At 63.1% G+C, this 54360-nt stretch carries 58 protein-coding genes, 3 tRNA genes and 1 pseudogene (1 of these 62 only partly in view); 34 read left to right on the top strand and 28 right to left on the bottom strand.

Features of this window, described 5'->3' with window-relative positions; translation table 11 throughout:
- Positions 1-1053 carry the 5' portion of a cytochrome P450 gene (locus AU465_RS14160; RefSeq protein ID WP_192248279.1) on the bottom strand. Its footprint begins 186 nt before the window's first position, so the window shows 1053 of its 1239 coding nt (coding positions 1-1053); the start codon lies at positions 1051-1053; its stop codon lies off the left edge, out of view.
- Positions 1054-1172: 119 nt separating this feature from the next.
- Positions 1173-1892, bottom strand: a complete 720-nt coding sequence (locus AU465_RS14155; RefSeq protein WP_192248276.1) for a hypothetical protein — start codon at positions 1890-1892, stop codon at positions 1173-1175.
- Between the two features lie 118 nt (positions 1893-2010).
- On the opposite strand from AU465_RS14155, the gene AU465_RS14150 reads away from it, so the two are divergent.
- Both AU465_RS14150 and AU465_RS14145 read left to right on the top strand, forming a co-directional pair.
- Positions 2011-2346, top strand: coding sequence for a DUF6949 family protein (locus tag AU465_RS14150; RefSeq protein ID WP_376774854.1), 336 nt, complete (start codon positions 2011-2013; stop codon positions 2344-2346).
- Positions 2347-2364: 18 nt separating this feature from the next.
- Positions 2365-2892: a gamma carbonic anhydrase family protein gene (locus AU465_RS14145; RefSeq protein ID WP_192248269.1), complete on the top strand. Its 528-nt coding sequence runs from the start codon at positions 2365-2367 to the stop codon at positions 2890-2892.
- 42 nt (positions 2893-2934) lie between these two features.
- Here AU465_RS14145 and AU465_RS14140 read toward each other — a convergent pair whose 3' ends face one another.
- The 4 genes from AU465_RS14140 to AU465_RS14125 all read right to left on the bottom strand — a co-directional run bounded on the left by AU465_RS14140 (position 2935) and on the right by AU465_RS14125 (position 6040).
- Positions 2935-3510 (bottom strand): ankyrin repeat domain-containing protein, encoded by a 576-nt coding sequence (locus AU465_RS14140; protein WP_246506093.1) that lies wholly within the window; start codon positions 3508-3510, stop codon positions 2935-2937.
- Between the two features lie 230 nt (positions 3511-3740).
- A complete protein-coding gene (locus AU465_RS14135; protein ID WP_192248266.1) occupies positions 3741-4346 on the bottom strand; it encodes a transglutaminase-like cysteine peptidase in 606 nt (201 codons plus the stop codon).
- Between the two features lie 264 nt (positions 4347-4610).
- Complete coding sequence (locus AU465_RS14130; protein WP_192248263.1) at positions 4611-5225, bottom strand: PilZ domain-containing protein; 615 nt, start codon at positions 5223-5225, stop codon at positions 4611-4613.
- A 176-nt stretch (positions 5226-5401) separates the two neighbouring features.
- A complete protein-coding gene (locus AU465_RS14125; RefSeq protein WP_192248260.1) occupies positions 5402-6040 on the bottom strand; it encodes a PAS domain-containing protein in 639 nt (212 codons plus the stop codon).
- 430 nt (positions 6041-6470) lie between these two features.
- Between AU465_RS14125 and AU465_RS14120 the strand changes: the two genes are divergently transcribed.
- Positions 6471-7208: a rhomboid family intramembrane serine protease gene (locus tag AU465_RS14120; RefSeq protein WP_192248257.1), complete on the top strand. Its 738-nt coding sequence runs from the start codon at positions 6471-6473 to the stop codon at positions 7206-7208.
- A gap of 212 nt (positions 7209-7420) precedes the next feature.
- Entirely contained in the window at positions 7421-7852 is a 432-nt protein-coding gene (locus AU465_RS14115) for a CBS domain-containing protein (RefSeq protein ID WP_192248254.1), read from the top strand.
- A gap of 51 nt (positions 7853-7903) precedes the next feature.
- Here AU465_RS14115 and AU465_RS14110 read toward each other — a convergent pair whose 3' ends face one another.
- Positions 7904-8176, bottom strand: coding sequence for a YjhX family toxin (locus tag AU465_RS14110; RefSeq protein ID WP_192248251.1), 273 nt, complete (start codon positions 8174-8176; stop codon positions 7904-7906).
- 372 nt (positions 8177-8548) lie between these two features.
- Between AU465_RS14110 and gatB the strand changes: the two genes are divergently transcribed.
- Together gatB and AU465_RS14100 are read left to right on the top strand one after the other, a co-directional pair.
- Positions 8549-10051, top strand: a complete 1503-nt coding sequence (gatB, locus tag AU465_RS14105; RefSeq protein WP_192248248.1) for an Asp-tRNA(Asn)/Glu-tRNA(Gln) amidotransferase subunit GatB — start codon at positions 8549-8551, stop codon at positions 10049-10051.
- Positions 10052-10053: 2 nt separating this feature from the next.
- A complete protein-coding gene (locus AU465_RS14100) occupies positions 10054-10542 on the top strand; it encodes a GNAT family N-acetyltransferase (RefSeq protein ID WP_192248245.1) in 489 nt (162 codons plus the stop codon).
- Between the two features lie 58 nt (positions 10543-10600).
- Here the strand turns inward: AU465_RS14100 and panC are convergent, their stop codons facing one another.
- Both panC and panB read right to left on the bottom strand, forming a co-directional pair.
- The gene (panC, locus tag AU465_RS14095) at positions 10601-11452 is read right to left on the bottom strand and encodes a pantoate--beta-alanine ligase (protein WP_192248242.1); all 852 of its coding nucleotides are present in this window, start codon (positions 11450-11452) and stop codon (positions 10601-10603) included.
- Entirely contained in the window at positions 11449-12288 is an 840-nt protein-coding gene (gene panB, locus AU465_RS14090) for a 3-methyl-2-oxobutanoate hydroxymethyltransferase (protein WP_192248239.1), read from the bottom strand. The genes panC and panB overlap by 4 nt, the downstream gene beginning before the upstream one ends.
- Before the next feature lie 223 nt (positions 12289-12511).
- On the opposite strand from panB, the gene AU465_RS14085 reads away from it, so the two are divergent.
- The 3 genes from AU465_RS14085 to AU465_RS14075 all read left to right on the top strand — a co-directional run bounded on the left by AU465_RS14085 (position 12512) and on the right by AU465_RS14075 (position 14045).
- Positions 12512-12910 carry an NADH:ubiquinone oxidoreductase subunit NDUFA12 gene (locus AU465_RS14085; protein ID WP_192248236.1) on the top strand — a complete coding sequence of 133 codons (399 nt, stop codon included), beginning with the start codon at positions 12512-12514 and terminating at the stop codon, positions 12908-12910.
- Between the two features lie 118 nt (positions 12911-13028).
- Positions 13029-13601 carry a DUF2155 domain-containing protein gene (locus AU465_RS14080; RefSeq protein ID WP_192248233.1) on the top strand — a complete coding sequence of 191 codons (573 nt, stop codon included), beginning with the start codon at positions 13029-13031 and terminating at the stop codon, positions 13599-13601.
- A gap of 57 nt (positions 13602-13658) precedes the next feature.
- Positions 13659-14045: a hypothetical protein gene (locus AU465_RS14075; protein WP_192248230.1), complete on the top strand. Its 387-nt coding sequence runs from the start codon at positions 13659-13661 to the stop codon at positions 14043-14045.
- Positions 14046-14057: 12 nt separating this feature from the next.
- Here the strand turns inward: AU465_RS14075 and aat are convergent, their stop codons facing one another.
- The 6 genes from aat to AU465_RS14045 form a co-directional block, all read right to left on the bottom strand.
- The gene (gene aat, locus AU465_RS14070; RefSeq protein ID WP_192248227.1) at positions 14058-14675 is read right to left on the bottom strand and encodes a leucyl/phenylalanyl-tRNA--protein transferase; all 618 of its coding nucleotides are present in this window, start codon (positions 14673-14675) and stop codon (positions 14058-14060) included.
- Between the two features lie 180 nt (positions 14676-14855).
- Entirely contained in the window at positions 14856-16199 is a 1344-nt protein-coding gene (gene accC, locus AU465_RS14065) for an acetyl-CoA carboxylase biotin carboxylase subunit (protein WP_192248224.1), read from the bottom strand.
- A gap of 19 nt (positions 16200-16218) precedes the next feature.
- The gene (accB, locus tag AU465_RS14060) at positions 16219-16674 is read right to left on the bottom strand and encodes an acetyl-CoA carboxylase biotin carboxyl carrier protein (RefSeq protein ID WP_192248221.1); all 456 of its coding nucleotides are present in this window, start codon (positions 16672-16674) and stop codon (positions 16219-16221) included.
- 26 nt (positions 16675-16700) lie between these two features.
- Positions 16701-17135 (bottom strand): type II 3-dehydroquinate dehydratase, encoded by a 435-nt coding sequence (gene aroQ / locus AU465_RS14055; protein ID WP_127300631.1) that lies wholly within the window; start codon positions 17133-17135, stop codon positions 16701-16703.
- Positions 17136-17279: 144 nt separating this feature from the next.
- Complete coding sequence (locus AU465_RS14050) at positions 17280-18083, bottom strand: DsbA family protein (protein WP_192248218.1); 804 nt, start codon at positions 18081-18083, stop codon at positions 17280-17282.
- Positions 18084-18140: 57 nt separating this feature from the next.
- Complete coding sequence (locus AU465_RS14045) at positions 18141-19553, bottom strand: M48 family metalloprotease (protein WP_192248215.1); 1413 nt, start codon at positions 19551-19553, stop codon at positions 18141-18143.
- 192 nt (positions 19554-19745) lie between these two features.
- On the opposite strand from AU465_RS14045, the gene AU465_RS14040 reads away from it, so the two are divergent.
- Complete coding sequence (locus AU465_RS14040) at positions 19746-20894, top strand: pyridoxal phosphate-dependent aminotransferase (protein ID WP_192248212.1); 1149 nt, start codon at positions 19746-19748, stop codon at positions 20892-20894.
- Positions 20895-20900: 6 nt separating this feature from the next.
- Positions 20901-21830 carry a glutaminase gene (locus AU465_RS14035; RefSeq protein WP_192248209.1) on the top strand — a complete coding sequence of 310 codons (930 nt, stop codon included), beginning with the start codon at positions 20901-20903 and terminating at the stop codon, positions 21828-21830.
- 103 nt (positions 21831-21933) lie between these two features.
- Here the strand turns inward: AU465_RS14035 and AU465_RS14030 are convergent, their stop codons facing one another.
- Positions 21934-24888, bottom strand: coding sequence for an Rne/Rng family ribonuclease (locus AU465_RS14030; protein ID WP_192248206.1), 2955 nt, complete (start codon positions 24886-24888; stop codon positions 21934-21936).
- Positions 24889-24980: 92 nt separating this feature from the next.
- Here AU465_RS14030 and AU465_RS14025 point away from each other — a divergent pair, with 92 nt between their 5' ends.
- From AU465_RS14025 to AU465_RS13985, 9 genes are all read left to right on the top strand, one after another.
- Complete coding sequence (locus tag AU465_RS14025) at positions 24981-25235, top strand: hypothetical protein (RefSeq protein WP_192248203.1); 255 nt, start codon at positions 24981-24983, stop codon at positions 25233-25235.
- Between the two features lie 308 nt (positions 25236-25543).
- Positions 25544-26800, top strand: coding sequence for an N-acetylmuramoyl-L-alanine amidase (locus AU465_RS14020; protein ID WP_192248200.1), 1257 nt, complete (start codon positions 25544-25546; stop codon positions 26798-26800).
- A 233-nt stretch (positions 26801-27033) separates the two neighbouring features.
- Positions 27034-29490 (top strand): penicillin-binding protein 1A, encoded by a 2457-nt coding sequence (locus AU465_RS14015; protein ID WP_192248197.1) that lies wholly within the window; start codon positions 27034-27036, stop codon positions 29488-29490.
- Positions 29491-29618: 128 nt separating this feature from the next.
- Positions 29619-30750, top strand: a protein-coding gene (gene prfB / locus AU465_RS14010) for a peptide chain release factor 2 (protein ID WP_192248194.1) whose coding sequence is annotated in 2 segments (ribosomal slippage) — positions 29619-29684 and positions 29686-30750 — 1131 coding nt in all. Because the reading frame shifts where the segments join, the coding sequence is not laid out codon by codon here.
- A gap of 54 nt (positions 30751-30804) precedes the next feature.
- Entirely contained in the window at positions 30805-31230 is a 426-nt protein-coding gene (locus tag AU465_RS14005) for a GFA family protein (RefSeq protein WP_192248192.1), read from the top strand.
- Positions 31231-31531: 301 nt separating this feature from the next.
- Entirely contained in the window at positions 31532-31909 is a 378-nt protein-coding gene (locus AU465_RS14000) for a hypothetical protein (protein WP_192248189.1), read from the top strand.
- A gap of 230 nt (positions 31910-32139) precedes the next feature.
- Positions 32140-32508, top strand: coding sequence for a GFA family protein (locus tag AU465_RS13995; RefSeq protein ID WP_192248186.1), 369 nt, complete (start codon positions 32140-32142; stop codon positions 32506-32508).
- Between the two features lie 102 nt (positions 32509-32610).
- Positions 32611-33261: a YiaD family glycine zipper/OmpA-like lipoprotein gene (locus AU465_RS13990; RefSeq protein ID WP_192248183.1), complete on the top strand. Its 651-nt coding sequence runs from the start codon at positions 32611-32613 to the stop codon at positions 33259-33261.
- A gap of 340 nt (positions 33262-33601) precedes the next feature.
- Positions 33602-34210 (top strand): hypothetical protein, encoded by a 609-nt coding sequence (locus AU465_RS13985; protein WP_192248180.1) that lies wholly within the window; start codon positions 33602-33604, stop codon positions 34208-34210.
- A gap of 93 nt (positions 34211-34303) precedes the next feature.
- Here AU465_RS13985 and AU465_RS13980 read toward each other — a convergent pair whose 3' ends face one another.
- From AU465_RS13980 to AU465_RS13950, 7 genes are all read right to left on the bottom strand, one after another.
- Positions 34304-35866 (bottom strand): DEAD/DEAH box helicase, encoded by a 1563-nt coding sequence (locus tag AU465_RS13980; RefSeq protein WP_192248177.1) that lies wholly within the window; start codon positions 35864-35866, stop codon positions 34304-34306.
- 191 nt (positions 35867-36057) lie between these two features.
- Positions 36058-36831 (bottom strand): NAD kinase, encoded by a 774-nt coding sequence (locus AU465_RS13975; protein ID WP_192248175.1) that lies wholly within the window; start codon positions 36829-36831, stop codon positions 36058-36060.
- Between the two features lie 434 nt (positions 36832-37265).
- Positions 37266-38027, bottom strand: a complete 762-nt coding sequence (locus AU465_RS13970) for an MBL fold metallo-hydrolase (RefSeq protein ID WP_192248172.1) — start codon at positions 38025-38027, stop codon at positions 37266-37268.
- A gap of 3 nt (positions 38028-38030) precedes the next feature.
- The gene (locus tag AU465_RS13965; protein WP_192248169.1) at positions 38031-39095 is read right to left on the bottom strand and encodes an ABC transporter ATP-binding protein; all 1065 of its coding nucleotides are present in this window, start codon (positions 39093-39095) and stop codon (positions 38031-38033) included.
- The gene (locus AU465_RS13960) at positions 39092-39874 is read right to left on the bottom strand and encodes an ABC transporter permease (RefSeq protein WP_192248166.1); all 783 of its coding nucleotides are present in this window, start codon (positions 39872-39874) and stop codon (positions 39092-39094) included. The genes AU465_RS13965 and AU465_RS13960 overlap by 4 nt, the downstream gene beginning before the upstream one ends.
- 2 nt (positions 39875-39876) lie before the next feature.
- On the bottom strand, positions 39877-40722 hold the full coding sequence (locus tag AU465_RS13955) for an ABC transporter permease (protein ID WP_192248163.1): 846 nt from the start codon (positions 40720-40722) through the stop codon (positions 39877-39879).
- 8 nt (positions 40723-40730) lie between these two features.
- Complete coding sequence (locus AU465_RS13950) at positions 40731-41813, bottom strand: polyamine ABC transporter substrate-binding protein (protein ID WP_192248160.1); 1083 nt, start codon at positions 41811-41813, stop codon at positions 40731-40733.
- 92 nt (positions 41814-41905) lie between these two features.
- On the opposite strand from AU465_RS13950, the gene AU465_RS13945 reads away from it, so the two are divergent.
- The gene (locus AU465_RS13945; RefSeq protein WP_192248157.1) at positions 41906-42520 is read left to right on the top strand and encodes a TetR/AcrR family transcriptional regulator; all 615 of its coding nucleotides are present in this window, start codon (positions 41906-41908) and stop codon (positions 42518-42520) included.
- Positions 42521-42569: 49 nt separating this feature from the next.
- On the opposite strand, the gene AU465_RS13940 is transcribed toward AU465_RS13945, so the two are convergent.
- Complete coding sequence (locus tag AU465_RS13940; protein WP_192248154.1) at positions 42570-42770, bottom strand: DUF2905 domain-containing protein; 201 nt, start codon at positions 42768-42770, stop codon at positions 42570-42572.
- Between the two features lie 143 nt (positions 42771-42913).
- Between AU465_RS13940 and AU465_RS13935 the strand changes: the two genes are divergently transcribed.
- From AU465_RS13935 to AU465_RS13915, 5 genes are all read left to right on the top strand, one after another.
- Complete coding sequence (locus AU465_RS13935; protein ID WP_192248151.1) at positions 42914-43477, top strand: DUF2569 family protein; 564 nt, start codon at positions 42914-42916, stop codon at positions 43475-43477.
- A gap of 201 nt (positions 43478-43678) precedes the next feature.
- Positions 43679-43990 (top strand): DUF3303 domain-containing protein, encoded by a 312-nt coding sequence (locus AU465_RS13930; RefSeq protein WP_192248148.1) that lies wholly within the window; start codon positions 43679-43681, stop codon positions 43988-43990.
- A 204-nt stretch (positions 43991-44194) separates the two neighbouring features.
- Positions 44195-44270, top strand: a tRNA-Thr gene (locus AU465_RS13925).
- 76 nt (positions 44271-44346) lie between these two features.
- Positions 44347-44514: a hypothetical protein gene (locus AU465_RS13920; RefSeq protein ID WP_192248145.1), complete on the top strand. Its 168-nt coding sequence runs from the start codon at positions 44347-44349 to the stop codon at positions 44512-44514.
- A 292-nt stretch (positions 44515-44806) separates the two neighbouring features.
- Positions 44807-45124, top strand: coding sequence for a BA14K family protein (locus AU465_RS13915; RefSeq protein WP_192248142.1), 318 nt, complete (start codon positions 44807-44809; stop codon positions 45122-45124).
- Between the two features lie 159 nt (positions 45125-45283).
- On the opposite strand, the gene AU465_RS13910 is transcribed toward AU465_RS13915, so the two are convergent.
- On the bottom strand, positions 45284-45652 hold the full coding sequence (locus AU465_RS13910) for a hypothetical protein (protein ID WP_246506089.1): 369 nt from the start codon (positions 45650-45652) through the stop codon (positions 45284-45286).
- A gap of 172 nt (positions 45653-45824) precedes the next feature.
- Here AU465_RS13910 and AU465_RS13905 point away from each other — a divergent pair, with 172 nt between their 5' ends.
- On the top strand, positions 45825-46181 hold the full coding sequence (locus tag AU465_RS13905; RefSeq protein WP_192248136.1) for a hypothetical protein: 357 nt from the start codon (positions 45825-45827) through the stop codon (positions 46179-46181).
- A 71-nt stretch (positions 46182-46252) separates the two neighbouring features.
- On the opposite strand, the gene bhcR is transcribed toward AU465_RS13905, so the two are convergent.
- The gene (gene bhcR, locus AU465_RS13900) at positions 46253-47074 is read right to left on the bottom strand and encodes an HTH-type transcriptional regulator BhcR (RefSeq protein ID WP_192248133.1); all 822 of its coding nucleotides are present in this window, start codon (positions 47072-47074) and stop codon (positions 46253-46255) included.
- Positions 47075-47277: 203 nt separating this feature from the next.
- On the opposite strand from bhcR, the gene gcl reads away from it, so the two are divergent.
- From gcl to AU465_RS13885, 3 genes are all read left to right on the top strand, one after another.
- Entirely contained in the window at positions 47278-49059 is a 1782-nt protein-coding gene (gene gcl, locus AU465_RS13895; RefSeq protein ID WP_192248130.1) for a glyoxylate carboligase, read from the top strand.
- 26 nt (positions 49060-49085) lie between these two features.
- Entirely contained in the window at positions 49086-49883 is a 798-nt protein-coding gene (gene otnI, locus AU465_RS13890; RefSeq protein ID WP_192248126.1) for a 2-oxo-tetronate isomerase, read from the top strand.
- A gap of 108 nt (positions 49884-49991) precedes the next feature.
- The gene (locus AU465_RS13885) at positions 49992-50879 is read left to right on the top strand and encodes a 2-hydroxy-3-oxopropionate reductase (RefSeq protein ID WP_192248123.1); all 888 of its coding nucleotides are present in this window, start codon (positions 49992-49994) and stop codon (positions 50877-50879) included.
- A 58-nt stretch (positions 50880-50937) separates the two neighbouring features.
- On the opposite strand, the gene AU465_RS13880 is transcribed toward AU465_RS13885, so the two are convergent.
- Positions 50938-51795, bottom strand: a complete 858-nt coding sequence (locus tag AU465_RS13880) for a TrmH family RNA methyltransferase (protein ID WP_192248120.1) — start codon at positions 51793-51795, stop codon at positions 50938-50940.
- A gap of 199 nt (positions 51796-51994) precedes the next feature.
- On the opposite strand from AU465_RS13880, the gene AU465_RS13875 reads away from it, so the two are divergent.
- The 3 genes and pseudogenes from AU465_RS13875 to AU465_RS13865 all read left to right on the top strand — a co-directional run.
- A tRNA-Tyr gene (locus tag AU465_RS13875) sits at positions 51995-52079 on the top strand.
- An 88-nt stretch (positions 52080-52167) separates the two neighbouring features.
- Positions 52168-52241 (top strand) — tRNA-Gly (locus AU465_RS13870).
- A gap of 166 nt (positions 52242-52407) precedes the next feature.
- A pseudogene (locus tag AU465_RS13865) lies at positions 52408-52542 on the top strand (GlsB/YeaQ/YmgE family stress response membrane protein); the annotation flags it as partial.
- Positions 52543-52663: 121 nt separating this feature from the next.
- Here the strand turns inward: AU465_RS13865 and AU465_RS13860 are convergent.
- Positions 52664-53551 carry a DMT family transporter gene (locus AU465_RS13860; RefSeq protein WP_192248117.1) on the bottom strand — a complete coding sequence of 296 codons (888 nt, stop codon included), beginning with the start codon at positions 53549-53551 and terminating at the stop codon, positions 52664-52666.
- Between the two features lie 287 nt (positions 53552-53838).
- On the opposite strand from AU465_RS13860, the gene AU465_RS13855 reads away from it, so the two are divergent.
- Positions 53839-54360 (top strand): GTP-binding protein (locus AU465_RS13855; RefSeq protein ID WP_192248114.1); only part of this gene is annotated, 522 nt, incomplete at its 3' end.

The following is a 54360-nucleotide window of genomic DNA, read 5'->3' as shown; positions in this document are numbered from 1 at the left end:
GTCCGTGCGCGCCGGGTTCAAAGCGTCAGGTCCGGCGAACGCCAGCGGGTCGTGATTGGCCATGCCGAGCAGCAGCGCGACCATCTCGCCGGGTTTGACCGAAATGCCCGGCGCTGTTTCGATCTCTTCGTAAGCATAGCGCAGGAACATATGCAGCGGCGCGTCGAAGCGCAGGCATTCTTCGACCGTTGCCGCGTTTGCCTCCGTCGTGGCGAAGAAGCGGCGCGGATCACCGCCTTGCGCCAGGATCGAACGCACCGCATTGCCGGTCTGGTGCACGGTTGCCTCGTGGCCGGCGTTGAGCAAAAGGATCGCCGAGGAAACCAGCTCGTCCTCGGAAAGCTTTTGGCCGTTGTCCTGGGCCTCGATCAGCAGCGAAAGCAGGTCGTCGCCCGGCTTCTTGCGCCGCTCGGCGACATAGCCGCGCAGGAAAGCCGCAAAATCGCGTGCGGCGCGGTTGGCCGTCTCCTCTGTCTCGCGCGTGCGGCCGTGCATGTACATGGCGACCATCTGATGAGACCAGTCGAGCAGTTGCGGCCCCATCTCGACCGGAACGCCGAGCATCTCGGTGATGATGGTGATCGGCAAGGGCGAGGCGTAGGCGGGCAGAAGGTCTACGCCACCGGGCTCGAAACGGTCGATCAACTCGTTGGCCAGGGCCTCGATGCGCGGTCTCAACCGCTCGACCTGGCGCGAGACGAAGGCGCGATTGACCAGCGTCCGCAGCCTGGTGTGCACCGGCGGCTCGAGTTCCAGCATGGAATTCGCCTCGATCGCGTCGAAGGCGGTGAGGTGTGAGCGGTCGTCGCCGACGCCGCGGCTGTCGGGAATGCCGGCCGGGTTCTGACGGCCGAAGCGGCGGTCGCGCAGCAGGCGGTTGACATCGTCGAAGCCGCCAAAGCACCAGAAGCCGTAGTCTTCCCAGAAGAAGGCATTCGATGCGCCGTGCAGGAAGGCATAGGCCTCATAAGGGTTCTGGACGAAGGCGGGCTCGTGCGGATCGAGCCGCAGGCGGCGGCTGGCGGGGTCGAAGGCGAGATAGTCTGGCATCATGTTCGACCAATAGCGCGCCTTGTCAGCCCGATGCCAGACCGTATCTTGGCGCCCGTCGAGCCGATGCGTTGAGCCAGGCAGGGGCAAAGGGCGGTGTGCAAGGGCTTCAGCGCCGCGCTCTAATGTCCCGTCTTCAATATGCCGGCCACCTTGGCGGCGATCGCGGCATCGAGCGCCTGCCAATTTCCGAGGAGCTCGCGCGGGAAACGGTAGGTGAGGCTGAGATCGTCGCCGACCTGGATGTCGCGTTCGCAGGGCGCCAGCGATTCCTCGGCGCTCGGGCCGCTCAGGCAGCGGGCGACGAACGGGTCTTTCCCCGGCCGCTCGACAACCGCCAGCACCTCGTTGAGATAGCCTGACTTCTCGGTGAAGCCGTAGAGCGTCGTTCCGCCCGGGCCGGCCGTGCCCGGCTTAACGATCAGGGCGCTGTAGATCGGCGCGAAGCGGCCGCTCATGTCGCGCGACATCATCCGCGGCTCGAACGACAGGAAGATGATCTTCCTGGTCGTGGCGTGGTTGAAGTCGTCGCGCGCGGCGGCGCTATAGCCATCCATCTCGGGATAGCGCAGGTAGAGGTCGAGGCGCGAGGCTATACCGTCGCGCCTGGCCTGGTCGAAGCGGATGAAGTTGGCCGGCACGCCGATCACGTTGTTGCCGATGACGACCTGCCGGACCGCCGTGGCGTCGGTGTAGCCGGCCATGGCGATCGACCGGCCAAGCCATTTGCCGCCGACGCTGATGGCCACCGAGAGCAGGGCGAGCGCCGCGAAGGCATAGAACACCCGCTTCATGAAGGTCGAGTCGACGACCTCGAACTCCTCGGCGGCGGCCTCTCTCATTGCGATCTCCGGATCCGCTCACCTGTCCTCAGGTGGCACAGCGCGCGCGGCATGGCTCTTGCAACGCGTCGGCATGACTGTGGGGTCTCATGGTAAATGGTTGGTAAAGATGGATCCGATGTTGCTCCCTCTCTACGCTTTTGCGGTCGGCCTGACGGCTTGCGGCCTCGCTGGTTCGGCCATGGAAATCCTCTCCGGCCGCCGGCTGGCCTTCGCCGAGCCCTATGTGTCGCCTGCCCACATTGTGCGCTCGCTTGTGGCGACCGCCTGCGCCGGCCCGTTCATGCTCATCAATGATGCGCTGGCTGCCCGACGCGAGGGGCGCATCAGCACGCCGGCGCTGCTTTCCTGTGGCTGCACGGCCGTGGCCTGGGCGTTGGCGCTCGGCGTCGTGCTGATCACCATTGCCTCCTGGGCGGCCGGTCTCCTAGGCTCCGCCGAATTCTCGGCTTGAGACGAATCGGAGACAAGGATGCCGATCTATGCGATCGATGGGAAAGCGCCTCAGTTCGAGGATGCCGAAAGCAACTGGGTGGCGCCCGACGCCACGCTGATCGGTGATATCAGGATAGGCCGCAATGCCGGCTTCTGGTTCGGCGTCGTCATCCGCGGCGACGGTGAGCCGATCACGATCGGTGCCGACACCAATGTGCAGGAGCATACGGTCATGCACACCGATCCGGGCTTTCCGCTGACGATCGGCGAAGGCTGCACGATCGGTCACCGCGCGTTGCTGCACGGCTGCACGGTCGGTGACAACAGCCTGATCGGCATGGGCGCCATCGTGCTCAACGGGGCCAAGATCGGCAAGAATTCCCTGGTCGGCGCCGGCGCCCTGGTGACGGAAAACAAGGTCTTCCCGGACAATTCCCTGATCGTCGGCTCGCCTGCCAAGGTGATCCGAGCGCTGGACGATGCGGCGATCGAGAGGCTGCGCGTCTCGGCCGCGCACTATGTTGACAACGGTAAGCGCTTCAAGGCAGGATTGAAGGAGGCTTGAGAGCGAGGCGGGCGACGTTTCGCGCTACCAATTGCCGCCGGCTTAGCCGCGTCGGGACATCGCCTCGCGCAGCAGCGACGCCCCCGCTTCGAAACTGGCCTGATCCGCGCCTTCCAAGGCCGTTTCAAAATCATCGATGCGCGTCCTGAGCGTCGGATCCGCACACGATGCCAGCAGCAGGCGGATCGCCTCGGTGTCGCGCTGCGCCACGGCATAATGCAGAGGCGTCCAGTCGTTCACGCCGCGCATGTTCGGGTCAGCGCCGTGCTCAAGCAGGATCCCGATGATCTTCAGCCTGTCCGGCCGCTCTGTCGACAGCGCGGCGATGATCGAAGGAAAGCCGGCATGATCCTCGTAATTCGGGTTCGAGCCGGCATCGAGCAGAGTGGCGATGAAGGCGGCCGGGCTCCAGTAGATTGCGTATTCCAGCGGATGGCCGAGGCCGAGCTCGAACGGCATACTCTCGTCGAACCAGCGCTCCGAGCCGGCGAGCGCCTTGCAAAGGGCTTCGAAGTCGCCCGCCTTGAAGGCGTTGTCGATGGCCTTGAAAAGCTTGGCGCGCTCACAGCGGTCGTCAGGGATTTCCAGCATCGCCTTCCATCCGAAATGAACGGCCATATTGCTCCTATCCGCGGCTACCAGAAAGGCCTGTCGGGGCGAAGGCAAAAATGGCGGAGCCGGCCCGGGGACAGGGCCGGCTCCTAAAACCCGGTCGTTGGGGACGGGGAGGGTGGGGACTCGACCGGGCTTTTCCTAAGCACGCCGCATGAATGCGACGTGCCTAATCTCTTTGTGCATGTCGTTGCCCCAAAATCGCTGCGCGCTTTTGGGCGACATGCATTGGCGTCCTAGCGGACGCTGGCGACCGCGTCCTCGCGGCCGTCGTTGATCGTAACCCAAACGCCCGAATTCTCGGTCGATTGACGTTTGAGGTAGGTGTAGACCGTGTCGTTCCAGGCGAGCACTTTCGGCTCGAGGTTGTCGAGGATGAACTCGCCGAGGCTGGTGCGCACCGTCAGCACTGCGTGGCCGTCGCCGTTCGGCTGGCGCACGACCGTCATCAACAGGTCGCCGGCGGGGACACCTGCGGTCATGAGCTCGCGGCGCTTCTCCAGCGCATAGTCCTCGCAGTCGCCGACGCCGTTGTCGGGATAGGCCCAGTATTCCTCGACCCCATAGATCTCCATATCGGTGCGCGGCTTGACGCGGGTGTTCACCGAATTGTTGACGTTGATGATGGTCGCCCACAGCTTGCGGGTCAGATCGACCGGAGGCCCTTTCGGCGTCCTCTCGTTGCATTCGACCGCAATACGACGGCAGAATTCATAATGGCCAACCGGCTGGGTGGTGCGGCCGCCCGTATGCATGAACACCGGTCCTGCGCTTGCCGTGCCCCACGCGGAAAGCTGCATCGCCATTGCCAAGAGCAACAGCTTGCCCCTCGTCATTTTCATTATGGTAGTCTCCCCGTTTGAGAGAGACTGTGCCACGTTTGGATTTATTTGACGCAAAAACTCGAAGTAGATATTAAGTAAAACGCCCGTAGAATAAATATAAAATTTGAACTATCTCGATTTCGAATTGTTGAGATTCGCCGCGCGCCGTTGCCCGCTTCTCGGGGTCTCGACATGCGGTGTGGCTACGAAAAGGCGCCTATCCGGCCAACAAAAAACCGGCCGCTGGCGGCCGGTTTGGTGCTTGTTTGAGTTCGGCGGCGGTCAGGATGGCGGCGCGTTGAATTCCGAATCCAAGGTTTCCGGCCGCTGGATGACGGCGAATTCGATGGCGACGCCGTCCTCGAAGTGACGCACCACCTGGCCGCGCATCGTCCCCAGCATGACCTGCACGCCGATCGCCGGCTTGACGTCGATCTCGATCGCCGCGCCCGAAAGCGACAGATCGATGATGCGGCACTGATACTGGCGCCCGTCGGTGAGCTGCAGCACGCTCATCGGATTGCGCGGCGCGACGCGCTCGTGGCGTCGGTCTTCCGGCAGGTCCAACTCATGCTTGTTGGCAAGCCAGGTGAGCTGCGCGGCGAGCTTGTCCTTCTTGCGATCCGAAGCGATGACGGTCATGGCGAAACCGTCCTGCGAGGTCCGCGTCACGACGCCTTCGATGCGGCCGATATGGTCGATATAGGCAATGACCTTCTCGCCCGGCATGCCGACGCGGTCGGTGCGCAAGGCGACATTGCCGGGCGACATGTCGATCACCTGGCACGCATGCTCTGTGCGGTCCTCCAGCATGAAGCGTCCGTAGATTTTCACCCGGACACGCTGAAAATTGCGCCGCTCCACACGGGACGGCGCATATTCCGCCGCTGACCTCATGACTGCCTACACCCCGTTGGCATTCCACGCGACGATGCGAGGAATTTCACCCGAAAAGCTACAGCAAAGCAGGTTAACAAAGGGGAAAAAGCCGACCCTAAATGGCTGGGGCTCGGACGCTCGCGCGGGGCAAAAAGCGAGGTTTGACTAGGGGTAAATAGGCCTCGCGATACGCCTTACTCGTTGCGCCCGCCGTCGAAGACGACGAGATGCCGGATCCGGCGCGCACGGCCGAGCGCCGAAATGGTCTCAGGCGCGTCGAGCTCCGTCGGCACGAGCGACGGAACATTGATCGCGGGTCGGTTTTTCAGGAACATCGGTTCCTTCTCGGGATCGATCACCCGGATCGCGTCAATCAGGGCATCGGCGAGCGGGTCGGCACCCAGCCAGAACGGTCTATCCGCGGCACTGACAATGCCGAGGCAGCGAGGGCTCTCGACGCCGCCATCGAGCGGCAGCGCGAGCAGCTCGAACTTGTTGGAACGGCCGTTTCGACTGAATCCTTCATAGGTCAGAAGCAGCACCGATTTCTGGTCGAAGACGCCGTGGATGAGCCGCGACATAAGCCGCTGGTCCTTCTCGCGCCAGAGCGAGGGGAAGGAGAACCCCTTGAGCTCTCGGCCGTAATAGGCGCAGAGCCTGGTGCCGGCCAGCCGAAAGACGGCCTCGCCGCGTGTATCGCGCTCCAGGATGAACGTGTCCGCCAAAAGTGACTTGATATCGGCCGGCTCGACTTCCGAACGTTTCGGGGCAGGTCGGCCATCACGCAGCTGGTTCCAATATTGGAACAGCGTGATTGATCCGTTCTGATTCATGTCCATTCCGCTCCGGCAATCTGTCTTTCTTGATGTCCCATCGGCGAACAGACAGGGCGCCCTCCGATGACCTTCATGCGGTGCGGAGCAGGATGCGTGCCAGTATCGTTAACGTTTGTGCACGGGTCGGGGTCGTTAAGGTTAACAAGTGGTTTACATTGCGCGCCGTCAGGGGCTGTGGCACATCGAAAACCACTCCAAAACGGTCGTTTCGCGACAATCGGCAGCACTTCAGTCAAGGGTTTACGGGGAGCAGGGGACTCGACCGGCCGTTCAAGGGAAACCTTGGACGGCTTTCTTTTTGATTCGCGCCTTGCCGATTCGAGCCCCATCCGATTCAGCTTGGGGCGATTAGCGGTTTGTGATTCGATCGGGCGTGAACTACATGCTCGGGCCGAAAATCGAGTCTCCAGCCAATTGCAAGGGGCGCATGAGCGAACCGGTAAGCCCGACTGAACCCGAACCGCAGCCGGACGAAGAGGCGCCGGAGCCGCGCCACGAGCCGGTATTCAACCTGCCGCCGGTGGTGCTGGCGGTGATCGGGATTTGCGCGGTCGTCTTCCTGCTGCAGCAATATGTGCTGAACGACGACCAGCAAATGACGCTGCTCTATGACGGCGCCTTCATTCCGGTGCTCTACACCGGGCAGTACGGCTTCGACTGGTTCCTGTTCACGCGCCCCTTCACCTATGCTTTCATGCATGGGGGTTTTGCCCATATTGCCATCAACATGGTCTGGCTTGCCGCTTTCGGCTCACCGCTTGCCAATCGTTTCGGCGCGACCCGATTTGCGGTGTTCTACGCCGTGACCGGGCTGGCTTCGGTCGCGCTGTTCTGGGCAATGCACCCTTATGGCGAGATGCCGCTGGTCGGCGCTTCGGGCGCGATCTCGGGCATGATGGGAGCGGCGGCGCGCTATGGTTTCCGCATTGACCGCGCGTCCGGCAGGGCGGCCTTCGCCGGCGAGGCGTTGCCGATCGCAGTCGTGCTGCGTTCGCGCGGCGTCATGACCTTCCTCGGTGTTTGGATGGTGATCAACCTCGCCACCGGCCTGCTCAGCTTTGCGCCAGGTATCGACGGACAGATCGCCTGGGAAGCCCATATCGGCGGCTTTGTCGCCGGCTTCTTCGGCCTGCGTTTTTTCGACCGCCCGCAGCCGCATGAGTAGCGCTGCGGCGCACTTGAAATGCAACCAATCACGGCGCACGATGTTGCCATGCATGTCGCCCAAATTTGCGTAGCGTTTTTGGGCGACATGCATCAAACATAGAACTTAAAGTGCGCCGCGACGCGCTTTAAGCCACCCAGCGTCTTCCCAAGGGCGCTGGGGCTGGAAGCCGGTCAGGGCAGGAGCCGGCGAGCAAGGCTGAGGAGGACGCCATGACGGTTAAGGCAATTCTTGAAAGCAAGGGCCATGACGTGTTCACGCTCGGGCCAAATGAAAAGCTGAGCGAGGCCATTCGCATCCTGACTGAACACAGGATCGGCGCGCTGGTCATCACCAATGGTGACCACAAGATCGTGGGCATTCTTTCCGAGCGCGACATCGTGCGGGTTCTGGCCCGGGAGGGCGCGGCCGCGCTCGACATACCGGTGCGTTCGGCCATGACGCCCAAGGTCAAAATCTGCAACGAGAACCATACGGTAAACGAGGTCATGGAGATCATGACCAAAGGCCGCTTCCGCCATCTTCCGGTGGAAAAGGATGGACTGCTCGACGGCATCGTGTCGATCGGCGACGTGGTCAAGCGCCGCATCGAGGATGTCGAGCGCGAGGCCGAGGAGATCCGGGCCTACATCGCCACCGCCTGAGGGCGAGAGAAAACCGCCGGCCGTTGGCCGGCCGGCGGGCCTCAACGAATTCTACCGGTTATCGAGCTCGGCGCGGACGAGCTCGAGCCCGTGCCGCGTGATGCGATAAGGGCCACCACTCGCCGAAGAAACCGCTTTCTTGCGTTTCAGCTTTCGAAAGAGGTCCAGGTCGAGGCCCGGATAATGCCAGCCGTCCCGTGTCAGGCACCGGACCAAGGCAATCTTCCTGGCGTCGCTCTTTTCGATTTCGATGCGCCCGCCTTGTGCGAGCAGGTGCAGGATGCGCTGTTCCCCATAGCGCCGAGCGTCCTCTTGGACGCGCAAAAGGACGCTGTGGCACTTCAGTTTAGCGCATGACCCGAAAATCGATTCCGATTTTCGGGGTCATGCGCTGCGCGAAATGTCCATTGGAGAAATTCCCCGGGAAAACAACAAAAGCCGCCGCGAGAAATCGCGGCACGGGCTTCAGGTTTTGTCGCCCTGCCTTGCTAGGAGGTCAGGGCCTTACCGGGACTGAGCGTAAGTGGACATCCACTCTCCATTGGGGATGGATGTCCTATAGGCGAAGGCGGCGGAAAAGGCCAGCGCATGGGCTTTATGCTTGTCTCGCCGGGCGGTTTGCACTAGCGAGTGTTGCGATTTTCGCATCATGATATGCAAATCGCACCATTCCACGAATGCCATCCGCAGGCCCCAATGAGCATCATCGATACCCGCACGCCCGATCCCAAACGCCTGATTTCCGGCGCCACCGGCGACTGGGAAATCATCATCGGGCTCGAAGTGCATGCGCAAGTGACGTCCGAGGCAAAGCTCTTCTCCGGTGCGTCGACGTCCTTCGGCGCGGCGCCCAACGCCAATGTCAGCCTGGTCGACGCGGCGATGCCCGGCATGCTGCCGGTGATCAACGAGGAATGCGTCAAGCAGGCGATCCGCACCGGGCTGGGCTTGAAGGCCGAGATCAACCACAAATCGGTCTTCGACCGGAAGAACTATTTCTATCCGGACCTGCCGCAGGGCTACCAGATCTCGCAGTACAAGCAGCCGATCGTCGGCGAGGGCAAGGTGATCGTCTCCGTCGGGCCGGACCGGCAAGGCGAGTTCGAGGATATCGAGGTCGGCATCGAGCGACTCCATCTTGAGCAGGATGCCGGCAAGTCGATGCACGACCAGCATCCGACCATGTCCTATGTCGACCTCAACCGCTCGGGCGTGGCACTGATGGAGATCGTCTCCAAGCCCGACATGCGTTCGGCCGACGAGGCCAAGGCCTATGTCAGCAAGCTGCGCACCATCATGCGCTATCTCGGCACCTGCGACGGCAACATGGACGAAGGCTCGCTGCGCGCCGACGTCAACGTCTCGGTGCGCCGCCCCGGAGGGGCCTTCGGCACGCGCTGCGAGATCAAGAATGTGAACTCGATCCGCTTCATCGGCCAGGCCATCGAATCCGAGGCGCGCCGGCAGATCGCCATCCTGGAAGACGGCGGCGCGATCGAGCAGGAGACCCGCCTGTTCGATCCCAACAAGGGCGAGACGCGCTCGATGCGCTCCAAGGAAGAGGCGCATGACTACCGCTACTTCCCGGATCCCGACCTTCTGCCGCTGGAATTCGACCAGGCCTATGTCGATGATCTGGCGCAGCATCTGCCGGAACTGCCCGACGACAAGAAGGCGCGTCTGATCGGCTCGCTGGGGCTGTCGACCTACGACGCCTCGGTGCTGGTGTCGGAAAAGCCGATCGCCGACTATTTCGAGAAGGTGGCAGCGGGGCGCGACGGCAAGCTTGCCGCCAACTGGGTCATCAACGACCTGTTGGGTGCTCTCAACAGAGCCGGAAAAGATATTGAAAATGCTACGGTGTCGCCCGATCAGCTGGGCGCCGTCATCGACCTGATCAAGGAAGGCACCATCTCCGGCAAGATCGGCAAGGACCTGTTCGAGATCGTCTGGAACGAGGGCGGCGATCCGCGCCAGCTTGTCGAAAGCCGCGGCATGAAGCAGGTAACCGACACCGGCGCCATCGAGAAGGCGGTCGACGAGGTCATCGCCGCCAATCCGGACAAGGCCGAGCAGGCGCGCGCCAAGCCGACCATGGCCGGCTGGTTCGTCGGCCAGGTGATGAAGGCGACCGGCGGCAAGGCGAACCCGCAGGCGGTCAACGAGCTGGTCAAGGCCAAGCTCGGCATCGAGGGTTAGCGATGTTCGTGCGGACGGCGAGCGAACACGATCTCGCCGCCATCCGTGCGTTGCTGGTCGACACCTGGCATGCCACTTATGACGCCGTCTATGGCGCCAAGCGGGTCGCTGAAATCACAGACGACTGGCACTCGATCGCCTCGCTCAGGGCGCGGCTGACGCGCCCCAATTCGGAATTCCTGGTCGCCGACGATGGCAAGCGCATCGGCGGCATGGCTTTCGCTTCCGCGACCACGGACCCGAAGATCGTCCTCTTGAATCAGCTCTACGTGCATCCGGATTGTCAGCGGCAAGGGATCGGCCGATCGCTGCTCGACGAGGTCGAGGCCAGCTTCCCGGAAGCGCGGACGCTGCGTCTGGAGGTGGAAGAGGCGAATACTCTTGCAATCGCCTTCTACGAAGCGAACAGGTTCCTGCCGGCAGGCAGGACAGCGGATTGTGGCGGCGGGTCGGGAATACCAGCGCTGATCATGGAGAAGCGGCTGGCGTAGATCGCCCGGCGGTAGCGTCCTGCTGCGTCGCGCCTCTGGATTTGATTGTATCCTTCAGTCAGGCGGAGAGAATTTCCACATTGTCGATCAGCCTAGTGGTGCCAAGCCAGGCCGCTGCGAGCAGGCGTCCGTCGCGATCCCGCCGCCAGGGCCCGAGCGTCACGGCCTCGCGAGCGGCGACGTAGTCGACCTTTCGAAAGCCCGCCCGGACAAGCGCTTGCGCGGCCTCGCCCACGGCGCTTGCCTCATCCGCGCCGGAGGTCAGTTCCGCCGCGGTTTGACGCAAAACCACGTTGAGCTTGCGCGCGATGGCGAGTTCAGTCTCGCTGAGATAGGCGTTGCGGGAGGACATGGCGAGGCCATGCGAGTCGCGCACCGTCGGCGCGCCGATGATCTCGACGGGCAGGTCGAGGTCTCGGCAAAGCTGCCTGACAACGCAAAGCTGCTGATAATCCTTCTCGCCGAACACCGCGCAGTCGGGCGCGGCCTGCAGGAAAAGCTTGGCCACCACCGTGGCGACGCCGTCGAAGAAGGTCGGCCGGAAATCCGTTTCCAGGCCGGAGGAAGGGCCGCCGACCGATATCCTGGTGGCAAAGCCGGGCCGGTACATTTCCGCGACACCCGGCGTGAAGGCGAGATGCGCGCCCGCCTCCCGCAACCGGTCGAGATCGCGAGCCAACTGCCGCGGATATTTGTCCAAGTCCTCGGTCGGCGCGAACTGCGTCGGATTGACGAAGATCGAGACGACGCAGCGCTCTGCGCGCTCGAGCGCGATTCTCACTAGCGAGATGTGCCCGTCATGCAGGGCGCCCATGGTCGGCACCATGGCGACCTTGAAGCCTTCCCGGCGCCAGTCCCGGATTTGCGCGCGCAGCGCCGCGACGCTGTCGACGACGATTGGCCCGCTCATGTCTTGTCCTTGCCCGATGCCGCCGAAAAGACGTGGTCTTGCCCCGGAAATGCGCGGCTGCGCACCTCGGCGGCGTAACGCGCCGCCGCATCCGCAATGGTGTCGCGCAGGTTTGCATATTCCTTGACGAATTTCGGCACCCGGTCGACGGTCATACCGATCATGTCGTCGATGACCAGGATCTGGCCATCGCAGTCGCCGCTGGCGCCGATGCCGATGGTCGGGATCGCGATATGGCGGGTGAGATCCGAAGCCACCGCTTCCACCGTGCCCTCGATGACAACCGAGAAGGCGCCAGCCTTCTCGACCGCTTCGGCGTCGCGAAACAGCGCGGCAATGTTTTCCTCGGTCCGGCCCTTTATCTTGTAGCCGCCGTCCTTTTCCACGGATTGCGGCTGCAGGCCGATATGGCCCATCACCGGTATGCCTTCGGCGACGATCGCCGCGATCTGCGCGGCCATGTCGACGCCGCCCTCGAGTTTGACCGCCTGGCACCCGGTCTCGCCGACGATGCGCCTTGCCGAGGCAACGGCATCCGCCGGGGAGACCTCGTAGCTACCCGCCGGCATGTCGACGACGACACAGGCTTTCGTCGCGCCGCGCATCACCGCCTGTCCATGCGCGATCATCATCTCCAGCGAGGCGCCGAGCGTCGTGGCGTGGCCGTGCAGCACCATGGCGACGCTGTCGCCGACCAAAAGCAGGTCGACATGCGGATCGAGCATGCGGGCTATCGGATAGGTATAGGCGGTGAGACAGACGATCGGCACGCCACCCTTCCAGCGGCGAATGTCTTCGGCGCTGATCCGATTGCCGGTGGACCGTTCTGGGGCCAATCGTCACCTCCCTCAACCGGCGCGGGCCAGGCGCCCGCTTGCCGGGCGTGCGAGCTTTAGGAACACACGCAACGCTTGGCAAGCCGAGGTGGCGACATCTCCGCGCATGTATCGATTTAGCGCACGAAGCATTTACATCGTCGGGCGGCAAAACCCTTGCCTTCGCGATGGCCTGACGCCATAAGCAGGAAACGGCGCGGCCGCTGCCGCAACGAGGATCTGGATGAAAACTTTCCTGCTGCAGTTTTTCACCTGGTGGAACAGCCAGACGCTGGGCACGCGCTTCCACACCTGGCGATTTGGCAAGAAGGTCGGCGAGGACGAGGCCGGCAACGTCTACTACGAAGGCGGCGTCGATTCGGAAGGCCGCACCCGCCGCTGGGTGATTTATCGCGACTATTCCGAAGCCTCGAAGATCCCTCCGGGCTGGCATGGCTGGATTCATCATCGGGTCGACACGCCGCCGTCGAGCGAGAGCTACAAGGCTCGCGACTGGCAGAAGCCGCATCGGCCGAACCTCACGGGAACGCCCGGCGCCTATCGCCCGCAGGGCTCCATCCTGACCAACCAGCATCGCCCGCAGGTGACCGGCGACTACGACGCCTGGACGCCCGGTTCGTAACTGCGTTTTTCGGTCCTTTGTCGCCACAATTGGCGTTTAGCTGCTTGCTGATATCGCAGCCATGACTAGCCTTGGGCGATTGAAAGAATCACCCGGGCGCAACCACCGGTATCCTTGCATGAACTCTTTCGGCCGACTTTCGACGGGACTGTTCGCGGCAGCGTCCGTTCTGGCCGCCTCGACGGTGGTGTTCGCCGCTGCGCAGGCGCCGGCAGTCTCCGACCGCCTCACCAACCCGGTCGCTGAATTCGCCGGCATCGACAAGATCACCGGCCGCATCATCACCTTCGACGTTTATATAGACGAGACGGTGCAGTTCGGCGCCTTGCAGGTGACGCCGCGCGTCTGTTATTCGCGGCCCGAGACCGAACAGCCGAAGACCGATTCCTTCGTCGAGGTCGACGAGATCACGCTCGATCGCAAAATCCGCCGTATCTTCACCGGCTGGATGTTCGCCGAAAGCCCCGGCCTCAACGCCGTCGAGCATGCCGTCTATGACGTCTGGCTGAAAGGCTGCAAGCAGAAGTCGGACGTGCCGCCGCCGACCGCCGCCAAGGCCGATACGGCAAAACCGAAGACACAAGGCGCCAAGCCCAAGCCTCCGGCGCAAGAGCAGCCCGCCGAGGCAGCACCTGAGCCGTTGGACGCCGCGCCCGCGCCGGATGACACGGGCGCTGCCGACGCGAACTGATCGGAACCCTCGCTTTCGCCATCCGTTGGTAAACGACGGCGACGGGAGGATTCCACCATGGCCACGGGCAAACCGATCACCGCCAGCAAGAAAGAACTTCTCGCGCTCGAGAAAGGGTTCTGGACAGGCGATTCCGCGTACTTCGCGGCCCATGCCGATGTGGAGTGCCTCGTTGCCTTTCCGCAGATGGCGAAAGCGATGACCAACGCCGATCTGGCCAAGACCGCCACGCAGCCCAACCGCTGGCGCGATCTCGACATCCGGCTGAAGGGCATGATCGAGCCGGGCAGCGATATCGTCATGCTGACCTACGAGGCTCATGCGACGCGCGAAAGCGGCGAGCCCTATGCGGCTCTGGTCAGCACCGGCTATGTCCATCGCGCCGACGGATGGAAGATGATGTTCCACGCCCAGACGCCGATCGAAACATCGACCGACTGCTGATAGCCCTGCACCTCACGGATAAAAAATCGCGTCGCCCTTCAGGGCCTCGGCCAGCATCTTCTCATAGCGGCTGCGCGGCACGTCGATCGCGCCGAAGCGCTTGAGGTGCTCGGTGGTGAACTGCGTGTCGAGGAGCGCGAAGCGACGCTCGTTCAACCGCTCGACGAGATAGTAGAGGCAGGTCTTCGAGGCGTCGGTTTCCCGGGCGAACATGCTTTCGCCGAAGAAGACGCGCCCGAGCGAAACGCCATAGAGGCCGCCGACCAGCCGGCCCCCGCGCCACGCCTCGACAGAATGACAGTGGCCCAGCCGGTAGAGCTCGACATAGGCTTCGCGGATCGGCGCGTTGATCCAGGTCGAGCGGCGCTCGTCGCGCTTTTCGGCGCAGCCGTCGATCGTCGCCTCGAAGTCGAAATCGTAGCGGATGTCGAAAGGGTGCCTGCGGATCGTCTTCTTCAGACTGCGCGGCGTGTGGAATCCGTCGAGCGGGATGATGCCGCGCGTTTCCGGCCGCACCCAGAACACTTCCGGGTCGGTCGCGCTCTCGGCCATCGGGAAGACACCCGAGGCATAGGCTTTGAGCAGCAGGTCGGTCGGGATGCGGTAGCCGGGCGCGTAGGGACGAGTCATTGCGCCATTATAACTGCAAGACCCTAAAGCGCGTCGTCCAAAAGTACGCAGCGGTTTGGGAGAACGAAATGCATCAAAACAAAGACTTGAAGCGCGTCGCCTGAAGCTGTTTCAGAGCGATGCGCCTTTGGGTCCGGTGAGAGTCAGGTCAGCCCGGCATCACCTGAATATCAACAGACCCTAGTCCTCCTTGGCCAAATATTTTTCGAGCCAGTGGATGTCGTAATCGCCATTGGCGATATCCGGATTGCCGACGAGATCGCGAAACAGCGGCAGCGTCGTCTTGATGCCGTCGACGACGAATTCGTCGAGCGCCCGGCGCAGCCGCATCATGCATTCGACGCGGTTGCGTCCATGCACGATCAGCTTGCCGATGAGGCTGTCGTAGTAAGGCGGGATGCGGTAACCGGAATAGACGCCGGAATCGACGCGGATGCCGAGCCCGCCCGGCGTGTGGAAATGCGTGATCGTGCCGGGCGAAGGCGTGAAGGTGCGCGGGTCCTCGGCATTGATGCGGCACTCGATGGCGTGACCGTTGAACTTGATGTCTTCCTGCCTGATCGACAGCCCGCCGCCGGAGGCGACGCGGATCTGCTCATGCACGAGGTCGATGCCGGTGATCGCTTCCGTCACCGGATGCTCGACCTGCAGACGGGTGTTCATCTCGATGAAATAGAACTCGCCGTTCTCATAGAGGAATTCGATAGTGCCGGCGCCGGAATAGCCGAGATCGGCAATCGCCTTGGCGCAGATGCCGCCGATGCGCGCGCGCTCCTCGGCATTGAGGGCTGGGGAGTTCGCCTCCTCCCATACCTTCTGGTGGCGGCGCTGCAGCGAGCAGTCGCGCTCGCCGAAATGCACGCCGTGGCCGGAACCGTCGCCGAACACCTGCAATTCGATATGGCGCGGCTTCTCCAGATATTTCTCGATGTAGACCGCGTCGTCGCCGAAGGCGGCGCCGGCTTCCGACTTTGCCGTCTGCAGCGCCACCTCGAGGTCGGCCTCGGTGCGGGCTACCTTCATGCCGCGGCCGCCGCCGCCGGCCGAAGCCTTGATGATCACCGGATAGCCGATCTCGGCGGCGACGCGCTTTGCTTCCTTCTCCTCGGTGATCGCGCCATCGGAGCCCGGCACCACCGGAATGCCGAGGCGCTTTGCCGTGCGCTTGGCCTCGATCTTGTCACCCATGATGCGGATATGGTCGCCCGAGGGGCCGATGAAGGTGATGTTATGGGCCGCGAGGATGTCGGCGAACTTGGCGTTTTCCGACAGGAAGCCGTAGCCCGGATGCACCGCGTCGGCGCCGGTGATCTCGCACGCGGCGACGATCTGGTGGATGTTGAGATAGCTTTCGCGCGACGGCGGCGGGCCGATGCAGACGCTCTCGTCGGCAAGCCGCACATGCATGGCGTCGGAATCGGCGGTCGAATGGACCACCACCGTCTGGATGCCGAGCTCCTTGCAGGCGCGCAGCACTCGGAGTGCGATTTCGCCGCGATTGGCGATGAGGATTTTTTGGAACATCTGCCCGCTGTTCCCGGCTCTACTCGATGACCACGAGCGGCATGCCGTATTCGACCGGTTGGGCGTCCTCGATCAGGATCGCCGTCACCGTGCCGGCGCGCGGCGAGGGAATCTGGTTCATCGTCTTCATCGCTTCGATGATGAGCAGCGTCTGGCCTTCCTTCACCTTCTGGCCGATCTCGACGAACGGCTTGGCGTCGGGTGAGGGAGCCAGATAGGCGGTGCCGACCATCGGCGAGGGCACGGCGTCCTTGGAGGGATCGGCTACCGTCGCAGGCGCTGCCGCCTGGGCCGGCGCGGCAATCGCGGCGGCCGGGAGCGGAGCCGCGACCGCGTGGACGGGCTGCGACTGGCGCGACACGCGCACCTTCAGGTCGCCGAGCTCGACCTCGATCTCGGTCAGGTTGGTGTCGTTCAGTATGCCCGCCAGATCGCGGATCAGCTGCTGGTCAACACCGTTCTTCTTTATCGACATTTTCGAGCCTTCTGTTTGGGAGCCGGTCACAGGCGTGCCGCCAGTGCCTGCAGCGCAAGCGTATAGCCGAGTGGCCCGAACCCGCAGATCATGCCGACAGCGACCGGCGCGACCATGGAGACGTGCCGGAAAGGCTCCCGCGCGTGGATATTGGAAAGATGGACTTCGGCGACGGGCAGCGGCGCGACGGCGCGGATGGCGTCGTGGATGGCAATCGAGGTGTGGCCGTAGGCGCCGGGATTGATGACGATGCCTGCAGCCTTGTCGCCGGCCTCCTGGATCCAGTCGACGAGGTCGCCCTCATGATTGGACTGGCGAAAATCGATCTCGAGCCCGAGCGCCGCGCCGGCGGCCTTGCAATCCTCGGCTATGGCGGCAAGCGTCTTGCCGCCATAGATCCCCGGCTCGCGCTTGCCGAGTGCATTGAGATTGGGACCGTTCAGGACGAAAATCGTTTTCAAATATGCCGACCTCTTCGGCGCCGGCCTCAAGCCGGCGCGCCGGACCTCTATACTGGGCATAGCTGCCGGCGAAAAGAGCGCAAGTGCGTTCTTTCGCTGTCCACAACAGGCGGAAAACCGCCTGTTGTCGCGACCCGTAACGAACTAGAGCGCGCTCTTGGCCTGCTCGATCTTTTCCGCCAGGACCTGCTGTCCCAGCGCGCCGAACACCACCTCGTTGCCGACCACATAGGACGGCGTGCCGGTGATCGACAGCTTGGTGGCGAGGTCGTAGGTTCGGGAGAGCGCCTCGTTGATGCTCGGATCCTTCATCTTCTCACGCAGCTTGGCCTCGTCGGCGCCGAGCGAAAGCGCAACCTTCATGGCGGTGGATTCGGTGGCGCGGCCCTGGCCGCCGAGCAGCGCGGTGTGGAACTCGCCGTACTTCTCCGGCATCATCAGGTGGAAGGCCATCGAGACCACGCTGGCCTTTTGCGAATCCGGGCTGAGGATCGGGAATTCCTTCAGCACGAAGCGCAGGTCCGGATCGGCCTTGGTCAGCGCCTTCATGTCTTCGATGGCGCGTTTGCAGAAGCCGCAATTGTAGTCGTAGAACTCGACGATGGTGACCTTGCCCTTCGGGTTGCCGACGACGCCGTCGAAGGTGGAGTTGAAGATCTCGTCCTTCGCGTCCTTGATGACGCCGAGCGCTGCGAGCCGCTGCTCTTCCTTCTGCTTGGCCTCGAGCGCGTCCTGAACCTCGAGCAGGACCTCCGGATTCTTCAAGAGATAGTCGCGGATGATGCCTTCGACCTCCTTGCGGTCGACCTTGGTGTCGGTGGAAGCCACCTGGATGGCTTGCGTCGTATCGGCCTTAGCGGCCTGCGGGCTTCCTGCCACGAAGCCGAATGCCAGCATGCCGAGCGCTACCGCCACGCCGGCGCTGCCGAGCAGGATTGCCTTGTTCATGATCATTTCCTTCTGCCTGTCCCGGGCCAATCTAATCGCCGCGCACGGCCGGGACGTTCATTTGAGTTTGTTCGATGGCGTGTAGTTTATGATATCTTGCGCGCGAAGCCACCCAGGCTCGCCGCGCTTCAACTTCTGTTGAGCGCGCATGGCGAAGATTTTCGCGTTCTTGTAGTCGGCCGAATAGAAATGGCCTTCGGCGGTCGCAAGATCGGCGGCCGGGATCTGCCCCAACTCGCCATAGGCTTGCGCCAGATAACGATAGGCTTCGGCATTTTCCTTGTCGCGCCCGACCCCGTTGGTGAGCTGGGTTACCGCCTTCTTGATTGAATCCGGCGTGCCGACAGCCATCAGCGCCTGGCCGAGCGAGACCATCAGCAGCCCCGACCGCGCCGGGTCGAGGCTGACGGCCTTAGCATAGGCATCCGCTGCATCCTTGGGCTTGTTGGCCTTCATCAGGATGTCGCCGCGCAATTCCTGGAAATAGGGGTTCTTCGGCTGTTCCTTGATGAGCGCCGCCGTCTTGGCGAGCGCGGCGCCCGGATTGCCATAGAGATAGGTCTGCTGCGCGTCGCCATAGCGCGAGGCGAGACTGGTCGGGTTCTTGCGCATCAGCCGCGCCACGGCCGCCTGGCCCTGCATATAGGCGGCGATCTTGATGCGCATCATGTCGTGCCGCTGCTGCAGCGCCGGCGGGTCGACCTGATTGACGTACGGGCTCGCCTTGACCAGCACTTCGAGGTTGGCGATGCGCTCCTGCGGCATCGGATGGCTGATCCGGTAGGGATCGAGCTGGGTGCCCAACAGCGAAAGCGCGCTCTGGAAGCGGGCGAAGGTCTTCAGCATGCCCATGCCGGATTGGCCGGTGGCGTTGAGATAGGTGATCGCCGAGCGGTCGGCGGTGATTTCCTCGCCTCGCTGATAGGCAAGGATGCTGCGCTGTGCCATCTCGCCGCCGCCGGCGGCGACGCCCATGCCGGCACCTGCAAGGCCGCGGCTGTTGGTCGTGGCGCCGGCGACCATCGCGCCCGCGCCGAGCAGCGTGGCGATGATGGCCATCGTCTTGGCGCGGTCGAGCTGGTCGCGCAGCTTCTGCTGGTGGCCGCCGGCAATATGGCCGGCCTCGTGCGCGATGACGCCGATGATCTCGTTCGGCGTTTCGGCCGTCACCAGCGCGCCGGTGTTGATGAACAGGCGGCGGCCCGTCACGAAGGCGTTGAAGCTCTGATCGTTGACAAGAACGATGTCGATGCCGTCATTGGCGAGGCCCGCCGCCCTGAAGATCGGCCGGGCATAGTCGCGCACCAGCGCTTCGATCTCGGCATCGCGCACCACCGGCACGCCCTGCGCGAAGGCGTTTATGGAAGTGGATACCGCAACGGCGGCTGCAAGCAGGAGCGTCGCGAATCCGCGCGCGGTTCGCCCTATCGCGGTCGATCTGTCAATCATCGTTCGGGGTCGGCTCAACATGACAGGTCCACTGGTAGACGAGCGGGCGAAGGATGAAAAGTCGGCGCCGACAACTTCCTGCGCGCTTGTGATCCCCACATCAATCGGGCATTTGTGCGGCGCTGCCGTCGAACCCCGGCAGTTCCAGGGCAGGTGAGCGATGGTTTGCCTGTGGATTTTCGCCAACCAAAGGCAGGCTAGACGAGAGGTCAGATGGTCGTTTCGCTTTCACGCCGCGGCGAGGTTGAGCCGTTCCACGCCATGGATATCTTGGCCGAAGCCAATCGGCTTAAGGCTGCTGACATCCCGGTGGTGTCGATGGCGGTCGGCCAGCCGTCGGACCCGGCGCCGGCCGGCGTCCGCGAAGCCGCGGCTCTGGCGCTTGAGCACGGTCGCATCGGCTACACCGACGCTTTAGGGCTGGCACAACTGCGCAAGGCGATCGCCACGCACTATGGCGAGCATTACGGGATCGATGTTGCCCCGGCCCGTATCGCCGTCACCACCGGCTCGTCCGCCGCCTTCAACCTGGCTTTCCTGGCGATGTTCGATCCGGGCGACCGCGTCGCCATCGCGGCGCCCGGCTATCCCGCCTATCGCAACATCATGGCCGCGCTCGGCATCGAGATCGTCGAGATCGAGCTCGGCTCTGATGCCTATCTTCACGCCGATCATCTGAAGGCCGCGCATCGCGAGAAGCCGCTGAAAGGGGTGCTGTTCGCCAGCCCAGCCAATCCGACAGGCGCGGTGATCCCGGCGGACGAGCTTGCGGCGCTGGTAAAGACGGCGGAGGAACTCGGCATCGCCGTGATATCGGACGAGATCTACCACCGGCTGGCTTACGCCGCGCCGGATGTCAGCGCATTGGCTTGTGGCGCGGGCGCGACCGTGATCAACTCCTTCTCGAAATACTATTGCATGACCGGCTGGCGTATCGGCTGGATGGTGCTGCCGGAGGAGCTGGTGCGGCCGGTCGAGCGCATCGCCCAGAGCCTCTACATCTCGCCGCCGGAGCTGTCGCAGATTGCGGCGATCGAAGCCTTCAAGGCCACGCAAGAGCTGGAAGCGGTGAAGGCCCGTTATGCCTGGAACCGCGACCTTCTGATGAAGCGACTGCCGGAGCTCGGCTTCGCGCTCGCGGCACCGATGGACGGCGCCTTTTACGCCTTCTGCGACGTCACCCGGCACACCAATGACAGCATGGCCTTCGCGCGCAAGATGCTGGCCGAGGCGCATGTGGCGGCAACGCCCGGCCGCGACTTCGATCCGCTGCAGGGCCATCGCACCATGCGCTTTTCCTATGCCGGCAGCCATGGCGACATGGTTGAGGCGCTGGCGCGTATCGAACGCTGGCTGAAATAGAAGCCAATGCCTAAACTCGAGCAAGCGCTGGCCGAGGTTGCCGCCGAAATGGCGGAGCGCACCGATCGCGGCGATGTCGCCACCTACATCCCGCAGCTCGGCAAGGTCGATCCGGGGAAATTCGGCATTGCCGCCGTGACCAATGACGGCCGTGTCATCCTCGCCGGTGACGCTGATCAGCCCTTTTCCATCCAGAGCGTCTCGAAAGTGTTCACCTTGACGCTGGCGCTGGGCAAGGTCGGCGATGCGCTGTGGCAGCGCGTCGGCCGCGAGCCCTCCGGCAACCCGTTCAACTCGATCGTCCAGCTCGAGCATGAGAACGGCATCCCGCGCAATCCGTTCATCAATGCAGGCGCCATTGTCATCTCCGACGTCCTGCTTGCCGGCCATCAGCCGCGCGAGGCGATAGGCGAGATCCTGCGCTTCGTCCATTTCCTCGCCGACGACGACACCATCATCATCGACCGCGAGGTCGCGGCCTCCGAGCGCGCCACCGGCTACCGCAATTTCGCTCTGGCCAATTACATGAAATCCTTCGGCAATCTCCATCACGAGCCGGAGCTGGCCTTGGGCGTCTACTTCCACCATTGCGCCATTGCGATGAGCTGCCGGCAACTCGCCATGGCCGGCCGCTTCCTAGCCAATGGCGGCAGGAATCCGGCGACCGGGCATTCCGTGGTGTCGACCGAGCGGGCGCGCCGCATCGGCGCGCTGATGCTGACCTGCGGCCATTATGACGGCTCCGGCGACTTCGCCTTCCGCGTCGGCATTCCGGGAAAAAGCGGCGTCGGAGGCGGCATTCTTGGCATCGTGCCCGGCGTTGCCTCGCTCGCCGTCTGGTCGCCGGGCCTCAACGAGAACGGCAACTCCAAGCTCGGCTCCATCGCGCTGGAGAAGCTCGCCAGGATGATGAACTGGTCGATCTTCGCGCCCTAACGCGTGTTCGGGACCTGGAACTGAAGCCGCTTGAAAAAGAAAATCCCGCGCCGAGATGGCGCGGGATTTTTTGTTAAAAGATCAGGATAATCGACTGAAAATCCTAGAAAAAGCCTTTCCGCTGCCACCAACCGGCGCGCTTCGGCTTTTCTTCGACCTTGGCCTCATCGCTGACGTTGGACGAAACGACGGGGACGACCGGCGCGTCGATCGACTGGGGCTTGCGCCGCGTCGGGTGCGCATTGACGGGCGCCGCGGCCTCGGTCGGAGCAGAAGCAGCGACGACTGCCGGTTCCGGTTCGGCGGCCACGGGTTCAGCGGGAAGTTCCGCCGCCGGCTCGGGCGCTTTCTCGGAGACCGTTTCCTCGGCAGCCTTCTTTGATCGCGATGCACGGCGCGGCTTCTTCGGCTTCTCCGTCTCCGGAGCATCGTCATTGGCGGGCGAGGGCGCGGCCTGCCCTTCGGCTGTGGCGACCGGCGGCGCGCCTTCGGGAGCTTCGACGTCCACTTCATCGCCTTCGAAACCATCGCCGGCTTCGGCGGCGGTTTCGCCTTCCTCGCGGCGATTGCGCTTGCCGCCGCGCTTGCCGCGGCGGCGCTTCTTGCCCTGACCCTCTTCGGCCGCTTCCGCCTCGGCCGGCGCTTCGGCCGTCACCTCGGCTGTTGCTTCGCCTGACGTCGCGGCGGCATCCGCCGGCGCGGGGGCCGAAACGGCATCGCCATGGGCACCATGCTCGCGGTCGCGATCCTTGCCGCCGCGCCGCCGACGGCGCTTGCGGCGCTTTCGGCCTTCGCCGTCCTCGGACCGCTGCTGATGCTGTCCCTGCTGCGGGTGACGCGGCTGTTCGGCCTCGACCGATGCCTCTTCCTCCTCCTCGACGACGATCTCGTCCTCGGGCTCTTCCGGCTCGACATAGGTCGGCAGGCTGCGCACCTCGACGAAGCCTTCGGGCTTTTCCGCCACGGCGCCGCGGAAGATCGCGTAGTGCTGCGCGCCCAGCGTCTCGTCGGCTTCGAGCGTGATGGTCAGGCCGAACCGGGCCTCGAGCTCGACCAGATTGGCGCGTTTGTGGTTGAGCACATAGAGCGCCGTCGCCGCCGGCGTGCGCACGGTGATGTGGCTGCGCGAATCCTTGAGCAGGAATTCCTCGATCGCCCGCACCACCATCAACGCCACCGAAGAGTCGGAGCGCACATGGCCGGTGCCGCCGCAATGCGGGCAGGGCTTCATCGTCGATTCCAGCACGCTGGCGCGGATGCGCTGGCGCGACATCTCCATCAGGCCGAAATGCGAGATGCGGCCGACCTGGATGCGGGCACGGTCGTTCTTGAGGTGATCCTTCAGCCGCTTCTCGACGGAGCGGTTGTTACGGTTCTCCTCCATGTCGATGAAGTCGATGACGATCAGGCCGGCAAGGTCGCGCAGCCTCAACTGCCGGGCGACTTCCTCGGCGGCCTCCAGATTGGTGTGGAGCGCGGTGTCCTCGATCGAATGCTCTTTGGTGGAGCGGCCGGAGTTGACGTCGATCGAGACCAGCGCCTCGGTCTGGTTGATGATGATGTAGCCGCCGCTCTTCAGCGTCACCTGCGGCTGCAGCATGCGGTCGAGCTGCGCCTCGATGCCGTTGCGCACGAAGATCGGGGTGGTGTCGCGGAAAGGCTGCACCACCTTGGCATGGCTCGGCATCAGCATGCGCATGAAATCCTTGGCCTCGCGATAGCCGTCGTCGCCGGAGACCAGGATCTCGTCGATATCCTTGTTGTAAAGGTCGCGCACGGAGCGCTTGATCAGGCTGCCTTCCTCATAGACCAGGGCGGGGGCCGTGGACTGCAGCGTCAGGCTTCGGACGTTCTCCCAAAGCCGCATCAGATATTCGTAGTCGCGCTTGATCTCGGCCTTGGTGCGACTTTCGCCGGCGGTGCGCAGGATGACGCCCATGCCCTGCGGCACCTCGAGATCGGCGACGACCTCCTTCAGCCGCTTGCGGTCCTGGGCATTGGTGATCTTGCGCGAGATGCCGCCACCGCGCGCGGTGTTGGGCATCAGCACCGAGTAACGGCCGGCGAGCGACAGGTAGGTGGTCAGCGCCGCGCCCTTGTTGCCGCGCTCTTCCTTGACGACCTGGACCAGAAGGATCTGGCGGCGCTTGATGACCTCCTGGATCTTGTACTGGCGGCGGACCGGCTTGCGGCGGTTGCGGACCTCTTCCAGCGCATCCTCGGCGCCGACCGATTCGATCTCGTGCTCGTCCGAATGCGCGGACTGCACCTCTTCGAGCATGCCGCGATCACTGTCGCTCGGAGCGGCGTCGTCGGCCGGAGCGGCCCCGCTGGCGGGCTCGGCCTGCGATACCGCTTCCGAAATCACATCCGCATCGACACTGGCGGCCATCGAGGTGGGCCCGCCCTCGGAAGGCTTGTCATCCGCGTGCTTGGCGGCTTCACCTTCGGCGGTCTCGCTGCTGGCTTCGGGAGCCTTGTTTTCTTCTTCGGTGACCGCCTCGGTCACGGATTCGACGGTTTCGGACATCGCTTCGACGTTCTCCATCGAAGCATCGGCAGAGTCACCAGCGTCGTCCGCAGCCTCGCTGGAAGCCGCGATCTCTTCGAGGTTTTCGCTATTTTCCTCGGAGCCGGCAGCATCGGCGCCGCGCTTCTGCTCGGCGCGGTCGCGATTCTTGCCGCCACGGCGGCGGCTGCGGCGGCCGCCACGTTCGCGCGCCTGCTGCTCCTCGCCGGCCTCAGCCTCCTCGTCGTCTTCGTCCTCGGCCTCCTGCGCTTCGGCGCGCAGCAGGGCCTGACGGTCGGCGACCGGGATCTGGTAGTAGTCGGGATGAATTTCACTGAAGGCGAGAAAACCGTGACGGTTGCCGCCATATTCGACAAAGGCTGCCTGAAGGGAAGGTTCGACGCGGGTTACGCGGGCGAGATAGATGTTTCCTTTGAGCTGCTTCTTGTCCTGGGATTCAAAGTCGAATTCTTCGATGCGGTTACCGCGAACGACGACAACGCGTGTTTCCTCCGGGTGGGAGGCGTCTATCAGCATCTTGTTGGGCATTATTTCGTTTCCTCCCGGCAGCCATCAGCCGCAGCTGGCGAGGCAGGCCCCGCCGCTGTGTGCCTGGATTTGTGTGGATGCCGGATAATTGAATGTCCGCCGGCCGGAGCTTCAACGCGATGGTGGTGCCGCCCGCAGCCACGATGGCGCGGTTCGATGCGGACCTTTCCATGATTGCGCTTGAAGCCATCGGCAACCCAGCAGAACCTTTTGAACCAAAGCCCGGGCTTAGCCGGACCAGCTTGTTTGCTCACACAGAGCCGGCGCGGGACATCCCGGCCGTTTTCTTCACGCAAGCGATTCCCCGCCACGGGAGCACGCCTGCGAAATTCGTCGCGACCACCTGAGCCTTTTCGCCGGAAGCGAAAGGAACCGCCTTCACATCTGATCCCAAACAGGAAACTGCGGAGGCTAGCGGTTCCAGGATTGCAGTGATCCAATGTCGCTTTTATGATTTGGCGGGGTGGAAGGCAACCCCGATTTCGGATGCCGGCAAAAAGCGCTTCCGTTGGGGAAGATTACGCTCCACCCATCGCATGAAAAGGCTTGGTTAACCTTCTCTGGATACCAATCGTTAATCGAGTTGGCTGCCAGACAGGCCCTTCTACGAAATAGGTTGGCGCGAGGCGCCAAACCGGGAGCGACTGGAGTAGAGATGGGACTGGCAGGCACCGCAGGCAAGTGGCGTGGCGCCCCCGGGCATCTCCAGCTGATGGCAAGGGCCCTTTTAATGCTGGCGGTCCTGCTTGGCGTGACCGCCGCCTCGCGGGCCGACGGGCTGCTTGGCGCGACCGGCTACAAGATGGCCGGCGACGCCACCAAGATGCGGATTGTCGTGACCTTCGACCGCGAGCCGGACGTGAAGTGGTTCCTGCTGCGCGGCCCCAACCGCCTTGTGGTCGATCTGCCGCGCGCGCGATTCGCCCTCAACGCCAAGGATGTGAAGCCGCGCGGGCTGGTGCGCGCCATTCGCTACGGCGATCAGGGCAAGGGCTCGCGGCTGATCCTCACCGGCAAGGGGCCCTTTGCCGTCGACAAGCTCGACGTGCTGAAGAATGATGACGGCAGCGGCTATCGCATCGCCATCGACATGTCGGCTGCGTCGGAACGGGAATTCGACGAGGCTTTAGCCAACCAGTCGCTGACGACCGGCTCGACCGTTTCCACCGACAAGGGTGGCCGCGTCGGCACCGGGCCGGTCTCTGCGCCTGGACACCGCTTCACCGTCGTCATCGACCCCGGCCATGGCGGCGTCGACGGCGGCGCGGAGAGCACTGGCGGCACGGTCGAGAAGAACGTCACGCTCGCCTTCGCCACAGAATTGCGCGACAAGCTGGCCGCGGTCGGCAACTATGATGTGTACATGACGCGGGACAACGACACATACCTGCCGCTCGACGAGCGCGTGCGCATCGCCCGCCAGCACGAAGCCGATCTTTTGATCTCCATCCATGCCGATACCATCGCCGTCAAGGGCCTCCGCGGCGCCACCGTCTACACGCTCTCGGACAAGGCCTCCGATCCCGAGGCCCAGGCGCTCGCCGATCGCGAAAACCTGTCTGACCAGTTCGCTGGCATGAAGATCGAGGACGACAACAAGGAGGTCACCGACATCCTGATCGACCTGATCCGCCGCGAGACCCACGGTTTTTCGATGAGCTTTGCCCACACGCTGGTCGGCCAGCTGTCGACCAGCGTCGGGCTGATCAACAATCCGCAGCGCTCGGCGGGCTTCAAGGTGCTGAAGGCGCCTGACGTTCCCTCCGTGCTGGTCGAGCTTGGCTATCTCTCCAACAACAAGGACGAGGCGCAGCTGCTCAGCGCCGACTGGCGCGGCAAGGCGGCCCAGAGCATAACCAATGCCGTCGCCCTGTTTGCCGCGGCGAAAGCCGGAGCCAGGGCTGGTGGTTGACGGGAACTGCACCCGCCCACAACCTTGAGCCGTCCCACAACCACAAGCAGCGTTGCACGACGACAACACGTGGCGTTATTATTTGGCGGACCGAGTCCTGAAACTTCGCGCTGCCGTATTTTGTCCACATGGTCGCGACATGGGTTTTCCATTGCGGATTGGGACCGCCCCGTGAAGCTTGCGCGACTGTCGGCTTCGTTTAGGAAAATCCCGAACCTCGGACTGGAGCGGGCATGATTCGTCTCATCGGCTATTTCTTCGGCATCGGCACGACGCTGGCGCTGCTGGTCGCTGCGGGCCTTGCCATCTACATCAGCCATCTGACGAAGGACCTGCCCGACTACGAAGTTCTGGCCAAATATGAGCCGCCGGTGACGACGCGCATCCATGCCTCGGATGGCTCGCTGATGGCCGAATACGCCCGCGAGCGGCGCCTTTATCTGCCGATCCAGGCGATCCCGGACCGCGTCAAGGCCGCCTTCATGTCGGCCGAGGACAAGAACTTCTACAACCACCCCGGCATCGATATCACCGGCCTTGGCCGCGCCATCATCGTCAATCTGCAGAATTTCGGCTCCGGCAGGCGCCAGGTCGGTGCCTCGACGATCACGCAGCAAGTGGCGAAGAATTTCCTGCTGACCTCCGACCAGACCTATGAGCGCAAGATCAAGGAGATGATCCTGGCCTTCCGCATCGAGCAGGCCTATTCGAAGGACCGCATCCTCGAGCTCTATCTCAACGAGATTTTCTTCGGCTTCGGCGCTTATGGCGTCGCCGGCGCCGCGCTCACCTATTTCGACAAATCGGTCAACGAACTCACCGTCGCCGAAGCCGCTTACCTCGCTTCGCTGCCCAAGGGCCCCAACAACTATCATCCGTTCAAGCATGCCGACCGGGCGCTCGAGCGCCGCAACTGGGTCATCGACCAGATGGTCGAGAACGGCTACGTCACGCGCGAGGAAGGCGCCAAGGCCAAGGCCGAGCCGCTCGGCGTGAAACCGCGCCGTAACGGCTCCTATCTGTTCGCGGGCGAGTTTTTCACCGAGGAGGTGCGCCGCCAGATCATCGCCCGCTACGGCGAGAACGCGCTCTACGAGGGCGGCCTGTCGGTGCGCACGACGCTCGATCCGAAGATCCAGTTGATCGCCCGCAAGTCGATGCAGAACGGGCTGCTGAAATACGACATGCTGCGCGGCTATCGCGGACCGGTGACCCATATCGACATTTCCGGCGACTGGGGCGTTCCGCTCGGTGCTGTGAAGGGGCTGGAGGACGTGCCGGAATGGGCGCTGGCTGTCGTGCTCGACAGTTCTGCCGACGGCCTTACGATTGGCATTCAGCCGTCGCGCCAGGTCTCCGGCGACCTCGTCAAGGACCGCGTCGAGGGAACCGTCAGCAAGGACGACATGGGCTTCGCCATGCGCCATTTCGTCAACGGCAAGTCCGTCCGGGCGAAATCGCCGGCGGAAGTGCTTGAGCCCGGCGACGTCATCTTCGTGCAGAAGAACGACGGCTCCGACAATACCTACAGCCTGCGCCAGGCGCCCGAGGTCGAAGGCGGCCTAGTTGCCATGGACCCGCATACCGGCCGCGTGCTGGCCATGGTCGGCGGCTTCTCTTACGCGCAGTCGGAGTTCAACCGCGCCACGCAGGCGATGCGTCAGCCCGGCTCCTCGTTCAAGCCGATCGTCTATTCGGCGGCGCTCGACAACGGCTACACGCCGGCCTCCGTGATCATGGACGGCCCGATCACCATCCAGAGCGGCAACACGACCTGGACGCCGAAGAACTATGACGGCACGGTTGCAGGCCCGGCCACCTTGCGCTCGGGCATCGAGAAATCGCGCAATCTGATGACGGTGCGGCTCGCCAACGACATGGGCATGAAGCTGGTCGTGGAATATGCCGAACGCTTCGGCGTCTACGATCATCTTGCGCCGTACCTGCCGATGGCGCTGGGCTCCGGCGAGACGACGGTCATGCGCATGGTGTCGGCCTACTCGATCATGGCCAATGGCGGCAAATCGATCAAACCGTCGCTGATCGACCGCATCCAGGATCGCTACGGCAAGACCGTGTTCAAGCAGGACGAGCGCGGCTGCGAGGGCTGCAATGCCACCGAATGGAAGAACCAGCCCGAGCCGGAACTGGTCGACAATTCCGAGCAGGTGCTCGATCCGATGACCGCCTATCAGATCACCTCGATGATGGAGGGCGTGGTGCAGCGCGGCACCGGCGCCACCATCGCCGAGCTCGGCCGCCACATCGCCGGCAAGACCGGCACGACCAATGACGAGAAGGACGCCTGGTTCATCGGCTTCACGCCGAACCTCGTCGTCGGTCTTTACATGGGCTACGACACGCCGCGCGGCCTCGGCAAGGGCGCCACGGGTGGCGGCCTCGCCGCGCCGATCTTCAAGGACTTCATGCGCGTCGCGCTCGACGGCACGCCCAATGTCGACTTCCAGGTTCCGGAAGGCATGAAGCTGATCGCCATCAACCGCAAGACCGGTATGCGCGCGGCCGAGGGCGATCCCAACACCATCATCGAAGCGTTCAAGCCCGGCACCGGCCCGGCCGACAGCTATTGGGTCATCGGCATGGGCGCGGACGGCTCCAACGGTGCCGGCGGCGGGCTGTCGCCACAGGCCAATCAGGCCATCCAGGACGGCGGCGGCGGCCTTTACTGAGGTTTCCCAATTTCGAAATGGGCCGGCAAAATACCGCCGGCCCATTTCGCTTTACAGGCAGCGGTGCCGTGCCTATGTATCGCGCCGACTCCGAACAGAACGAGAAGAACAGGACAGAACGAAGACCCATGCGCGCGGAAACGCTCAACATTGTCGACGAGATCAGGCAGGCGATAACCCTGCTGAGGAGGCATCTTTGACTGGGATCAGGCCATCAAGCGGCTTGAATACCTGAACTCACGCGCCGAGGATTCCAGCCTCTGGAACGACCCTATCGAAGCCCAGAAGCTGATGCGGGAGCGCCAGGAGCTCGAAGACGGCATCGCCGCGGTCAAAGGGCTGACCCAGGCGCTGGAAGACAATATCGGCTTGATCGAACTCGGCGAGGAAGAGGGCGACGAGGGCGTCGTCGCGGAAGCCGAGGCGGCGCTGCGCTCGATGCAGGGCGAGGCAAAAGCCCGCCAGGTCGAGACGCTGCTGTCGGGCGAGGCCGACGCCAACGACACCTATCTCGAAATCCATGCCGGCGCCGGCGGTACCGAGAGCCAGGACTGGGCCTCGATGCTCTTGCGCATGTATACGCGTTGGGCCGAGCGCCGCCGCTTCAAGGTCGAGGTGCTGGAAGTCCACGATGGCGAAGAGGCCGGCATCAAGTCGGCCACCGTGCTGATCAAGGGGCACAACGCCTATGGCTGGCTGAAGACGGAATCCGGCGTCCACCGCCTGGTGCGCATTTCGCCCTATGACAGCAATGCGCGCCGCCACACCTCATTCGCCAGCGTCTGGGTCTATCCGGTCATCGACGATTCGATCGAGATCAACGTTTCCGAATCCGACGTGCGCATCGACACCTATCGTTCGTCCGGCTCGGGCGGCCAGCACGTCAATACGACCGACTCTGCGGTCCGCATCACCCATCTCGCGACCGGCATCGCGGTTGCCTGTCAGGCCGAACGCTCGCAGCACAAGAACCGCGCCAAGGCGTGGGAAATGCTGCGCTCTCGGCTCTACGAGGAAGAACTGAAGAAGCGCGAGGCCGTGGCGAACGCCACAGAGGCGTCGAAGAGCGACATCGGCTGGGGTCATCAGATCCGCTCCTATGTTCTGCAGCCTTATCAGCTGGTGAAGGACCTGCGCACCGGGGTCGAAAGCACCAGCCCGTCAAGCGTGCTCGACGGCGATCTCGACGAGTTCATGGAGGCCTCGCTGTCGCATCGCATCGAGGGCGGCGCGGGCGAGGCGGTTGCTGATCTGGACTAGAGCGTCCCAGGAGAAGCTGACCTTCTGGCGGGTGGCGCTAGCAGGGAGGAGACATTGGCAAATCCGGAAAAGGCCAGCGCTCGCACGCTTGCCGGAAAATGCTTCTGCGGCCAGGTCCGCTACGAGGTGGCCGATGAATTCGCTTACGCGGCGAATTGCCATTGCTCGAATTGCCGCCGCACCACGGGGTCGGCTTTCAAGCCCTTCGCCGGCATCGAGCGCGACAAGTTTCGCCTCACTGCCGGCGACGACAGGCTGCTGATCTATGGCGATGCCGGCGGCCACGACGCGCATTGCGGGCAATGCGGCTCGCTGCTCTATTCATTGGTGCGGGAGGGTACCTACGTCCATGTTGCCATGGGGACGTTGATGGACGATCCGAGCATTGGCCCAAATGCACATATCTTCGTCGGTTCCAAGGCGCCATGGTTCACGATTACGGACGATCTGCCGCAATATCGTGAACATGTCACCGGCTGAAGGCCGGAACTTCCGTCGGCAGAATTTCGTTCTTAGGCACCTTGGTCGCAGGGTTGTCGTTTAATTCTCGTTAACCAAGTCGGCGCACCCTTTTCTGTGGCCGATGCTGAACTCCGGTGCGATCCGAAGGGCGCGCCCACTTCTTGCGCCGGCCAAGGAATCAGCCCAGCATTCGGGCTGGGGGATAGAAGCATGTATGGCCGGACGCGGCACATCTGCGACTGACGATCCGGCCACTGGGAAGACACGTTCCGGGAACGGGCAAGCGGAAAAACGCTTGATGCTCGAAAGGAACGCTTCGATGTCTGCTGCCAAGTCAAGATCGGCCCGAGCCGTTCGCCCGGCCGGCCGACTCCTGTTTTCCCTGTTTGCAACGGTCGGGACGGTGATGTTGACCGCGACCGCCGTCGCGCACGACGCCAAACCTACGGCGGCGCTGCCGCAAGGCTGGAGCTATCCCTTTGCCTGCTGCGCCAACTACGATTGCAAGGAGGTGCCGCAGACGTCGATCGGCGAGCGGCCGGACGGCTACGTGATAAAAGGCACGGGCGAGGTGGTCGCCTACAGCGACAAGCGGGTCAAGAATTCCCCCGACGGCGAGTATCACTGGTGCGCGCACCAGGCCGGGCTCGATGCCGGCAAGACCATCTGCCTGTTCGTGCCGCCGCCGTCCTACTAGAGCCTGTCGCGAATCCATTAAAACGCGACACGCTTTCGGATTGCCGCGGACGGGCAGTGCCAAAAGCACGTGAGCACCTCGACCCACGGCAGCATTGCGCTGCCGCGCCTGCTGACAGACAGTTGTCAGGACCACTTCTTTATGTTGCCTTGCTGCTGGAAAAGTTCCGCAGCGGTTTTCCGCTGCGGAACTGCGCGGGGCGGGCGGCGGACAACGGAGAGGTGACGTCCATGACCATCAAGGGAAGCTGCCACTGCAAGGCCACGACTTTCGAAGTGTCCGAGGCGCCGCGGACGGTGACACAATGCACGTGCTCATTCTGCTCCAAGCGCGGGTCGCTCTGGACTTATTACGTCCCGTCGCAATTCAAGCTCACCAGCCCGCCTGAAAACGTCTCCTTCTACCGCTGGGGCTCGAAAACCATCAAGCATGGCTTCTGCGCCACTTGCGGCTGCGGCACGTTCACCGAAACGCCGGACTGGTCGACGGGTCAGCCCGACTTCGACAACCCGAAGATCAGCGTCAACTCCCGCCTGTTCGACGATTTCGACCTGGACAAGGTCGAAGTGGTGGTGATCGACGGCAAGAACCTCTGGTAGCACTTTGCCGTTCCGCTTTTTGCCGCAATTCATGTTACAAGGCATGCGGAAGGGCTGATTTGGCGCGGCTGCAATGGCCGCGATTTGGAGAGGGACCATCTTATGAAGAAGACCGTGCTCGTCGTCGTGGCGACGGCTGTGCTCGTGAGCGCCTGCACCACCACCGATCCGTATACCGGCGACCAGAAGATCTCCAATACCGCGGCCGGCGCCGGCCTTGGCGCACTGGCAGGTGCCAGCCTTGGTCTGCTGGCCGGCGGCAATGACCGCCGCAACGCGCTGATCGGCGCCGGCATCGGCGCGCTTGCCGGCGGCGCGATCGGCGCGACGATGGACCAGAACGAGGCTGAGCTCCGCCGCCAGTTGCAGGGCACAGGCGTAAGCGTCACCCGCAGCGGTGACCAGATCATCCTCAACATGCCGTCCGACATCACTTTCAACGTCGACCAGGACGCGGTGAAGCCGGGCTTCTACCCGGTGCTGAACTCGGTGGCGCTGGTGCTGAACAAGTTCCGCCAGACCACGGTCGACGTCTTCGGCCACACCGACTCGACCGGCGGCGCCGAGCACAATTTCGATTTGTCGCAGCGTCGCGCGCTGGCAGTCGCCAACTACCTCTCCGGCCAGGGCGTCGATTCCCGCCGCTTCGCGGTCACCGGCTTCGGCAAGACACGTCCGATCGCATCCAACGCGACGGCTCAGGGCCGTGCCCAGAACCGGCGCGTCGAGATCCAGCTGTCGCCGCTCACCTGAGAAAACCGCTTCCAGCGAAGCAACAAGCAAAACGGTCCCGCAAGGGGCCGTTTCTATTGGCGCGACCTCAAATTAATGCATGTCGCGCAAAGCGTGCAGCGGTTTTTGCGAAAACGACATGCATAAAGACCTAAAGCGCGTCGCCTGAATCCGTTTCAGCGCGACGCGCTTTAGGTCAAAAGTCTTAGACCATTAGCTTGCTCTAATTGATACTTTTCCAGAACCCTGGAAAGGACTAGCATCGAGGTTGTTCCAGAGGGATGAGGCGGTAACCGGCCGCGCAATCAACATTTTTCCGCCTCGGTCTTGCACGGCCAGATTAGAAATCTGGGAGGAATGCATGACAAGAACGGCTCGCCTTGGGCGCTGCGGCGCCCTCGTTTTGACTGGCCTCTTGGGCGCGTGGCTTGGCGCCGCCACGGCTCAGGCCGAGGACGCCAACAAGGCCGACATCGAAGCCTTGAAGAAATCGCTGGCCAAATATGAGGACTACACGGCCGCCGTGCGCGACCTCTATCTGTCGACCGTCGGTTGCGTCTACTACTCCGGCGAGAAGATAGCGGGCGCGATGGAATATCCGAAGGGCGCCATGGGCATCCATTTCGTCAATGTCCCAAGCGTCGGCCAGAAGCTCGACCCGATGAAACCCAACGTCTTGATCTATGAGCCGACCAAGAAGGGCTTGAAACTGGTCGGGGTGGAATGGCTGGTGCCGCTGACGCCGGACGTCAAGGAAGCGCCGAGCCTATTCGGCCAGAAATTCATGGGGCCGATGGAGGGGCATTATCCGCTCATCCCGAGGGAGTTCGTGCACTACGATCTTCACGCCTGGCTGTTCAGGGACAACCCGAACGGCATGTTCAGTCCGACGAACCCGAAGGTGAAATGCGACAAAGCCGATTTTCCGATGCTGGAAAAACCGACCAAGATGATGCCGGGACCGATGTAAGAGACAACGCTTGCCTGAACCCTTCAGGGTAAGCAGCAAAAAAAGCGGCCCCGCGCGGGGCCGCTTCGTCTCTGCCGACGCTGATATCGAAGATCAGACTTTTGCGACGATCCGCATGAATGCCGGCACATCGTCGCCGAAGCCGACAGTAGCGTCGTCCTCTTCATGGCGGTGGCGGGCAGGGCGGTTGTGGTCACGCGGAGGACGGGCACCGCCACGCTGCTCGTTGCGGTTGGCGGAACCCTTGTTGCGGTCATTTTCGGAGCGGATCGCGTCCTTGCGGGCGCGGCGCTCGGCAATGTCGGCAACCTCGGCGACCGGCGGCTCTTCGCGTGGCGTCTCCGGCGTCTCTTCCTCGCCATGCCTTGCCTGGCGGTCCGCGCCTTTCTTGCGCTCGCCCCGGCCCTTGCGGTCCTCGTCCTTGCGGCCAGCGCGGCGCGGCGCGCCGCGGCCACGGCGGGGCGCATCCTCGCCTTCGCTCTCGGTGACGGTCGACAGGTCACCGTCATGCCATTCGATCTTGGCGCCGATCAGCTTCTCGATGGCGTCGACATATTTCGTGTCGGAGCGGGTCGCTATGGTGAAGGATTTTCCGGAGCGGCCGGCCCGGCCGGTGCGGCCGATACGGTGGACATAATCCTCAGCATGGATCGGCACGTCGTAGTTGAAGACATGGCTGACGTCCGGAATGTCGAGGCCGCGGGCGGCGACATCCGAGGCGACGAGGTAGCGCAGCTTGCCGTCGCGGAAATTGGCGAGCATCTGCATGCGTGCGCGCTGGTCCATGTCGCCATGCAGCGCGCCGGCGTCGAAATCATGCTTCAGCAGCGAGCGGAAAAGCTCCGACACTTCGACCTTGCGGTTGCAGAAGATGATGGCGTTCTTCAGATCGGTGTCTTCCGCCTTGATCAGATTGCGCAGCGTCTCGCGCTTCTCCCACGGCTTGGAGCCTGACTTCACCAGGCGCTGCGTGATGTTAGTCGCGGTCGAAGCAGCCTTGGAGACCTCGACGCGCACCGGCGCATGCAGGAATTTTTCGGTGAGCTTGGTGATTTCCGGCGGCATGGTCGCCGAGAAGAACAGCGTCTGGCGCGTGAACGGGATCATCTCGCAGATGCGCTCGATATCGGGGATGAAACCCATGTCGAGCATGCGGTCGGCCTCGTCGATGACGAGGATCTCGACGCCGTTGAGCAAGAGCTTGCCGCGCTCGCGGTGGTCGAGCAGACGGCCCGGCGTGGCGATCAGCACATCGGCGCCGCGTTCCAGCTTCTTGTCCTGCTCCTCGAAGGAGACGCCGCCGATCAGCAGCGCGATGTTGAGCTTGTGGTTCTTGCCGTATTTGACGAAGTTCTCCTCGACCTGCGCGGCGAGCTCGCGCGTCGGCTCGAGGATCAGCGTGCGCGGCATGCGGGCGCGTGCACGGCCCTTTTCCAACCGGGTCAGCATCGGCAGCACGAAGGAGGCGGTCTTGCCGGTGCCTGTCTGGGCAATGCCCAGCACATCCTTGCCGAGCAGCGCATGCGGGATGGCGCCGGCCTGGATCGGGGTCGGCTTGGTGTAGCCGGCATCGGTGACTGCGGAGAGGACCTTCGGCGAGAGGCCGAGGTCTGTGAACGTCAACGCTTCTTGAGCGGTCTGGGTGTCTGCGGACAAGTGATGGCTGTCTTTGGCTGGTTCGGGAAAATCGCAACACGTGTTGCGGCAAGCGCCGCGCGCCTGCAAGATCGCGGTTGCAGTTAGGCGCAAGTCCGCGATTTGTCAACACAAACGGCCGGAAATCCGGCAATTGTGAAGACGTAAGCTTAATCGCGACGCTTAATCGGGGTTATTGTCCTTGCGCCGGCTCAATAGCGGAATTGCTCGGCAAGAATACGCTCGTTCCATGAATGATTGGGGTCGAACAGCAGCGTCGCCGTCGCGGTCGGCGATTCCCGCACCGTGACCGAGGCAATCGCCTTGACCTCGGTGTGGTCGGCGGCGGCGTTCACCGGGCGCTTTTCCGACTCCAATATGTCGAAGCGCACGGTCGCTTTGTTGGAGAGCAGCGCGCCGCGCCAGCGCCGGGGCCGGAAGGGGCTCACCGGCGTCAGCGCCAAAAGCGGCGCGTCGAGCGGAAGGATCGGCCCGTGCGCCGACAGATTATAGGCCGTCGAGCCGGCCGGCGTGGCGATCATCACGCCGTCGCAGTTCAGCTCCTCCAGCCGCACCTGCTCGTCGACGGTGATGCGGATTTTGGCCGTCTGATAGGACTGGCGCCAAAGCGCCACTTCGTTGATCGCGAGCGCTGAGATCGTTTCGCCCTCATGGGTCACCGCCTGCATCTCCAGCGGGCGGATCGTCTCGGATACCGCTCTCGAGATGCGCTCCTCGAGGCCGCCGGCGCGATATTCGTTCATCAGGAAGCCGATGGTGCCACGGTTCATCCCGTAGACCTTCTTGCCTGTGCTCATCGTGTCGCGCAGCGTCTGCAGCAGGAAGCCGTCGCCGCCGAGCGCGATGACGATCTCCGCCTCGGCAACAGGTATTTGCCCATAGCGCGCCGACAAGGTCTCCAACGCCGCGCGGGCGTCGTCGGTGTCGGAAGAGACGAAGGCGAAACGGCTGGTTTGTTTGCTCATGGGTCCCGAACGGCGACCGCTACCGCCTGCCGGGTCGCGCCGGCGACGGCGTAGCATGCGCCGCCCGCATCTGCAAAGGGCGGCGTGCCGTACCATGCGGCCAAGGAACGGCGCTCGCGCTTCGTGACAGCCGTGCAACGAATGTGATGGCCGCAATGGTTAAGACGGGGCTTAAACACTCGTAAAGCCGGATTGATCATGTTAGCCGGCAGTGGATGGGTTGGCGGGGGCTGGCCAGTCGAGAGACCTGTCTATTGCCGGTAACGCGTCTGATCATAGTCTTCCTGATGATGGGAAGTTTCGCCCTTATGTTCGCCGAACTCGTGCGTCATTCGGAAGAGATGAGCCAGCGGCCGCAGCCCACGGTCTCCCGCTGCGGCGATGCCGCCGGAACGCCTTGTCCGCAAAGGGCGCTTTAAGCCGATCCGGTCATCTCAGCGACTCGGCTGCAAGTGGCAGCCGGCCTTGCGCTTCTGCGTCAGATATTCGTCGATGAGCTGGCGGTAGCGCACCTTGCCGAAGCTCGGGAAATGGCCGCCATGCACAACCGACACGTCGATGTCGCGCATGGCAAGCAGCGTTTCCACGTAGTCGTTGATGTCGGAGTGGTAGACGTCGTCGATCAGCGGCCCGTCATAGACGATGTCGCCGGACAGCAGGATGCCGGTCTTCTTCTCGTAGAGCGCGATGCCGCCGGGTGAGTGACCAGGGGTGTGGATGATCTCGAAGGCACGATCGCCGAGATCAACCACGTCTCCATGCCCGAGCAGCCGATCGGCGGGCGCGGGCAGGACGCGGTAGCGCGCTGTTTCCCAGCCCGCAGGAATCCCGTCGAACATTTCCTCATTGGCGTAGCGGTCCGCGACCGTCCAGTCATTGCGCGGATCGGCGAGGATTTCGGCCTCGGCGCGGTGCACGCAGCGATCCGGAAATTCGTGATGGCAGCCGATGTGGTCGAAATGCGTGTGGCTGGCGACGCACAGGAGGGCGCGTTCCGTGACCAGCGGCACGTGGCGCCGCAGGCTGAAATGGCCGAGACCTGTATCGAACAAAAGATCGCGGTCGCGGCCCCGCACATGCCAGATGTTGCAGCGGAAGAACGGCTTTATCCATGGCTCGTGGATAAGCGTGACGTCCTCGCCCATGCGGATGGTCTCGTACCAATCCGGAGCCTCGATGACCGGAAGCGTGCTCATTGCTCAGTCCGCCAAGAGGATGATGTCGCAAGCGTTGCACGAAACCGGGATCGTGTCGCCCGCCTGAATGGTGGCCGAAGTGGGAGACTTGGCGATGAACTGCAGCGCGGGGTCTTGCGTTGAGGCGGCCAGCACGCGCTTGAAGCTACCTTGGAAGACGACGTCGCTGACCTTGGCCGTGCCCAGCGAGACATCGCCTTTGGCATCGCCGAGGACGAGGTGCTCGGGCCGGATGGCGAGCGCCAGAGCCGCGCCGGCCGGCGAGGTGCCGGGCAGCGAGATCGGGCCGAGCTTTGTGGTGACTGTGACGCGCCCATTCCGGGAATCGCTGGCCTTGCCGGCTAGGATCGTGCTCTCGCCCATGAAGGTGGCGGAGAAGCGTGTCTTCGGCCGTGCATAGACCCGCTCGGGCGGGCCTTCGTCCTCGATGCGCCCGTCATTCATCACCACGCAATGGTCGGCGAGCGCCATCGCTTCTTCCTGGTCATGGGTGACATGGACGAAGGCGGTGCCGACGCGCTTCTGAATTGCCTTCAGTTCGTCCTGCATCTGCCGGCGCAGTTTCAAGTCGAGCGCGCCGAGCGGCTCGTCGAGCAAAAGCACCGCCGGCTCGACGACCAGCGCGCGGGCGAGCGCCACGCGCTGCCGCTGGCCGCCGGAGAGCTGGTGTGGCTTCTTGTCGAAGGCGGCCGCCAGCCCGACCAAGGCGAGCGCCTCGCGTGCTTTCGTGGCTCGGCTCGCGCCGTCGACGCCCTGCATGCGCAGCCCGAAGCCGACATTGCTACCGACACTCATGTGCGGGAACAGCGCATAGTCCTGGAACACCGTCGTCGTCGGTCGCTTCGCCGGCGGCACCGAGGTGCAATCCTCGCCGCGGATGAACACCTTGCCTTCGCTGGGCGTGACGAAGCCGCCGAGGATGGAGAGCAGCGTCGTCTTGCCGGAGCCGGACGGCCCAAGCAGGATCGTGTAGCTGCCGGGCTCGATCGCCAGCGAGACGTTCTTCAGCACCGGATGCTGGCCGAAGCGGTGCGAAACGTTGCGGATGTCGACCAACGGCGCGCTCATGCCGGCTTTCTCCGCAGCAGGGTCAGTTCGAAAAACACCACCAGCACGATGGAGACGGCGAAGACCAGCGAGCCGACGGCGTTGGTCTTTGGATTGAGGCCGGAGCGCAGGAGATTCCAGATCTCCACCGGGAGTGTCGTCTCGAAACGGGTAAGCAGGAAGGAGATGACGAACTCATCCCAGGAGAAGGTCATCGACAGGAAGAAACCGGCGAAGATCGCCGGCGCCATCACCGGCACGGTTATCATGAGCAGTACCTTCCACTCGGCGGCGCCGAGGTCACGCGCGGCACGCTCGATGTTGATCTGGTGGTCGCCCATCTGGCTGTAGATGATGGCGAAGCAGAGCGGCAGGTTGATCACCACATGACCAATGCCGGCGGCCAGCAGTGACTTCGGCATGCCCGCCCAGTTGAACAACACCAAGAGCCCCATGCCGATGACGAGGTAGCTGACGGTGAGCGGCAGCGTAATCAGCCCGCGCAGCAGCGCCGAGCCCGGCAGCACGAAGCGCGCGAACCCCCAGGCCGAGAGGAAGCCGAGCGTGACGGAAGCAAGCGAGGACAGCACTGCCACCAGTAGCGAATTGACCAAGGCCGAGGTGAGCCGAGCATCGGAGAGCACCGCCTGGTACCAGCGCGGCGACGGGCCGGTGAAGGGCGGGATCGGGAAGGAGGTCGCCTGCAGCGAAAACAGCACCAGCACGACCACCGGCAGGAAGATGAAGCCGTAGACGGCGATCGCGTAGAGCCAGGCGGCGATGCGGACGACAGCGCGCATCGTCAGGCCCGCTCGATCTTCAGCCAGCGCGCGCAGGCGAGATAGGCGATGGTGACAACGGCCATCAGGATGATCGACAGCGCCGAAGCCAGCGGGAAATCGCCGCGCCGGCCGATCTGCATCATGACGAGCTGTGGCATGACGAGCTCATTGTTGCCGCCGAGGATCTGCGGCGTGATGTAGTCGCCGATGCAAAGCACGAAGGTGAGGAAGGCGCCGACCATGATGCCGGGTAGGGTGAGCGGCAGCACGACATGCAGGAAAGTGCGCACCGGTCCGGCGCCGAGATCGGCGGCGGCCTTGCGGTAGCTCGGGCTGAGCTGCTTGAGATTGGCGAAGATCGTCAGCGTTAGCAGCATGACGAAGAAATGCACGAAGCCGGTGACGGTGGCTAGCCGAGTATTGGCGAGCTGCAGCGGTTCGGCGGTCAGGCCGATGCCGGTGAGCGCGCGGTTGATGACGCCGTTCTGCGCCAGCACCAGCAGCCAGGAATAGGAGCGCACGACATAGGACGTCCAGAACGGCAGCACGGCCAGCATTAGCGCCAGCCGCTGCCAGCGCTCCGGGACCATCTCGGCCAGGATCCAGGCGAACGGGTAGGCGAGCAGGATCGAGATCACGGTGACGATCGTCGTCACCTCCAGCGAATTCACCATCGCCCGCCAATAGGACGCATCGGTGAAGAACTGGCTGTAATTGGCTAAAGTGAAGCGGCCGCCTTCATGCGCCGTCAGACTCGACAGCCCCATGGCGATGAAGGGCAGCACGAAGAAGAGCAATGTCCATGCCAGCGCCGGCGTGACCAGCGCCCAGGGCAGGGCACGCGAGTTGCCTCCGGAAACGCTCATCGGCCGATTTACTGCGCCTGCAGCATTTCGGTCCACATGTCTTGCATCTTCTTGTCGAGATTGGCGTTCGGCGCCGGATAGGCCTGGGCGCGGGCGAGGAAGCCGGGCTGCTCGTCGAAGCGCAGGATCTTCTTCTGTTCGTCGGTCAGCGCCGCCTTGCTGTTGGCGGGCATGCCCCAGTAGCAGGACGAGGTGGCAAGCCGCGCCTGGCCTTCCGGGCTCATGATGTACTGGATGAATTTCAGTGCCATGTCCTTGTTCTTGGAATCCTTGAACATGGCGAGCGACTGCGACCAGAGCACAGCACCCTCTTTCGGGATCGAGAAGTCGAGCGCCGGGTTTTCCTTGGCAAGGCCGGCCGTCACCCATTCGCCGCCGCCGACCAGTATGTCGACCTCGCCAGTGGCCAAAGCGGTCTGGCTGGCGGTGACTTCGCCGACCAGCTTGGCGTTCGCCTTCATCTTGAGGAGTTCCGCCTTGAGGGCGGGAAGGTCGGCCTCGGTGAGATCGGCGGTCTTCTTCCCGATGGCCAAGGCGGCCATGCCGATCACCGGCAGGTAGTAATCGTAGATCGCGATCTTGCCCTTGTATTTGTCGCCGGTGAGCGAGGCCAGCGACTCCATGTCGGCCGGATCGACCTTGGTCTTGTTGAAGCCGATCGTGTTGTAGCCGAATTTTTCGGTGATGCCGTAGCGCTTGCCGTCGACGATGGTGGACTTGTCCATCTTCACCTCCGGGAAGAGGTCGGCGAAGGGCAGCTTTTCCTCGGGCAGCGGTTCGAATAGGCCTTTCTCGACACCGCGCGGCACATCGATGGAATCGATCACCATCACGTCCCAGTCGCCCGGCTGCGATTGGGCGACGATGGCGAGACCGGCGCCGGTGCCCTCGAATTCCTTGACGTTGACCTTGACGTTGTTGGCTTCCTCGAAGGGCTGCAGCAGCGCCGGGTCGGAGTGGTCGCACCAGATCAGCGCGTTGAGATCGGCAGCTTGAGCGCCGCCCGCTGCTATGAGCAGCGCCGTGGCCGCGCAGGCGGCTCCGAGACGTGACTTCAGGGTGGAAAGCGGATTCCGGGCATTGATGGTCATCGAGTGTTCTCCCTGCCTTGCTGGCTTGTTGGAGAAAAGTTGAACCAATTCTAAAATTGAGTCAATTATGATTTTGTGGCAGGGAGACCGATATGAGCGGATTGCGCGAACGGCAGAAGGCGGACCGGCACCGACGCATCATCGATGCGGCGACCGAGCTTTTCCGCGAGGCCGGCTATGAAGGCGCCAAGATGGAAGCCATCGCCGCGCAGGCCGAGGTTTCGATCGGCACCATCTACAATTACTACCAGAACAAGGGCGACATCCTCGGCGCCATCGTGTCGATGGAGGTCAACGAGGTGCTGAATGCCGGGCGAGGGGTGGTCGGCAGCCCGCCCGCCAATGTCGGCGACGCGCTGGACACGCTGATCGGCATCTATATCGAGCACTCGCTGAATTATCTGAGCAAGGAGATGTGGCGACAGGCGATGGCGATCTCGACGCAACTGCCCGACAGCCCCTTCGGCCAGGCCTATACCGCGCTCGACCGGGCGCTCACCGAACAGATCCGCGCGCTGATCCAGCGCCTGCAGGAGATCGGCCTGGTGCGCGCCGACATAGACGGGCCGGCGGTGGGCGAGCTCATCTTCAACAACATGAACATGATGTTCATCGAATTCGTGAAGCGCGACGAGGCAAAGATACCGGAGTTGCGCGCGGCGATAAGAAGGCAGAACCGGATTCTGGTGTGGGCGATCGGGCTATGAGACGATCGAGGGCGAGGGGAAGAACGGCTCACTGCTGCCGCAGCATCCCTTAGCGGTTGATCAGCCACAGGATCCCTGAGAGCACGACACTGATCAATATTCCGGTGGTGATCGGAACGTAGAGCCTGAAGTTCTCATGCTCGATCACGATGTCGCCTGGCAGCCTGCCAAGGCCGACCCGGGTCACCCAGGGCCACAGCAGGCCTAAGGCAACTATGCAGAGACCAATGACGATCAGTGTTCGCGACATGGCAGCATCCTGCCGGAAATAGCCTCCTGCCAGAGATATAGTGACAAAGGGGCTTGCAGGCAGGGCCTTCCCTCTCGATGTATCCCCTTGAGTTGAGGTTGAAAATCTGATACAACCTAAAAGGGTACAATGGGAGGGGTTGGATGCAGATTTCCATTTGGCATTGGGCAATCGTGCTGTTGCTGATCGGCGTGCCTGTTTTCTTTGCCGTTCGGTCGGCCGCAAAGCCGTCACAGAATCCAGCGGGTCTCGTGGGGTTTGAAGGCTGGTTGTTGCTGCTGGCGATTGGTCAGTGCTTGGCACCTTTCCGCACGCTGGCTGAGCTGTTCTCCTCGAGCGAGGGTTACCAGCAGCTTATGCTGCTGCCCAATGGTCCTTTGGCCGTCTGTGGCGAGATCGTGCTATTATTGGCGTTTGCGGTGCTTCAGGTGGTTGTGCTCTTCGCAATGCTGCGGCGCAGCCCTCGTTTCAAGCGTCTGTTCCTTTATCAGTGGATTGCGATCCCGGTCGTCGTCGCACTCGATGCGGTTTGGACCTCTACGATTCTAAGCGCGCCAATCAGCCAGGTTCTCGCGGGAGAAGCGCTGGTCGCACTTATCGCAGGATTTGTTCTGACCGGGATCTGGGTAGCTTATGTCTACAAGTCCGTGAGGGTTAGGAATACCTTCGGCGGAGCGGCAACCAGCGAGGTTGTAACGGCCTCGTAGTGGGCTGTTCTGGCTGTTTGTAAGTAAGCTTGTGCGATCCCGCGGCGCTGAAATCGGATCGTCCTCAAATGTCGGACAGATTCACCACCTTCGTGGCGTGATGCCTACCTCTATTGGAGCAGACAAGGAGACGATCGATAGTTCGCCTCGGGGGCTACAATTGCCGCTTGGGTTTCGCGGTCACCCGAGACGGAGGAGATTATGAAATACCTGGTAAATTGGAACGAGCGGCCACAGGGATCGGCGATTGAATACGAGAACGTCCAAAAGCGCATCCTGAAAATCTTCCAGCACTGGGAAATACCCAGCGAAGTCAAGGTGCATGCCTTCGTGGCGCGAGTGGGCGAATGGGGAGGAAGCATGCTGCTCGAGGCAGATGACCCGTTGATAATCCACAAAATGTGTTCGACCTTCCCAGCGTTCCAATTCGACGTCCATCAGGTCATCGACGTTCCGGACGCGGTCCGCGTCGAGATGGAGGCTATCAAATGGCGGGATGAACTTCCTTCGTGAGCGGCAGCAGACGATGCCGCGCATTCGAGGCGTCGCGCAATCTACGGCCGAACGGTTTGTCGCGCGGGACGTCAGCGTCAAAACGAGCGATCAGGATGACGCCCCGCGGTTCGCAACTCTGCCGGCCAAGCCGCGTGGTCCATTAGCAACCTAAAACAGAGTTTTGTCTTTACTGGCGCATCAGATGTGCTACCGGAGCGCCGTGCCCTTGTAGCTCAGCTGGTAGAGCAGCGGTTTTGTAAACCGAAGGTCGCGGGTTCGATCCCTGCCGGGGGCACCACTCCTGTACATGCTGAAAAACGGCGCGCCGCTTCTTACATCTTTGTCAGGTGCAATCGCATCGAACGGGGTGCCGCATGATCAGATTCGTCATCATCCTGCCGCTCATCGTCGTGACCTGGCTTCTCCTGGTGAAGGCCGTCAGCGATTTGAAGAAAGCCAACATCGACTGGACCGGCGTTGCCACTTTCGTCGGCTTCATCGCGCTTGCGTTCTGGCTGAGGCACATCACGGGGATGGGGTGAAAGAACGAGTGGTGAGTAGTGAGTAGGCAGTAGGCAGTAGTGAATAGGGCGGCTCGGCCGGCGCTAATGCTGACTATTCACTACTGACTACTCACCAATCCCTACCCACTAAAAACCTCGTCCTTCCGCGCCTTCATTGCTACGTCGGCAGAAGGGGTGGCCTCGAAAGACTCGAGCCGTTTCCGGCCCCTCGAAAAAATCTGAAAAAGCCGTCGAACCTTTTTCTTGCGCCCAACGACAGAAGATCAAGAGGCGGATGGATCGCCTCGGTCACGAAACCAAGGAGATCATCATGTTTAAGCGCACGCTCGTTTCGGCCCTCATCGCCACCACCGTTGCCGCCGGCTCGCTGGTCGGCACCGTCCAGCCCTCGGCCGCCCATGACCATCATCACCGCCGTGAGCTCGGCATCGGCATCGCCGCCGGCGTCGGCGGGTTTGTCCTGGGCAGCCTGCTTGCCCAACAGCAGCCGCGCACCGTCTATGTCGAGGAAGACGGTTACGACGGTTCCTGGCATGTCCGCCGCTGCTACGCCCGTTACGCCAGCTACGATGCCGGCTCGAACACCTACATCGACCACGACGGCTATCCGCACTACTGCCGCCTCTAAAGGCGACCGTCTCAGCAACCGGAAGAGGGGCCTCGCGGCCCCTTTTCGTTTAACGTTAATGCATGTCTCCCGAAAGTGGGAACCGGTTTCGGGATAAAGACATGCGTAAAATCAAAAACTTAAAGCGCATGGAGCGAATCTGAAAGATCGCGACGCGCTTTAGGGGGTCTCGATAGGCAATCCGGCGCTGCGGCAGGCGCCGACAACGACAAGCCCGGCATTCGACGCTTCATCGCCCAGCGCGACGAGTTCGAAGCTATTGCCGGCATCCGGGTAGATCCTGGCAATGAAAGGTTCGCCGTCGCCGGAGCCGCCTGACGGGCGCCTGGCGTCGACATGGCCGCACGCCACGATCTCCCGGCGGCCGTTCAGCGTCCGCACACCGGCTAGCATCGTGCCGAACTTGGCGGAGACAGGATCCTTCAAGTGCTGGCGGACGCCGGCGGTGATGATCTCCTCGAGGGCGAGCGAGATCGGTATGGGATCGACGCGCTGGCTGCCGGCATCCGGTCGGGGTGCCGCCGCCATGCATCCGCAAAGTGAAGCGGCGAGCAAGAGTAGAACCGTTTTCCGCATCCATGCCCTTTCGCATGCATGCGAATGCCGCGGCAAGACGGTCGGGCCCCATGCAGCCGGCGGTGTACAGCGATTTTGCGAACGTTTAGTCTGGTTCCTCGACGGCCAATTGGGGGAGGGAGCCTTGGACAATCAGGAGCCGAAGGAAGACCGGATCGAGCCGGTTTTTCGCAATGGCACGGTCACCGCCGTCGGCATCCTGCTGGCGTTTTCGCTGGGCTTCATCACCCATTGGGCCGCCAACCCGATCCCGTGGCAAACCTATCATCTGCTCGCCGTGGTGCCGATCCTCGTCGGCATTGCTTTGCAGATGCGGGCGCTGGCCATGCTGCTCGACACGAAGTCGCTGCAGCCGTCGATCTATGCGCGCGCCAACCGTATCTTCATCACCGGGCTCGTCTTCACAGCCAGCGGCGTCGGGCTGGCGATCCTGCTCGATTTTTTCGACATAGCGGCCAAGAGCGCGCTGCCCGGCGCATGATCCCGAAATCGCTTTTTGCTTCGCTGACCTCCGGTTCGGAAAGGATCATGCGCAATTAAGAACTTTCGCAGTCAGTAGGCTTTCACACCGCCGATCATCTTGGTCACCTCGGCCGCGGCCTCGCGCACCAGTGGGCCGATCTCCGCCAGACGCTCGGGCGTGACCCGCACTGTCGGACCGGAGACCGAAACGCCGCCGATCGGCTCGCCGAACTCGTCGAAGATGGCGGCAGCCACGCAGCGCATGCCGGGATGGCGTTCCTCGTCGTCGACCGACCAGCCGCGATGCTTGATGGTCGCGAGATCATGGGCCAGGGCCGAAATGTCGGACAGCGTCTTGTCGGTGTAGCGCTGCAGGCCGGCCTTGCGCAGGATGGCGGCGACGCGTTCCGGCTCGAGATGCGCCAGCACCGCCTTGCCGATGCCCGACGCGTGGAAAGAACTGCGCGTGCCCGGCCGGAAGAAGGCGCGGATCGCCTGATGCGTCTCGACCTGGCTGACGAAAACGACGCAATCGTCTTCGGCGACGCCGAGATTGGCTGTCTCGCCGGTCTTTTCCATCAGTTCCTGCATGACGATGCGGGCACGGTCGACCAGCTTGCGGCGGCGCAGGAAAGCCGCGCCCATGCGGTAGGTCTCGACGCCGATCGACCAAAGCTGGTCGGAACTGTCGAACTCGACCATGCCGTGGTTCTCCAGCGTCGTCAGCATGCGATAGGCGGTGGAGGCGGCGATGCCGCTGCGCGCCGCGATCTCGCTCAACGACAGGCCGCTCGCCTCGGCGACGATCGCCAGGATCCGCAGCGCCCGGTCGAGCGACTGCACAGAGGTCGCCTCGGACGGGCCGTTGAAGGCGCGTGGCCGCCCGCGCTGGCGTTTTTCCGTGTTTTCCATGCGCGCATTCTGGCCGATTTCTGGCCAAGCGCAATGAAAAAGTTTTTCACTATTCCCGCGGAGCGATTTTCTGGAAAACAAAAAGTTCAGCGGAATCAGTGTATAAGAGCCGTTTTCTAGAAATGAAAAAATCTTCTGAAAAAATTGAAAAATCGGAAGCGCGCTGGCATTCTCAAAGCCAACCAACGAAGTGGAGGCTGGACATGGCCAGGATGCGCGCTGTCGACGCTGCGGTTCTCGTTCTCGAAAAGGAAGGCATCACCAATGCCTTCGGTGTGCCGGGCGCGGCGATCAACCCGCTCTATTCGGCCCTGAAGGCAAGGGGCACCATCCGCCACGTTCTCGCCCGGCATGTCGAAGGCGCCTCGCATATGGCCGAAGGCTATACGCGGGCCAAGGCGGGCAATATCGGCCTCTGCATCGGCACGTCGGGGCCTGCCGGCACCGACATGATCACGGGCCTCTATTCGGCATCGGCCGACTCCATTCCGATTCTCTGCATCACCGGGCAGGCGCCGCGCGCCCGCCTGAATAAGGAGGATTTCCAGGCCGTCGACATCGCCGCGATCGCAGCACCCGTCGCCAAATGGGCGGTCACAGTCATGGAGCCTTACCTGGTGCCGATGGCGTTGCAGAAGGCCTTCCACCTGATGCGCTCCTCACGGCCCGGCCCGGTTCTGATCGACCTGCCGCTCGACGTGCAGCTTGCCGAGATCGAGTTCGACATCGACGCCTATGAGCCGCTGTCCGTCTTCAAGCCGGCGATGACGCGCGCCCAGGCCGAGAAGGCGCTGGCGATGCTCAACGAGGCGGAAAAGCCGCTGATCGTCGCCGGCGGCGGCATCATCAACGCCGACGCTTCCGATTTGCTGATCGAATTCGCTGAAGTCACCGGCGTGCCGGTCATCCCGACCCTGATGGGCTGGGGCGCAATCCCCGACGACCACCGGCTGATGGCCGGCATGTGCGGCCTGCAGACCTCGCACCGCTACGGCAATGCGACGATGCTTGAAGCCGACTTCGTCTTCGGCATCGGCAACCGCTGGGCCAACCGCCACACCGGCTCCGTCGACGTCTACACCAAGGGAAAAAAGTTCATCCACGTCGACATCGAGCCCACCCAGATCGGCCGCGTCTTCGCGCCGGATCTCGGCATCGTCTCCGATGCGGGCGCGGCGCTGAAGATTTTGCTCGACGTCGCTACCGAGTGGCGGACGGCCGGCAAGCTGCGCGACTGGTCGGGCTGGGCCAAGGAATGCCAGCAACGCAAGAAGACCATGAAGCGCAAGACGCATTTCGAACAGGTGCCGCTGAAGCCGCAGCGCGTCTATGAGGAGATGAACAAAGCCTTTGCTCGCGATACCACCTATGTCACCACGATCGGCCTGTCGCAGATCGCCGGCGCGCAGTTCCTGCATGTCTACAAGCCGCGCAACTGGATCAATTGCGGCCAGGCCGGGCCTCTCGGCTGGACGCTGCCGGCGGCACTCGGCGTGCGCGCCGCCGATCCCGATCGCGCAATCGTGGCGCTCTCCGGCGACTACGACTTCCAGTTCATGGTCGAGGAACTCGCGGTCGGCGCGCAGCACAAGCTGCCCTACATCCACGTCGTCGTGAACAACGCCTATCTCGGCCTGATCCGCCAGGCGCAGCGCGGCTTCTCGATGGATTACGAGGTGAGCCTTGCCTTCGAGAACATCAACCGCGCCGACGATCCGGAGGCCGGCTACGGCGTCGACCATGTCGCGGTCGCCGAAGCGATGGGCTGCAAGGCGGTCCGCGTGCGCAAGCCGGGAGAGTTCGCCGGCGCCTTCAAGGAAGCGCAGCGGCTGATGAAGGAGCACCAGGTTCCGGTCGTTCTCGAATTCATCCTCGAGCGCGTTACCAACATTTCCATGGGTAGCGAAATCGACAAGATCACCGAATTCGAGGAGCTTGCCGAACGCAATGAGGATGCGCCGACGGCCATCATGATGTTGGATTAGGTCCGGCGGAAAGAAGGAGAAAAAGAATGCCGCGTTTTTCAGCCAATCTCTCGATGCTCTTCGGCGAGCATGAGTTCCTCGACCGCTTCGATGCCGCCGCGCGCGCCGGCTTCAAGGGCGTCGAATATATCGGCCCCTACGACCATGCGCCCGACGTCGTCGCCGCCCGGCTGAAGAAGAACGGCCTGACCCAGGTTCTCTTCAACCTGCCCGTAGGCGACTGGGCAAAGGGCGAGCGCGGCATTGCCGTGCTGCCCGACCGGGTACCGGAATTCCGTCAGGGTGTTGCCAAGGCGATCTCGTATGCGCACGCGCTGGGCTGCGAACAGGTCAACTGCCTTGCCGGCATTGCGCCGCAGGGGACCGACCGTACCGTGCTGGAGAACGTCTTTGCCGAGAACCTCGCCTTCGCGGCCGAGAAGCTGGAGCAGGCGGGCATCAAATTGCTGATCGAGCCGATCAACACCCGCGACATTCCCGGCTTCTTCCTGAACCATACCGACCAGGCGCTGGCGCTGATCGACCGCATCGGCTCGAAGAACGTGTTCCTGCAATACGACATCTATCACATGCAGATCATGGAGGGGGATCTCGCCCGTACCATCGAGACAAACCTCGGCCGCATCGCGCATATCCAGCTTGCGGACAATCCCGGCCGCCACGAGCCGGGGACGGGCGAGATCAACTACCCCTTCCTCTACGACCACATCGACCGCCTCGGCTATTCCGGCTGGATCGGCGCCGAATACAAGCCGAAGGCCGGCACCGAGGCAGGGCTAGGTTGGTTCCGCGCGTTTGCGGGGCAGGGTAGCGCGGCGGCTTAAGAGCCGGCGACGAAGCTGCCAATCTCCCCACCTGTGGGGGAGATGGCCGGCAGGCCAGAGGGGGGCGCGAAGGAACGCGGCCTCAACAAATTTTGACGGAGAACAACAATGGAAACCATCGGTTTCATCGGACTGGGCATCATGGGCGCGCCGATGGCGGAGCATCTGCTCGACGCCGGCTATCCGGTCGTCGCCAGCGACCATCGCTCGAAGCCGCCGGCCGATCTCGTCGCCAAAGGGCTGAAGACCGTCACCGGTCATGACGCGGTGGCCAAGGCCGCCGACATCATCATCACCATGGTGCCGGACACTCCCCAAGTGGCCGACGTGCTGTTCGGCGAGAACGGCGTCGGCTCGGGCCTGTCCAAGGGCAAGCTCGTCATCGACATGAGCTCGATCTCGCCGATCGCCACCAAGGAATTTGCCAGGAAGATCAACGATCTCGGCTGCGACTATCTCGACGCGCCGGTGTCGGGCGGCGAGGTCGGCGCCAAGGCGGCCTCGCTCACCATCATGGTCGGTGGCGAGGAGAAGGCCTTCGAACGCGCCAAGCCCGTGTTCGAGAAGATGGGCAAGAACATCACGCTGGTCGGGCCGAACGGCGTCGGCCAGACCACCAAGGTCGCCAACCAGATCGTAGTCGCGTTGATCATCGAGGCGGTCGGCGAAGCCCTTGTCTTCGCCTCGAAGGCGGGCGCCGATCCCGCAAAGGTCAGGCAGGCGCTGATGGGCGGCCTCGCCGCCTCGCGCATCCTCGAAGTGCATGGCGAGCGTATGATCAAGCGCACCTTCGCGCCGGGCTTCCGCATCGAATTGCACCAGAAGGACCTCAACCTGGCGCTCGAGGGCGCCAAGACGCTTGGCGTTGCGCTGCCCAACACCTCGACGACGCAGCAATTGTTCAACTCCTGCGCGGCCAATGGCGGCGCCAAGGAAGACCATTCAGCGCTGGTCAGGGCACTGGAGCGGATGGCGGGACATAATTTAGGGGAGTAGGGGAGTATGGGACGATCAGCGTCTGCTCCTTTCCCCTACTGCCCTACTGCCTTATTGCCTACTCCCCCAAAAACTTCCTCGCCGCATAAAGGCTGACCGCCGCCGCGTTCGACACATTGAGCGATCGGATGGCGCCGGGCATGTCGAGCCGGGCAAGTGCAGTCACCGTCTCGCGCGTCTTCTGGCGCAACCCTTTGCCCTCGGCCCCAAGCACCAGCGCAATCTTGTCGCCAGCAAAGCTCTTTTCCAGCTCGGCCGGCCCGTCTGAATCGAGCCCGATGGTCTGAAAGCCGGCCTCATGCAGCTGTCCCAGCGCATCGGCGAGATTCTTCACTTCGATCTGGTCGATATGCTCCAGCGCGCCCGATGCCGATTTCGCCAGCACGCCCGATTCCTGCGGGCTCTGGCGCGCCGTGGTGATCAGCGCGCCGGCGCCGAAGGCGACCGCCGAGCGCAGGATCGCGCCGACATTGTGCGGGTCGGTGACCTGGTCGAGCACCAGCACCAGCTTCGTGTCGCCGAGCGCGTCGAGGCGCTTGGCCTTGAGCGGTTCAGCCTCGATCAGCACGCCTTGGTGCACGGCGTCCGACCCGGTGATCCTGTCGATGTCCTTAGGCTCGACCAGCTCGGCCTTGAAGGGCAGGGCGGCAAGATCGCCGATTGCCAGCCTCTCCGCGGCGTTTCGCGTCACCAGCATCCTTCCGATCTTGCGCCGGGGATTGTCGAGCGCCGCACGCACCGTGTGCAGGCCATAAAGCCGCACCAGGCCGTCGGCCGCAGCCTCGCCCGGCGGCACCGGCTGGCGCGGCCGGAACGCCGGTGCGCCGCCGGCTTTCTGGTCGCGATGCGCGCGCCTCAGCTTGGCGTAGTGGGTATCCTTAGGGGTGCCCGGCTTGTTGCTTTTGTTGTCGCTCATGCGGCTTCTATAGCTGTCCCGTCCGGCTAAGGATACCGGCTGCGAAAATGAATGCCGAACATCGTCGAAAAACCCTGGCCGCGCCGGTTGACACCCACCGGCCTTGCCGCCATAAGGCGCATCGCTGATTTCGGAGAAGATGCTTACTCGGGCTCCGGATCGGCGCGAATGCCTCGTTGCATGGCTCCGGCGGCAGACTGGAGAGGTGCCCGAGTGGTTAAAGGGGACGGACTGTAAATCCGTTGGCTTAGCCTACGTTGGTTCGAATCCAACCCTCTCCACCACTGCCGGTCCGGAAGCCCTGAAACGAAAAAGTCTCGGACCGAAAGTGCATGGCGCTTTTCGGGTGAATCCGGTACTTCAGTGTAAGGCGCGGGTATAGCTCAGTGGTAGAGCAGCAGCCTTCCAAGCTGAATATGCGGGTTCGATTCCCGCTACCCGCTCCAGATTTCCATCCGCATCGCCGTTCGCACGAAAACGCCGCGCGCCGCGGCGCGCAGCGCATTCCGTTCAATCCTGCCGCCTAGCTGTTGAAGGCCGAGGCGACCTGGTGGTTCTGCGGCATCTGGCCGTTCGGCGTCAGCTTGTCGACGATGCCGGGCAGCGCCGTGGGCCATCGTCGGCGGGGTGATCTTCAGCGCTTTCGGCGCATCGGGCGTCACCGGCCTCAACATCTGGAGCCTGATCGTCGCCGTCATCGGCTCGGTCGTCGTGCTCTGGGCCTACCACCAGATCAGCGGCAAGCGCTGTAGAAGGAAAGACGAAACCCGCAGCCAGTCTGGTTGCGGTCGATCGTCAAATTTGGGCGGTCGCGGCGTGCGATCGCGATGGCGGCATATTGGCATTGGATCGGCGCGATCGGACAGCCTTAGGCGACGACCGCCAGACGCCGACGCCTTTCATCGAGCGAGACGATGGCGAGGCCGCTGCCGATGACCAGCAGGATGCCGCAGACGGCGAGCGCGTTCGGGAACTGGCCGAACACCAGCAGGCCGGAAATCACCGCCCAGACGGTGAAGCAGTAGAAGAAAGGCGCCACCGCGCTGGTCGGTCCGACACGATAGGCCATGAAGATGAAGAAGTGGCCGAAGATCAGGAACAACCCAGCGCCTGCGATCAACAGCAGATGATGGCCCTCGGGCATCACCCATTGCTCGGACACGAGATGTGCAGCGCCTGACCCGGCCAGCACCACCAGGACCGCGGAGATGGCGACGATCATGCCGGGCACCTCGGCGCCGACCTTGCGTCCGGCGAGGTCGCGCACGGCGGCAAAGGCCGCATTGCCGAGCGCCAGCAGGGCGTAGACTGATATGCCTTGCATTGTCGGCTGCGCGACCATGACGGCGCCGACAAAGCCAAGGCCGATCAGCGCCATGCGAAGGGCGCCGATCTTCTCGCCGAACAGGATCGAGGATCCGACCAGCACGATAAGCGGCGTGATCTGCCCGAGCGCCGTCGAATCGGCGATCTGCATGTTGGCCAAAGCCACGACGTAGCAAAGGATCGCAGCCAGCTCGCAGAGGTTCCGGCGCAGCACCCTGCGTTCGAAAAGCAGCGGGATCTGCCTGCCATAGCCCAGCATGAAAAGCAGCGGCATGCCCCAGAGCGTGGCGGCCGCGCCGCGCAGCAGCAGCACCTCATAAGGCGGCAGCCCTGCGGTCGCGAGCTTCATCATCGTGTCGTTGACGAGGTAGGATCCCGTCGAGACGATCATGAACAGCGGACCGCGGATATTTGCCGGAATGAACTGCATCTGCCGAAGAAATCAGAGGCGTGCCGCGGCGGCAATGGGCCAGTTCCGGCCGATCGGGCGTCTATGCGCGCGAAGCTGTCGATGAGGTGGCCGAAGCGCGTCAGGCCGCGACTATTTGATTTCGCCTGTCGCGGTCCTATATCCGCGCTATATCCCTGAAATCGGATCGTTGGTTCGGGTCGAGCAAAGAACGCTCAGCCACAAGGCACTTGTGTTTTTCGGCCGTTGTCGCTAATCGCCCCGCATTCGACTGAACTGAAGGTCAAGGCCGCCCAAGGAAAGAGACTATGGCAAAAGGTAAATTCGAGCGCACCAAGCCGCATGTGAACATTGGCACGATCGGGCACGTCGATCATGGCAAGACGTCGCTGACGGCGGCGATCACGAAGTATTTTGGCGAATACAAGCGCTATGACCAGATCGACGCGGCGCCTGAAGAGAAGGCGCGCGGCATCACGATCTCGACGGCGCATGTCGAGTATGAGACGGCCAACCGTCACTATGCCCACGTCGACTGCCCCGGCCACGCCGACTATGTGAAGAACATGATCACCGGTGCCGCCCAGATGGACGGCGCGATCCTGGTGGTTTCGGCCGCCGACGGCCCGATGCCGCAGACCCGCGAGCACATCCTTTTGGCCCGTCAGGTCGGCGTGCCCTCGATCGTGGTGTTTTTGAACAAGGTCGACCAGGTCGACGACGCCGAGCTGCTCGAGCTTGTCGAGCTCGAGGTTCGCGAGCTGTTGACCAAGAACGAATTCCCCGGCGACGACATTCCGATCGTCAAGGGCTCGGCGCTGGCAGCGCTT

The organism is Mesorhizobium silamurunense (assembly GCF_014843905.1).
Lineage (GTDB): Bacteria > Pseudomonadota > Alphaproteobacteria > Rhizobiales > Rhizobiaceae > Mesorhizobium > Mesorhizobium silamurunense.
This window is presented reverse-complemented; position numbering and strand designations above follow the sequence as displayed.

What these genes read in the sequence shown, in the direction of transcription:
- AU465_RS14020 (WP_192248200.1), top strand. Translation starts at nt 25,544, where the DNA reads ATGGGACTGGCAGGCACCGCAGGCAAGTGGCGTGGCGCCCCCGGGCAT.
- AU465_RS13935 (WP_192248151.1), top strand. Translation starts at nt 42,914, where the DNA reads ATGCAGATTTCCATTTGGCATTGGGCAATCGTGCTGTTGCTGATCGGC.
- AU465_RS13945 (WP_192248157.1), top strand. Translation starts at nt 41,906, where the DNA reads ATGAGCGGATTGCGCGAACGGCAGAAGGCGGACCGGCACCGACGCATC.
- AU465_RS14150 (WP_376774854.1), top strand. Translation starts at nt 2,011, where the DNA reads ATGTTGCTCCCTCTCTACGCTTTTGCGGTCGGCCTGACGGCTTGCGGC.
- aat (WP_192248227.1), bottom strand. Translation starts at nt 14,675, where the DNA reads ATGACTCGTCCCTACGCGCCCGGCTACCGCATCCCGACCGACCTGCTG.
- AU465_RS14045 (WP_192248215.1), bottom strand. Translation starts at nt 19,553, where the DNA reads ATGTTGAGCCGACCCCGAACGATGATTGACAGATCGACCGCGATAGGG.
- AU465_RS13885 (WP_192248123.1), top strand. Translation starts at nt 49,992, where the DNA reads ATGGAAACCATCGGTTTCATCGGACTGGGCATCATGGGCGCGCCGATG.
- gcl (WP_192248130.1), top strand. Translation starts at nt 47,278, where the DNA reads ATGGCCAGGATGCGCGCTGTCGACGCTGCGGTTCTCGTTCTCGAAAAG.
- bhcR (WP_192248133.1), bottom strand. Translation starts at nt 47,074, where the DNA reads ATGGAAAACACGGAAAAACGCCAGCGCGGGCGGCCACGCGCCTTCAAC.
- AU465_RS14100 (WP_192248245.1), top strand. Translation starts at nt 10,054, where the DNA reads ATGTTCGTGCGGACGGCGAGCGAACACGATCTCGCCGCCATCCGTGCG.
- AU465_RS13990 (WP_192248183.1), top strand. Translation starts at nt 32,611, where the DNA reads ATGAAGAAGACCGTGCTCGTCGTCGTGGCGACGGCTGTGCTCGTGAGC.
- AU465_RS13955 (WP_192248163.1), bottom strand. Translation starts at nt 40,722, where the DNA reads ATGAGCGTTTCCGGAGGCAACTCGCGTGCCCTGCCCTGGGCGCTGGTC.
- AU465_RS14130 (WP_192248263.1), bottom strand. Translation starts at nt 5,225, where the DNA reads ATGAGGTCAGCGGCGGAATATGCGCCGTCCCGTGTGGAGCGGCGCAAT.
- AU465_RS13985 (WP_192248180.1), top strand. Translation starts at nt 33,602, where the DNA reads ATGACAAGAACGGCTCGCCTTGGGCGCTGCGGCGCCCTCGTTTTGACT.
- accC (WP_192248224.1), bottom strand. Translation starts at nt 16,199, where the DNA reads ATGTTCCAAAAAATCCTCATCGCCAATCGCGGCGAAATCGCACTCCGA.
- AU465_RS14030 (WP_192248206.1), bottom strand. Translation starts at nt 24,888, where the DNA reads ATGCCCAACAAGATGCTGATAGACGCCTCCCACCCGGAGGAAACACGC.
- AU465_RS14085 (WP_192248236.1), top strand. Translation starts at nt 12,512, where the DNA reads ATGAAAACTTTCCTGCTGCAGTTTTTCACCTGGTGGAACAGCCAGACG.
- accB (WP_192248221.1), bottom strand. Translation starts at nt 16,674, where the DNA reads ATGTCGATAAAGAAGAACGGTGTTGACCAGCAGCTGATCCGCGATCTG.
- AU465_RS14035 (WP_192248209.1), top strand. Translation starts at nt 20,901, where the DNA reads ATGCCTAAACTCGAGCAAGCGCTGGCCGAGGTTGCCGCCGAAATGGCG.
- AU465_RS14050 (WP_192248218.1), bottom strand. Translation starts at nt 18,083, where the DNA reads ATGAACAAGGCAATCCTGCTCGGCAGCGCCGGCGTGGCGGTAGCGCTC.
- AU465_RS13915 (WP_192248142.1), top strand. Translation starts at nt 44,807, where the DNA reads ATGTTTAAGCGCACGCTCGTTTCGGCCCTCATCGCCACCACCGTTGCC.
- AU465_RS14075 (WP_192248230.1), top strand. Translation starts at nt 13,659, where the DNA reads ATGGCCACGGGCAAACCGATCACCGCCAGCAAGAAAGAACTTCTCGCG.
- AU465_RS14040 (WP_192248212.1), top strand. Translation starts at nt 19,746, where the DNA reads ATGGTCGTTTCGCTTTCACGCCGCGGCGAGGTTGAGCCGTTCCACGCC.
- AU465_RS14145 (WP_192248269.1), top strand. Translation starts at nt 2,365, where the DNA reads ATGCCGATCTATGCGATCGATGGGAAAGCGCCTCAGTTCGAGGATGCC.
- AU465_RS13860 (WP_192248117.1), bottom strand. Translation starts at nt 53,551, where the DNA reads ATGCAGTTCATTCCGGCAAATATCCGCGGTCCGCTGTTCATGATCGTC.
- AU465_RS13970 (WP_192248172.1), bottom strand. Translation starts at nt 38,027, where the DNA reads ATGAGCACGCTTCCGGTCATCGAGGCTCCGGATTGGTACGAGACCATC.
- AU465_RS13930 (WP_192248148.1), top strand. Translation starts at nt 43,679, where the DNA reads ATGAAATACCTGGTAAATTGGAACGAGCGGCCACAGGGATCGGCGATT.
- AU465_RS14080 (WP_192248233.1), top strand. Translation starts at nt 13,029, where the DNA reads ATGAACTCTTTCGGCCGACTTTCGACGGGACTGTTCGCGGCAGCGTCC.
- AU465_RS13965 (WP_192248169.1), bottom strand. Translation starts at nt 39,095, where the DNA reads ATGAGCGCGCCGTTGGTCGACATCCGCAACGTTTCGCACCGCTTCGGC.
- AU465_RS14140 (WP_246506093.1), bottom strand. Translation starts at nt 3,510, where the DNA reads ATGGCCGTTCATTTCGGATGGAAGGCGATGCTGGAAATCCCTGACGAC.
- panC (WP_192248242.1), bottom strand. Translation starts at nt 11,452, where the DNA reads ATGAGCGGGCCAATCGTCGTCGACAGCGTCGCGGCGCTGCGCGCGCAA.
- AU465_RS14135 (WP_192248266.1), bottom strand. Translation starts at nt 4,346, where the DNA reads ATGAAAATGACGAGGGGCAAGCTGTTGCTCTTGGCAATGGCGATGCAG.
- AU465_RS14025 (WP_192248203.1), top strand. Translation starts at nt 24,981, where the DNA reads ATGTCCGCCGGCCGGAGCTTCAACGCGATGGTGGTGCCGCCCGCAGCC.
- AU465_RS14015 (WP_192248197.1), top strand. Translation starts at nt 27,034, where the DNA reads ATGATTCGTCTCATCGGCTATTTCTTCGGCATCGGCACGACGCTGGCG.
- AU465_RS13995 (WP_192248186.1), top strand. Translation starts at nt 32,140, where the DNA reads ATGACCATCAAGGGAAGCTGCCACTGCAAGGCCACGACTTTCGAAGTG.
- AU465_RS14155 (WP_192248276.1), bottom strand. Translation starts at nt 1,892, where the DNA reads ATGAGAGAGGCCGCCGCCGAGGAGTTCGAGGTCGTCGACTCGACCTTC.
- AU465_RS13920 (WP_192248145.1), top strand. Translation starts at nt 44,347, where the DNA reads ATGATCAGATTCGTCATCATCCTGCCGCTCATCGTCGTGACCTGGCTT.
- gatB (WP_192248248.1), top strand. Translation starts at nt 8,549, where the DNA reads ATGAGCATCATCGATACCCGCACGCCCGATCCCAAACGCCTGATTTCC.
- AU465_RS13950 (WP_192248160.1), bottom strand. Translation starts at nt 41,813, where the DNA reads ATGACCATCAATGCCCGGAATCCGCTTTCCACCCTGAAGTCACGTCTC.
- AU465_RS14115 (WP_192248254.1), top strand. Translation starts at nt 7,421, where the DNA reads ATGACGGTTAAGGCAATTCTTGAAAGCAAGGGCCATGACGTGTTCACG.
- AU465_RS13975 (WP_192248175.1), bottom strand. Translation starts at nt 36,831, where the DNA reads ATGAGCAAACAAACCAGCCGTTTCGCCTTCGTCTCTTCCGACACCGAC.
- AU465_RS13960 (WP_192248166.1), bottom strand. Translation starts at nt 39,874, where the DNA reads ATGCGCGCTGTCGTCCGCATCGCCGCCTGGCTCTACGCGATCGCCGTC.
- otnI (WP_192248126.1), top strand. Translation starts at nt 49,086, where the DNA reads ATGCCGCGTTTTTCAGCCAATCTCTCGATGCTCTTCGGCGAGCATGAG.
- AU465_RS14000 (WP_192248189.1), top strand. Translation starts at nt 31,532, where the DNA reads ATGTCTGCTGCCAAGTCAAGATCGGCCCGAGCCGTTCGCCCGGCCGGC.
- AU465_RS14120 (WP_192248257.1), top strand. Translation starts at nt 6,471, where the DNA reads ATGAGCGAACCGGTAAGCCCGACTGAACCCGAACCGCAGCCGGACGAA.
- AU465_RS13940 (WP_192248154.1), bottom strand. Translation starts at nt 42,770, where the DNA reads ATGTCGCGAACACTGATCGTCATTGGTCTCTGCATAGTTGCCTTAGGC.
- AU465_RS14125 (WP_192248260.1), bottom strand. Translation starts at nt 6,040, where the DNA reads ATGAATCAGAACGGATCAATCACGCTGTTCCAATATTGGAACCAGCTG.
- AU465_RS13910 (WP_246506089.1), bottom strand. Translation starts at nt 45,652, where the DNA reads ATGGCGGCGGCACCCCGACCGGATGCCGGCAGCCAGCGCGTCGATCCC.
- AU465_RS13880 (WP_192248120.1), bottom strand. Translation starts at nt 51,795, where the DNA reads ATGAGCGACAACAAAAGCAACAAGCCGGGCACCCCTAAGGATACCCAC.